Annotated in this window: 38 protein-coding genes and 2 rRNA genes; 23 read left to right on the top strand and 17 right to left on the bottom strand. The window is 69.7% G+C overall.

The window, feature by feature from the left end:
- Window positions 1-3103, bottom strand: a 23S ribosomal RNA gene (locus HMPREF9719_RS09270).
- A gap of 347 nt (window positions 3104-3450) precedes the next feature.
- Window positions 3451-4998 (bottom strand): 16S ribosomal RNA (locus HMPREF9719_RS09265).
- Together the 16S and 23S rRNA genes form the textbook arrangement of a ribosomal RNA operon.
- A 1111-nt stretch (window positions 4999-6109) precedes the next feature.
- On the opposite strand from HMPREF9719_RS09265, the gene HMPREF9719_RS09260 reads away from it, so the two are divergent.
- On the top strand, window positions 6110-7270 hold the full coding sequence (locus HMPREF9719_RS09260; RefSeq protein ID WP_004601733.1) for an NYN domain-containing protein: 1161 nt from the start codon (window positions 6110-6112) through the stop codon (window positions 7268-7270).
- A 102-nt stretch (window positions 7271-7372) separates the two neighbouring features.
- Here HMPREF9719_RS09260 and trxA read toward each other — a convergent pair whose 3' ends face one another.
- Window positions 7373-7738 (bottom strand): thioredoxin, encoded by a 366-nt coding sequence (gene trxA, locus HMPREF9719_RS09255; protein WP_004601732.1) that lies wholly within the window; start codon window positions 7736-7738, stop codon window positions 7373-7375.
- A gap of 192 nt (window positions 7739-7930) precedes the next feature.
- On the opposite strand from trxA, the gene HMPREF9719_RS09250 reads away from it, so the two are divergent.
- Both HMPREF9719_RS09250 and HMPREF9719_RS09245 read left to right on the top strand, forming a co-directional pair.
- Window positions 7931-8134: a heavy-metal-associated domain-containing protein gene (locus HMPREF9719_RS09250; RefSeq protein WP_004601731.1), complete on the top strand. Its 204-nt coding sequence runs from the start codon at window positions 7931-7933 to the stop codon at window positions 8132-8134.
- A gap of 4 nt (window positions 8135-8138) precedes the next feature.
- Window positions 8139-10349, top strand: a complete 2211-nt coding sequence (locus HMPREF9719_RS09245) for a heavy metal translocating P-type ATPase (protein ID WP_004601730.1) — start codon at window positions 8139-8141, stop codon at window positions 10347-10349.
- Between the two features lie 3 nt (window positions 10350-10352).
- Here the strand turns inward: HMPREF9719_RS09245 and dnaB are convergent, their stop codons facing one another.
- The 6 genes from dnaB to HMPREF9719_RS09215 all read right to left on the bottom strand — a co-directional run bounded on the left by dnaB (window position 10353) and on the right by HMPREF9719_RS09215 (window position 16740).
- Complete coding sequence (dnaB, locus tag HMPREF9719_RS09240) at window positions 10353-11780, bottom strand: replicative DNA helicase (protein ID WP_004601729.1); 1428 nt, start codon at window positions 11778-11780, stop codon at window positions 10353-10355.
- 569 nt (window positions 11781-12349) lie between these two features.
- Window positions 12350-12802 carry a 50S ribosomal protein L9 gene (rplI, locus tag HMPREF9719_RS09235; protein ID WP_004601728.1) on the bottom strand — a complete coding sequence of 151 codons (453 nt, stop codon included), beginning with the start codon at window positions 12800-12802 and terminating at the stop codon, window positions 12350-12352.
- Between the two features lie 86 nt (window positions 12803-12888).
- Window positions 12889-13449, bottom strand: coding sequence for a single-stranded DNA-binding protein (locus tag HMPREF9719_RS09230; protein WP_004601727.1), 561 nt, complete (start codon window positions 13447-13449; stop codon window positions 12889-12891).
- Between the two features lie 53 nt (window positions 13450-13502).
- On the bottom strand, window positions 13503-13790 hold the full coding sequence (gene rpsF, locus HMPREF9719_RS09225; RefSeq protein ID WP_004601726.1) for a 30S ribosomal protein S6: 288 nt from the start codon (window positions 13788-13790) through the stop codon (window positions 13503-13505).
- A gap of 163 nt (window positions 13791-13953) precedes the next feature.
- Complete coding sequence (locus HMPREF9719_RS09220) at window positions 13954-16194, bottom strand: transglycosylase domain-containing protein (protein ID WP_004601725.1); 2241 nt, start codon at window positions 16192-16194, stop codon at window positions 13954-13956.
- 117 nt (window positions 16195-16311) lie between these two features.
- The gene (locus HMPREF9719_RS09215; RefSeq protein ID WP_004601724.1) at window positions 16312-16740 is read right to left on the bottom strand and encodes a DUF5318 family protein; all 429 of its coding nucleotides are present in this window, start codon (window positions 16738-16740) and stop codon (window positions 16312-16314) included.
- A 375-nt stretch (window positions 16741-17115) separates the two neighbouring features.
- Here HMPREF9719_RS09215 and HMPREF9719_RS09210 point away from each other — a divergent pair, with 375 nt between their 5' ends.
- The 4 genes from HMPREF9719_RS09210 to HMPREF9719_RS09195 all read left to right on the top strand — a co-directional run bounded on the left by HMPREF9719_RS09210 (window position 17116) and on the right by HMPREF9719_RS09195 (window position 20050).
- Entirely contained in the window at window positions 17116-17583 is a 468-nt protein-coding gene (locus HMPREF9719_RS09210; protein ID WP_237737905.1) for a MarR family winged helix-turn-helix transcriptional regulator, read from the top strand.
- A gap of 101 nt (window positions 17584-17684) precedes the next feature.
- Window positions 17685-18638 (top strand): universal stress protein, encoded by a 954-nt coding sequence (locus HMPREF9719_RS09205; protein WP_004601722.1) that lies wholly within the window; start codon window positions 17685-17687, stop codon window positions 18636-18638.
- Between the two features lie 61 nt (window positions 18639-18699).
- A complete protein-coding gene (locus HMPREF9719_RS09200) occupies window positions 18700-19425 on the top strand; it encodes an SDR family NAD(P)-dependent oxidoreductase (RefSeq protein WP_004601721.1) in 726 nt (241 codons plus the stop codon).
- Between the two features lie 10 nt (window positions 19426-19435).
- Complete coding sequence (locus HMPREF9719_RS09195; protein WP_004601720.1) at window positions 19436-20050, top strand: hypothetical protein; 615 nt, start codon at window positions 19436-19438, stop codon at window positions 20048-20050.
- A 39-nt stretch (window positions 20051-20089) separates the two neighbouring features.
- Here the strand turns inward: HMPREF9719_RS09195 and HMPREF9719_RS09190 are convergent, their stop codons facing one another.
- Window positions 20090-20410, bottom strand: a complete 321-nt coding sequence (locus HMPREF9719_RS09190) for an antibiotic biosynthesis monooxygenase family protein (protein WP_004601719.1) — start codon at window positions 20408-20410, stop codon at window positions 20090-20092.
- Window positions 20411-20420: 10 nt separating this feature from the next.
- Entirely contained in the window at window positions 20421-21914 is a 1494-nt protein-coding gene (locus HMPREF9719_RS09185; protein WP_004601718.1) for a DUF1846 domain-containing protein, read from the bottom strand.
- A gap of 149 nt (window positions 21915-22063) precedes the next feature.
- Here HMPREF9719_RS09185 and HMPREF9719_RS09180 point away from each other — a divergent pair, with 149 nt between their 5' ends.
- Together HMPREF9719_RS09180 and HMPREF9719_RS09175 are read left to right on the top strand one after the other, a co-directional pair.
- On the top strand, window positions 22064-22927 hold the full coding sequence (locus tag HMPREF9719_RS09180) for an Fpg/Nei family DNA glycosylase (RefSeq protein WP_004601717.1): 864 nt from the start codon (window positions 22064-22066) through the stop codon (window positions 22925-22927).
- Between the two features lie 100 nt (window positions 22928-23027).
- Entirely contained in the window at window positions 23028-24230 is a 1203-nt protein-coding gene (locus tag HMPREF9719_RS09175; protein WP_004601716.1) for a thiolase family protein, read from the top strand.
- Between the two features lie 48 nt (window positions 24231-24278).
- Here the strand turns inward: HMPREF9719_RS09175 and HMPREF9719_RS09170 are convergent, their stop codons facing one another.
- The gene (locus HMPREF9719_RS09170; RefSeq protein WP_004601715.1) at window positions 24279-25280 is read right to left on the bottom strand and encodes an IS481 family transposase; all 1002 of its coding nucleotides are present in this window, start codon (window positions 25278-25280) and stop codon (window positions 24279-24281) included.
- Between the two features lie 119 nt (window positions 25281-25399).
- Window positions 25400-27949 carry an ATP-binding cassette domain-containing protein gene (locus tag HMPREF9719_RS09165; RefSeq protein ID WP_004601714.1) on the bottom strand — a complete coding sequence of 850 codons (2550 nt, stop codon included), beginning with the start codon at window positions 27947-27949 and terminating at the stop codon, window positions 25400-25402.
- Between the two features lie 263 nt (window positions 27950-28212).
- Between HMPREF9719_RS09165 and HMPREF9719_RS09160 the strand changes: the two genes are divergently transcribed.
- The 3 genes from HMPREF9719_RS09160 (at window position 28213) to HMPREF9719_RS09150 (ending at window position 30814) form a co-directional block, all read left to right on the top strand.
- On the top strand, window positions 28213-29751 hold the full coding sequence (locus HMPREF9719_RS09160) for a bifunctional ADP-dependent NAD(P)H-hydrate dehydratase/NAD(P)H-hydrate epimerase (RefSeq protein WP_004601713.1): 1539 nt from the start codon (window positions 28213-28215) through the stop codon (window positions 29749-29751).
- Window positions 29752-29834: 83 nt separating this feature from the next.
- A complete protein-coding gene (locus tag HMPREF9719_RS09155; RefSeq protein ID WP_004601712.1) occupies window positions 29835-30356 on the top strand; it encodes a hypothetical protein in 522 nt (173 codons plus the stop codon).
- Between the two features lie 2 nt (window positions 30357-30358).
- Entirely contained in the window at window positions 30359-30814 is a 456-nt protein-coding gene (locus HMPREF9719_RS09150) for a hypothetical protein (protein WP_004601711.1), read from the top strand.
- 48 nt (window positions 30815-30862) lie between these two features.
- Here HMPREF9719_RS09150 and leuS read toward each other — a convergent pair whose 3' ends face one another.
- Together leuS and HMPREF9719_RS09140 are read right to left on the bottom strand one after the other, a co-directional pair.
- Window positions 30863-33751 (bottom strand): leucine--tRNA ligase, encoded by a 2889-nt coding sequence (gene leuS, locus HMPREF9719_RS09145; protein ID WP_004601710.1) that lies wholly within the window; start codon window positions 33749-33751, stop codon window positions 30863-30865.
- A gap of 71 nt (window positions 33752-33822) precedes the next feature.
- A complete protein-coding gene (locus HMPREF9719_RS09140; RefSeq protein ID WP_004601709.1) occupies window positions 33823-35172 on the bottom strand; it encodes a dicarboxylate/amino acid:cation symporter in 1350 nt (449 codons plus the stop codon).
- A 163-nt stretch (window positions 35173-35335) separates the two neighbouring features.
- Here HMPREF9719_RS09140 and HMPREF9719_RS09135 point away from each other — a divergent pair, with 163 nt between their 5' ends.
- The 9 genes from HMPREF9719_RS09135 (at window position 35336) to HMPREF9719_RS09095 (ending at window position 44507) form a co-directional block, all read left to right on the top strand.
- Window positions 35336-35767 carry an SdpI family protein gene (locus HMPREF9719_RS09135; RefSeq protein WP_004601708.1) on the top strand — a complete coding sequence of 144 codons (432 nt, stop codon included), beginning with the start codon at window positions 35336-35338 and terminating at the stop codon, window positions 35765-35767.
- A 319-nt stretch (window positions 35768-36086) separates the two neighbouring features.
- Entirely contained in the window at window positions 36087-37700 is a 1614-nt protein-coding gene (locus tag HMPREF9719_RS09130; RefSeq protein ID WP_004601707.1) for an anthranilate synthase component 1, read from the top strand.
- A complete protein-coding gene (locus tag HMPREF9719_RS09125; RefSeq protein WP_004601706.1) occupies window positions 37697-38386 on the top strand; it encodes an anthranilate synthase component II in 690 nt (229 codons plus the stop codon). Before HMPREF9719_RS09130 ends, HMPREF9719_RS09125 begins: the two co-directional genes overlap by 4 nt.
- 18 nt (window positions 38387-38404) lie before the next feature.
- Window positions 38405-39421, top strand: a complete 1017-nt coding sequence (gene trpD / locus HMPREF9719_RS09120) for an anthranilate phosphoribosyltransferase (RefSeq protein ID WP_004601705.1) — start codon at window positions 38405-38407, stop codon at window positions 39419-39421.
- Window positions 39414-40910, top strand: a complete 1497-nt coding sequence (gene trpCF, locus HMPREF9719_RS09115; protein ID WP_004601704.1) for a bifunctional indole-3-glycerol-phosphate synthase TrpC/phosphoribosylanthranilate isomerase TrpF — start codon at window positions 39414-39416, stop codon at window positions 40908-40910. The genes trpD and trpCF overlap by 8 nt, the downstream gene beginning before the upstream one ends.
- A gap of 36 nt (window positions 40911-40946) precedes the next feature.
- A complete protein-coding gene (gene trpB / locus HMPREF9719_RS09110) occupies window positions 40947-42197 on the top strand; it encodes a tryptophan synthase subunit beta (protein ID WP_004601703.1) in 1251 nt (416 codons plus the stop codon).
- Window positions 42187-43050 carry a tryptophan synthase subunit alpha gene (trpA, locus tag HMPREF9719_RS09105; RefSeq protein WP_004601702.1) on the top strand — a complete coding sequence of 288 codons (864 nt, stop codon included), beginning with the start codon at window positions 42187-42189 and terminating at the stop codon, window positions 43048-43050. Before trpB ends, trpA begins: the two co-directional genes overlap by 11 nt.
- A 151-nt stretch (window positions 43051-43201) precedes the next feature.
- On the top strand, window positions 43202-44170 hold the full coding sequence (locus HMPREF9719_RS09100) for a bile acid:sodium symporter family protein (RefSeq protein WP_004601701.1): 969 nt from the start codon (window positions 43202-43204) through the stop codon (window positions 44168-44170).
- A gap of 1 nt (window position 44171) precedes the next feature.
- Window positions 44172-44507 carry a hypothetical protein gene (locus HMPREF9719_RS09095; protein ID WP_004601977.1) on the top strand — a complete coding sequence of 112 codons (336 nt, stop codon included), beginning with the start codon at window positions 44172-44174 and terminating at the stop codon, window positions 44505-44507.
- Window positions 44508-44587: 80 nt separating this feature from the next.
- Here the strand turns inward: HMPREF9719_RS09095 and HMPREF9719_RS09090 are convergent, their stop codons facing one another.
- Both HMPREF9719_RS09090 and HMPREF9719_RS09085 read right to left on the bottom strand, forming a co-directional pair.
- On the bottom strand, window positions 44588-45196 hold the full coding sequence (locus tag HMPREF9719_RS09090) for a YqgE/AlgH family protein (protein WP_004601699.1): 609 nt from the start codon (window positions 45194-45196) through the stop codon (window positions 44588-44590).
- Between the two features lie 39 nt (window positions 45197-45235).
- On the bottom strand, window positions 45236-46729 hold the full coding sequence (locus tag HMPREF9719_RS09085) for a CCA tRNA nucleotidyltransferase (protein WP_004601698.1): 1494 nt from the start codon (window positions 46727-46729) through the stop codon (window positions 45236-45238).
- Between the two features lie 90 nt (window positions 46730-46819).
- Here HMPREF9719_RS09085 and HMPREF9719_RS09080 point away from each other — a divergent pair, with 90 nt between their 5' ends.
- Window positions 46820-47644, top strand: a complete 825-nt coding sequence (locus tag HMPREF9719_RS09080) for an NUDIX hydrolase (protein WP_004601697.1) — start codon at window positions 46820-46822, stop codon at window positions 47642-47644.
- A complete protein-coding gene (locus HMPREF9719_RS09075; protein WP_038082894.1) occupies window positions 47629-50229 on the top strand; it encodes a hypothetical protein in 2601 nt (866 codons plus the stop codon). The genes HMPREF9719_RS09080 and HMPREF9719_RS09075 overlap by 16 nt, the downstream gene beginning before the upstream one ends.
- Window positions 50230-50431: the final 202 nt, after the last annotated feature.

The raw sequence follows: 50431 nt of genomic DNA, 5'->3' as shown, positions 1-50431 counted from the left end.
AGTGTTTTCGAGTCGGTGAATTAGTACCGGTCACCTCAACACCCCTTCACAGAGCTTCCAGCCCCGGCCTATCAACCCCATCATCTCTAGGACACCTCAAAAGAAACCTCATCTCGGAACAGGCTTCCCGCTTAGATGCTTTCAGCGGTTATCCCTCCCGCACATAGCCAACCAGCAACACCCATGGCAGAATGACTGGCACACCAGAGGTACGTCCATCCCGGTCCTCTCGTACTAGGGACAGCCTTCCACAAGTTTCCACGCGCGCGGCGGATAGAGACCGAACTGTCTCACGACGTTCTAAACCCAGCTCGCGTGCCGCTTTAATGGGCGAACAGCCCAACCCTTGGGACCAACTCCAGCCCCAGGATGCGACGAGCCGACATCGAGGTGCCAAACCATCCCGTCGATATGAACTCTTGGGGAAGATCAGCCTGTTATCCCCGGGGTACCTTTTATCCGTTGAGCGACACCCCAACCGCAAGGAGATGCCGGATCACTAGTCCCAACTTTCGTTCCTGCTCGAGCAGTCACTCTCACAGTCAAGCTCCCTTATACACTTACACTCAACACCTGATTACCAACCAGACTGAGGGAACCTTTGGGCGCCTCCGTTACCATTTAGGAGGCAACCGCCCCAGTTAAACTACCCACCAGGCACTGTCCCCAACCCAGATCATGGGCCAAGGTTCAAGAGGCGCGGAACGACCAGAGTGGTATTTCACCAACAACTCCACCACACCTAGCGGTGCGGCTTCACAGTCTCCCACCTATCCTACACAAACCGAACCACACCCCAATACCAAGCTATAGTAAAGGTCCCGGGGTCTTTTCGTCCTGCCGCGCGAAACGAGCATCTTTACTCGTACTGCAATTTCACCGGGCCTGTGGTCGAGACAGCAGGAAAGTCGTTACGCCATTCGTGCAGGTCGGAACTTACCCGACAAGGAATTTCGCTACCTTAGGATGGTTATAGTTACCACCGCCGTTTACTGGGGCTTAAATTCACCGCTACACCCACAAGCGTGGGCCCACAGCTCCTCGTAACCTTCCAGCACCGGGCAGGCGTCAGTCCGTATACATCAACCCAAGTTTTCGCACGGACCTGTGTTTTTAGTAAACAGTCGCTTTCCCCTAGCCTCTGCGACCACCCCACGCCCACCAACCGCTCGTGTTGGCGACCCAAGGTGGCTCCCCATCTCCCAAAGTTACGGGGACAATTTGCCGAATTCCTTAACCACAGTTCACCCGCAAGCCTTAGTATACTCAACCCAACTACCAGCGTCGGTTTCGGGTACGGGCAACACCACCACTCGCTTAGAGGCTTTTCTCGACAGCACAGGATCACCACCATCACCACCACAAGGTGGCTACGCATCACGCCTCACCCACAATGTGCGGCGGATTTACCAACCACACGGGCCACACGCTTACACCCCCACAACCAACCGGAGGCGTGGCTACCACACTGCGTCACCCCATCACTTGGCTACCACGCATCAGGCCCCACACCACACCCCGCAAAAACCAACAACCCCGAAAGGCTGTCGATCCGGGATGCGGCACAGTTAGTATCAACGCTTCACCATAAGAACGCGGCAGCACCGGTACGGGAATATCAACCCGTTTCCCATCGACTACGCCCGACGGCCTCGCCTTAGGACCCGACTCACCCTGAGCAGACAAACTTCACCCAGGAACCCTTAGTCATACGGCCACCAGGATTCTCACCTGATTCATCGTTACTCATGCCTGCATTCTCACTCGCACGCACTCCACCACCCATCACCAGGCAGCTTCACCACACGCACGACGCTCCCCTACCCACCATGCAAACCATGGCGCCGCGGCTTCGGCGGTGTACTTAAGCCCCACTACATTCTCGGCGCAGAACCACTCGACCAGTGAGCTATTACGCACTCTTTCAAGGATGGCTGCTTCTAAGCCAACCTCCTGGCTGTCTTCGCGACCCCACATCCTTTCCCACTTAGCACACCCTTAGGGGCCTTAGCCGGCGATCTGGGCTGTTTCCCTCTCGACCAATGGAGCTTATCCCCCACAGTCTCACTGCCACACAACACGTCAATGGAATTCGGAGTTTGGCAGGTATCACTAAGACGCATAATCCCGCTCAACCAACCAGTCGCTCTACCTCCACCACGCTCAACATGCAACGCTGCACCTAAATGCATTTCGGGGAGAACCAGCTATCACGGAGTTTGATTAGCCTTTCACCCCTACCCACAACTCATCCCCGCAGTTTTCAACCTACGTGGGTTCGCGCCTCCACAACCTCTTACAGCTGCTTCACACTGGCCATGGGTAGATCACCCCGCTTCGGGTCCAGGACACGCCACTCACCCGCCCAACAAAGACTCGGTTTCCCTACGACTACCCCACAGGCGGGTTAACCTCGCGACGCGCCGCTGACTCGCAGGCTCATTCTTCAAAAGGCACGCCATCACCCAAAAGGCTCTGACGGCTTGTAGACACACAGTTTCAGGAACTATTTCACTCCCCTCCCGGGGTACTTTTCACCATTCCCTCACGGTACTATCCACTATCGGTCACACCATGTCATTCAGGCTTACCAGGCGGTCCCGGCAGATTCACAGCAGATTCCACGAGCCCGCTGCTACTCGGGAACACCATCATCGCAGACTGCGTGCGTATTCGTCTACGGGACTCTCACCCACTCCGGTCGGCCATCCCAAACCAGTTCAACTCACACACACAACCCACAACCCCAGCCGGTAGACTGGGAACAACGATGCCCCACAACCCCCAGCATGCAACCCCTACCGAGTTATCCACACACCAGGTTTAGCCATCATCCGCTATCGCTCGCCACTACACACGGAATCACATTCGTTTTCTCAAAAAACAGGTACTGAGATGTTTCACTTCCCCGTTCCACCCCCGCGAAGCCTATACATTCAGCAACACGGTGACACCCACCAACAGACAGGTGCCGGGTTTCCCCATTCGGACACCCTCGGATCAACGCTCAGTAGACAACTCCCCGAGGACTATCGCGGCCTCTCACGTCCTTCATCAGCATGATGTGCCAAGGCATCCACTATGCGCCCATAAGATAAAAACACTGTCTCAGATATTTGGCCGTATGCTACCAGTAAGCAACATAAGACTTGCCACAATCAACAAAAATAATCGCAGATCGCGTCCACTATGCAGTTCTCACACAACACCACCCACACCCAACCACCAAACCATTCCGGTTAGTGATGGTGTGTAGGCACGACACAACACTTGCGTGCTGCGCCAGACACCCAACAACGTGACACGACTATGCTTTGTGGCTCGCGTGTACAGGACACACGCTCAACCAGTGACAACCAGGTTTAGCCCCGATGGGCAACCACACACCAAACAACACTCATTTAGTCGCTTGTTAGTATGGCGCATCCATGTATCAAAAAAACTCCTTAGAAAGGAGGTGATCCAGCCGCACCTTCCGGTACGGCTACCTTGTTACGACTTCGTCCCAATCGCCGATCCCACCTTCGACACCACCCCACACAAAGTGGAGCAAGCGGCTTCGGGTGTTACCAACTTTCATGACGTGACGGGCGGTGTGTACAAGGCCCGGGAACGTATTCACCGCAGCGTTGCTGATCTGCGATTACTAGCGACTCCGACTTCATGGGGTCGAGTTGCAGACCCCAATCCGAACTACGACCAGCTTTACAGGATTAGCTCCACCTCACGGTCTCGCAACCTACTGTACCGGCCATTGTAGCATGTGTGAAGCCCTGGACATAAGGGGCATGATGATTTGACGTCATCCCCACCTTCCTCCGAGTTCACCCCGGCAGTCTCTCACGAGTCCCCACCACAACGTGCTGGCAACATAAGACAAGGGTTACGCTCGTTGCGGGACTTAACCCAACATCTCACGACACGAGCTGACGACAACCATGCACCACCTGCACACCAGCCACAAAGGGACAGACGATCTCTCGCCTAATCTAGTGCATGTCAAACCCAGGTAAGGTTCTTCGCGTTGCATCGAATTAATCCACATGCTCCGCCGCTTGTGCGGGCCCCCGTCAATTCCTTTGAGTTTTAGCCTTGCGGCCGTACTCCCCAGGCGGGGCGCTTAACGCGTTAGCTACGACACGGAAACCATGGAAAGTCCCCACACCTAGCGCCCACCGTTTACAGCATGGACTACCAGGGTATCTAATCCTGTTCGCTACCCATGCTCTCGCTCCTCAGCGTCAGTGACTGCCCAGAGACCTGCCTTCGCCATCGGTGTTCCTCCTGATATCTGCGCATTCCACCGCTACACCAGGAATTCCAGTCTCCCCTACAGCACTCAAGCCAGCCCGTATCGCCTGCACACCCGGAGTTAAGCCCCAGACTTTCACAGACGACGCGACAAGCCACCTACGAGCTCTTTACGCCCAGTAAATCCGGACAACGCTCGCACCCTACGTATTACCGCGGCTGCTGGCACGTAGTTAGCCGGTGCTTCTTCTACCACTACCGTCACCACCCTTCCAACCAGGCGGCTTCCTCGCGGTCGAAAGGAGTTTACAACCCGAAGGCCGTCATCCCCCACGCGGCGTCGCTGCATCAGGCTTCCGCCCATTGTGCAATATTCCCCACTGCTGCCTCCCGTAGGAGTCTGGGCCGTATCTCAGTCCCAATGTGGCCGTCCACCCTCTCAGGCCGGCTACCCGTCGCCGCCTTGGTAGGCCATTACCCCACCAACAAGCTGATAGGCCGCGAGCTCATCCCCAACCACTAGAAAATCGTTTTCCACCACAGGCACCACCCTGCAGTCCTATCGGGAATTAGACCCAGTTTCCCAGGCTTATACCCAAGTTGGGGGCAGATCACTCACGTGTTACTCACCCGTTCGCCACTCGAGCACCCGCAATCCACAAGGGAAAGCAGGCCTTTCCGTTCGACTTGCATGTGTTAAGCACGCCGCCAGCGTTCGTCCTGAGCCAGGATCAAACTCTCCATCAACAACCACCCACACACAACAGGTCTAGCCCGAGGCTCGCCCGTAGCGTAGGGTGGTTAATCCTGTAAAAAAATAAGATTCAAGGATCTACTAGCAAAAAAGCTGCCCGCACGTCCCACCACCCAAAACACGACTGTGTTGGTGGCCGCGCGACACACCGGCCTGGTCACGTCTCGACGGGGGTCGAAACCAACCACACCATCTGGTGTGCCGCATCCACGCAGGCAACCCACCAGCATCAACCATCCCAAAACCAAAAAAGATATGCACCACACGACACCACCAAGCCATAAGACTTGTGTGCCTGCGTGGTCGCCCGTGTTTTGGGGGCTTGACACTGATCGTCACAACCCCACCCAGCCGGGCGCCTACACGCCTAGCTGTTTAGGGTTACATAATCATGGCACGCTATTGAGTTCTCACACAACACCACACGACCACACACCAACCGTTCATTGAACAGTGGGTGACGCCCGTGCGAGACACCGAAGTTTAGCAGCCCTACTGCGTGTTCCGCAACCCGACCGGGAGACCGTGTCTCCGTGTGGGTGCTGCCGGCCGGAGCGCGTCCGGCCTGCTCGGCGACGAGGCATAACTATACGAACCCCCACCGACAACAGCAACACCGCAGGTCACAAGGCTCTATTAACGGTGTTTTACGCGCCGTTCACGGGGGAAGCGTAGAAGACCGCGCTCGGTCAGTTCGTCGGCCCCACCCCACGCACCGGGGTGCCTTCCCCAACCGGCACCTGGACGCTTCAGGCTGCCGTCCTCCGCTCGCAGGGTCACGCTTGATCGAGACTCGGGTGTCGGCCGGCGTCTGTCGAGACGCGGGCTGGGCCCTCGCCTTTCTGGATGCCGGTTTATTCGGCGGCTCCAGCACGCCGCCGGGGCGCCCCACGTACCTGATCCCATCACACGAGAGGTCGTTGCACGCCCCTCCTGAGCGGACACAGACTCACAGGATTCTCAGGCTCGGTCGATGACCGCAGGTCAACGAACCGCCGACGATTACGGCCGACTCGCCAGTGAGGCGGGCCGTCGACTAGTCCGGGCCAAGTGGGGCAGACTTGATGACGTGACCGCTTAGTCAACGACGAACGGATTTAGCCGATGCTTCAACGGACCCTAGTTTTTGTCGACACCTCTTACTTATTAGCCAGCTTCTACAACTCCTGGGAGACCGGCGCCCGGTCTCAGCTGGAGATCGACCTTCCTAAGGTCGTCGATACCCTCAACACGAAGATCGAGAACCAGCTCTCCCAACCCATCCACCGCCAGTACTGGTACGACGGCATCCCCGATTCCGGCCCGCACCGTTACCAGCGCGCGCTACGCACCTGCGACGGCGTCCAGCTTCGCTCCGGCCAGCTCATCGAGTGGGGCGACCGCCGTACCCAGAAGGGCGTCGACACTCGACTCGTCGCGGACATGGTCCTCGCCGGTGTTCACCAACAGTGCTCCGACATGGTGCTCGTCTCGGGCGACGCGGACATGATCCCAGGCGTGAACGAGGCCGCCCTCGCGGGCTCCCGGGTTCACCTCTACGGCTTCGGGTGGGACTCGATGTCCTCCGCGCTGCGCCACTCCTGCGACACCACCACGATCCTCGACCCGCGCGAGGACTTCGCCGACACGATGAAGCTCGAGGTTCTCGAGGGCCCAATCCCTCCGGTCGTGCGGAACAAGCCCGAGGACCAGGACGACCAGCGAGACGATCCGGCGGCCGGCCAGGACGTGGGGGAGCAGCCGCCCAGCACCGACCCGGAGAAGCCCGAAGCGCCGGCGACCCCTACCGCGGCGGCCACGGAGGAGGCGGACGCCACCTCCCAGGCGGAGCACCCTCGCCGCTCGGCCGACGCGACGCCGAGTGAACCGAGCGGGGGAGAGGACCGCAAGAGCTCCGGCGATCCCTGTCGGGACAGCGGCAGCGACCGGCCGAAGCCGTCGATGATGGCGAAGAAGCGGAAGCTGCGCTCCCGCTACGTGCCTCTGCCGAATGAGGTGTGGGCGAGCGCCGGATTCCAGACCCCGTACGACGTGGGGCAGCAGTACGCAGTGTGGTGGTACTCGAACGCCGCGACCACGGAGCAGCGCGACAACGCGCACATGCTCTCCGGGGGCGGGCTTCCCCCCGAGGTGGATCGGCCGTTGCTGCAGTTCGCCTGCGAGACGCTCCACGAGTACACGCTCAGCGAGACCCAGCGGGTGAGCCTGAGGGACGGCTTCCACGCGGGGATCCGCGGGGTCCTCATGTCCTACCGCCGGGAGTGATCGCCCAGCTCGGGGCGTCGGGATTCATTCGTGAATGAATATCCCCCGGTCGCCGAGCCTCGTGCTCAGCGGCCGGGGGATTATTCGGTGCGGCGGCGGGACCTACTGGGCGTTCTGCTCCGCCACCTGCTTGCGCACCTCGTCCATGTCGAGGTCCTCGACCTGCTTGATGAGGTCCTGGAACGCGTTCGGCGGCAGAGCGCCGGCGTCGCGGTAGACGAGGATGCCGTCGCGGAACGCCATGATCGTCGGGATCGACTGAATCTCGAGGGCAGCGGCCAGGTCCTGGTGCGCCTCGGTGTCGAGCTTCGCGAAGGTGTGGTCGGGGTGCTCCTCGGACGCCTTCTCGAAGGTGGGGGCGAACTGGCGGCACGGCCCGCACCACGAGGCCCACGCGTCGACGAAGACGATGCCCTCGCCCTCGACGGTCTTCTCGAAATTGTCGGTCGTCACATCAACGGTAGACATATCCTCATCCTAACGGTTACAGAGCCGGTCTCTCCGACCCCGCGTGTCCAGCCCAACGGCACCGGGCTTGTTCTTATTCCCCGTCGAAACCGCGCCGAGTGGGTCTTCCGCCGGGGTCCCCGGCGCTTTATCCTTGGGGTTACACGGCGCGGGAGGTCCCGCGCCCGCACGTGATTTATGGAGGTTGCCGTTATGTCTACGACCAAGAACTTCACCGTCGAGGGCATGCACTGCCAGGGCTGCGTCAACGCCGTGACCGCGGAGGTCTCCGGCGTGGACGGCGTCGAGAACGTCGACGTCGACCTGGATTCCGGGCGCCTCTCCGTCACCGGGGCGGACGTCGACGACGCGGCGGTCCGCGCTGCGGTGGACGAGGCCGGCTACCAGGTCCGCTAGATCCATGCCGGATACCAAGGAAGAGGACCGCCGGGAGCTTTCCCTCGCGGTCTCCGGGATGAGCTGCAGCGCCTGCTCCGCGCGGGTGCAGAAGAAGCTCAACAAGCTGCCCGGCGTCGACGCCCGGGTGAGCATCGCCACCGAGACCGCCCGGGTGAGCGTCGAGCCGTCCGGCCCCAGCCTCGACGAGCTCATCGCCGCGGTGCGGGCCGCGGGCTACGACGCCGCCGAGCTTCAGGGAGGGCAGGCCGCCTCGGCGGCGGGGGACGAGGAGGAAGCGCGCCGCCCGTGGTGGCGCACCGATAGGGGGGTGCGGCTGCTCGTTTCCGCCGCGCTGAGCCTCCCGGTGCTCGTCGTGAGCATGGTTCCCCCGCTGCAGTTCCCGTACTGGCAGTGGGTGGTCCTCGCCCTGACCACGCCCGTGTACCTGTGGGGCGGGTGGCCCTTCCACCGCACGGCGCTGACCAACCTGCGGCACGGCGGGGTCACCATGGACACCCTGGTGTCCCTGGGGACGACAGCGGCGTACCTGTGGTCGCTCTGGGCGCTGCTGTTCGGCTCCGCGGGGGATGCCGCGATGCGCATGGAGTTCTCGCTGACCGCCTCGGGCGCGCACGACGAGATTTACTTCGAGACCGCCGCCGTGGTCGTCACGGTGCTTCTCGTCGGGAAGCTGCTCGAGGATCGCGCGAAGACGTCCTCGCGCTCGACGCTCCACGACCTCCAGGAGCGCCAGGCGCCGCGCTGTACGGTGCTGCGCGACGGCGCTCAGGCGATCGTCGACACCGCCGACGTCGCGGTCGGGGAGCGGGTGCTCGTGCGGCCCGGGGAGCTCGTGCCGCTCGACGGCACGGTCGTCGAGGGCGCCTCCGCGCTCGAGGTGTCGCTCCTGACTGGGGAGAGCCACCCCGCGGAGGTCGCCGAGGGCGACCACGCGCCCGCCGGCGCGGTGAACGGCAACGGGCGCCTCATCGTCGAGGTCACCGCCGCCGCCGACGAGAGCACGCTCTCGCAGCTGGGTCGGCTCATCGCCGACGCCCAGGAGTCGCGCGCGCCAATCCAGCAGCTCGTCGACCGGGTGAGCCTGTACTTCGTGCCGGGGATCCTCGTGATCTCCGCGCTCACGCTTCTCGGGCACCTCATCGCCGGGCAGGGGGCGGAGGCCGCGTTCACGAGCGCCGTCGCGGTGCTCATCGTGGCGTGCCCGTGCGCCCTCGGCCTGGCGACCCCGCTGGCGATCATGGTCGCCACGGAGCAGGGGGCGAAGCTCAACCTCGTCATCCGGGGCGCGCAGGTCCTCGAGGCCGCCGCCGGGGTCGAGGAGGTGCTCATCGACAAGACGGGCACGATGACGACCGGGGAGATGACCATCGCGCGGGTTGAGCCGGCCGACGGCGTCGGCCGCGAGGAGCTGCTGGCCCTGGCCGCCGCCGTGGAGGCCGGGAGCGAGCACCCCATCGGCCGGGCCATCGCCACGGCCGTCCCCGACGCTCCCGAGGCGTCCGCCGTCGAGGCGATCCCCGGCAGCGGGATCGCGGGCACCGTTCACGGGGCGCGCGTCACCCTCACCCGGCCGGAGGCCGCGGTTCCCGGCGCCGATCGGACTGGGCTCACCGCGGTGGCGATCACCCGCGCCGGCGAGCCGCTCGGCTCGATTTACCTCAGCGACGAGATCCGGGAGCACTCCGCCGAGGACGTCGCGACGCTGCGCGAGATGGGCGTCAAGCCCGCGCTGCTCACGGGCGACAACGAGGCCGCGGCCCGCTGGGCCGCGGAGGCCGTCGGGATTCCGCCGGAGCGCGTCACCGCGCACGCGACCCCGCAGGACAAGCTGCGCGCCGTCGAGCGACTCCACGACGCGGGCACGCGCGTCGCGGTCGCGGGCGACGGCCTCAACGACGCGGCGGCACTGGCCCGCGCGGACCTTGGGATCGCCATGCAGTCCGGCGCGGAGACCGCGATCAACGCGGCGGACATCACGGTGCTGCGCAACGACGTCGCCGGGATCATCGACGCGCTCCGGCTGTCGCGCTCGACCCTGAGGACCATCAAGGGGAACCTGGCCTGGGCGTTCCTCTACAACGTGCTCCTCGTGCCCGTCGCGGCGCTGGGGCTGCTCAACCCGATGCTCGCCGGGGTCGCGATGGCGTTGTCCTCGGTGTTCGTCGTGCTCAACTCGCTGCGGCTGCGGGGCTTGAAGCCCCACCGCGCGTAGCGGCTAGCCGCGCGCGAGGTTCGCGAAGCGCGAGTAGTGGAGCTGGTGGGCGACCGTCACCTCGTCGATGGGCCCGCCGCGGTGCTTCGCGAGGATGATGTCCGCCTCGCCGGCGCGCTCATCCTCGCGGTCCTGCGAGTCGGGCCGGTAGAGCAGCATGACGATGTCGGCGTCCTGCTCGAGGGCGCCGGATTCACGCAGGTCGGAAAGCTGGGGGCGGCGGTCGGTGCGGTTCTCCGGGCCGCGGTTGAGCTGCGAGATCGCCACGAGCGGCACGTCGAGCTCCTTGGCCAGCAGCTTGAGCTGGCGCGAGAACTCCGAGACCTCCTGCTGTCGGGACTCGACCTTGTGACCCGAGGTCATGAGCTGCAGGTAGTCGACGACGATGAGCTTGAGGTCGTGCTGCTCCTTGAGCCGGCGCGCCTTGGCCCTGATCTCCATCGCGGTGAGGTTGGGGGAGTCGTCGATGTAGAGCGGCGCGGAGCTGATCTTGTCGAGCTTGGTGGCGAGCTTCTCCCAGGCGAGGTCGTCCATCCGGCCCGCGCGCATGTCCTGGAGCTTCACCTCCGTCTCCGCGGAGAGCACGCGGGTGGCGATCTCGGTCTTCGACATCTCGAGCGAGAAAATCGCGGAGGTGTAGCCGTTGCCGATCGCCGCGGAGCGCGCGAAGTCGAGGGCGAGCGTCGACTTTCCGACGCCGGGGCGCGCGGCGATGATGATCATCTGCCCGCCATGCAGCCCCTGGGTGAGGTTGTCGAGGTCGGTGAACCCGGTGGGCACGCCCTTCGCGAGGCCGCCCTGGGTGGCGATCTCGTCGAGCTCGTCGAGTGTGGACTCGAGGATCTCCGAGATGGGGGAGTAGTCCTCGGTGGTCTGCTGCCGGGTGACCCCGTAGACCTCCTGCTGCGCGAGGTCGACGATGCCCTCGATCTCCGCGCCCTCGGCGCCGTCGTAGCCGAGCTGCGCGATGCGCGTGCCCGCGGCGACGAGGCGGCGCAGCGTGGCCTTCTCCGCGACGATGCGCGCGTAGTAGCGCGCGTTCGCTGGCGTAGGTGTGCTCTGCACGAGGGTGTGCAGGTAGGTCGGCCCGCCGACCCGGTCGATCTGGTTCTGCCGACCCAGCCGGTCGGAGACGATCACCGCGTCGATGGCCTCGCCCTCGCTGTAGAGGTTGAGGATCGTCTGGAAGATCATCCCGTGGCCCGGGTGGTAGAACTCGTCCGGGTTGGTGAGCACCTCGATGACGTCGGCCACGGCGTCGCGGCTGAGCAGCATCGCGCCGAGCACGCCCTGCTCGGCCTCTCGGTCGCTGGGCGGCTGCCTGAAGCCCTCGTCGCGCCCCCGGCCGCCGCGGGACCGGTTGGAACGCTCCTCGGCCGGCCCGTCGTAGATGACGTCGGCCGGCTCGGGCGCCGACTCAGCTGCACTCATCGCCACAACCCCCGCACACTCGGTTGACTCTCTCTCGGCCGACGGCCGTTCGGCGCGTCTATCGTAGCGCCACCGTGCCGGTCCCCGAGAGCCGCGCGGGACGCCGAGGCGCGGCGCCCGCAACTCGCCCCAGCGCGATTGTCCACAGCGTCCTCCACAGGCTCTCGACGAATCCCAGGTCGGCCTGGGGATAACTCTGTGCACAACTTCGCGCGCGTCGTGAATCGCAAGTTACGATCTGCCGACCTACAGGTTTTCCCAGCTCAGCGGCGTTTCTAAGGGAAAAGTACCGAGCGTTCAGCCGCGACACGCCGCGCGAACTGGGCATTTGACGACCGACTGGTTGTCCGATACTAACCTTCCGGCCCCGCGACCTGCGGGAATAATCCACACGGCCGGCCACAGTTATCCACAGGCCGCGCAGGCGGGTGTGAATAACGCCGGGCGGGGAGAAACGACCCCCAGAGACACCACCAGCCCCGACGCCGGTCGCGGCGCGGGGCTGGTGGTGCGCTGTTGTCTAGTGTGGCCCGCTTCTTCAGGCGCGGGCCGCCGCCTTCCACGATTCGTTACACGGAGACGACCTCGAAATCGATCTTGCCCTGGATGCCCTTGGCGAGGTCGGCGAGCACCCGGTACTTGCCGGTCGACTTCACGAGCCGCTTCGGCAGGTCGATGGTGTGCTTGTCGAGCTTCGGGCCGCCGGCCTTCTCGACGGCGTCCGCGATGTCGTCGCGGCTCACCGAGCCGAAGAGCTTGCCCTTGCCGGACGTGCGCATGGCGATAGTCACGCCGGTGAGCACGTCGAGCTGGTCGCGGATCTCGCGAGCGTGGTCGCGGTCGCGGATCTCGCGCTCCTTCTGGGCGCGGCGAATCTCGTCGGCCTGCTTGATCGCGCCCTCGGTCGCCGGGATGGCGAGGCCGCGCGGGAGCAGGTAGTTGCGCCCGTAGCCGTCCTTCACCTCGACGACGTCGCCCGCGTCCCCGAGGTGCTCAACGGCAGTGTTGAGGATCAGCTTCATGATCCCTGCCTTTCTCTACTGTGAGGTACGTGGATCGTGGTGCCTATCTCGTGGCCCACCGACCGCATACCGCGGGTGTGCTCTGCTTAGAACGGGGGGTCCTGGTCGTCGCCCTCGAAGCCCCCGGTGCTCGGCGCGGAGTTCCACGGGTCGTTGTCCGGCTGGGAGTTCGACTGGCCGCCGCCGAAGCCGCCCTGCGGCCCCGGCGAGAAGCCGCCGCCCTGCTGGGAGGACTGGCCGCCGAAGCCGCCCCGGCCGCCGCCGGAACCGCCGCCCTCGCGGGGGTTGCGGTTGATCTGCGCGGTCGCGAATTTCAGCGACGGGCCGACCTCGTCGACCTCGATCTCGTAGACGGTCCGGTTCTCGCCCTCGCGGTTCTGGTAGGAGCGCTGGCGCAGCCGCCCGTTGACGATGACGCGCATGCCCTTCGCGAGCGTCTCGGCGACGTTCTCCGCCGCCTGGCGCCACACGTTGCACGTCAAGAAGAGCGCCTCGCCGTCCTCCCAACGGTTCTCCCGCGAGTTGAATCGCCGCGGCGTGGAGGCGATCCGGAAGTTCGCGACCGCCGCGCCGTTCGGGGTGAATCGCAGCTCCGGGTCGTTGACGCAATTGCCAACGACGGTGATCGGAGTCTCTCCCTGTGCCATACGGTTGTCCCCCGTCCTGAAGTCTTAGCGGTGGGCCCTGAGTCTAACCCGAGCTACGCGTCGGTGCGCAGGACCTTCGAGCGCAGCACCGAGTCGCTCAGGCTGATGAGCCGGTCGAACTCCTTGACGGTGTCGGGCTCGCACTCGAGGTTGACCACCACGTAGATGCCCTCGTCCTTCTTGTTGATGGGGTACGCCAGGTGGCGCTTGCCCCACACGTCGACGTTCTCGACGTTGCCGTTCTCCTTGCGGACGACGTCGAGGTACCTCTCCAGAGACGGAGCCACGGTGCGCTGATCCTGCTGGGGATCGAGAATGATCATCACTTCGTAGTGACGCACGTGCCTTGTCACCTCCTATGGTCTTGGTTTGAAATGTCGGCCCCGGCCTGTGTACGTCGTCGGCCGGGGCAGGAGGGTCGTTGCGTCGAGCAACTTGCTCAGGGTAGCGAAAAAACCGCGGGTGGGCGAATCGCCCACCCGCGGCTCGGCAGGTCACCGGGGCTTATTGCGGCTCGCCGGTGTCCACGGGGGCCTCCGGGGCGGCGTCCTGCTCGCCCTCGCCCTCGCGGGGCGCGGGCGCGGCCGGCGCGTTGCCCGTCGGCTGCTGCGGCTGCGCCGGCTGCTGGGGGGCGGGCTGCTGCGGCTGGACCGGCTGTTGCTGCTGCGGGGCCTGCTGCTGGGGCACCTGCTGCTGTTGCTGCGGCTGCTGCGGCACGTAGCCCTGCGGGTCGCCCGGGTTGCCGCCGCCGCCGTAGTTGCCGTCGCCCCACGTGACCGGCTGGGCGTCGGGGAAGGGCTTGATCTCCTCGCCCTCGAGGGCCTGGTCCATGAAGCGCTTCCAGATGTCGATCGGCAGCCCGGAGCCGTAGACCTGCCCGCCCCACGGGGTGACCAGCGGCGAGTTGTCCTCGGTGCCGACCCACACCGCCGTGGAGAGCTGCGGGGTGGAGCCGACGAGCCAGGCGTCCTGGTTGTAGCCGGTGTCGCCCAGCTGGGTGGTGCCCGTCTTCGTCGCCGAGGGCCGCCCGCCGGCAAGGTCGTTGTTGTTCGACCACGCGGCGATGGGCTCCATCGCCTGGATGACGTTGTCGGCGACCTGGGCGCTCACGCGCCGCTCCCCGGCAGTGTCCTCCCACTCGTAGAGGACATCGCCGCGGGCGTTCTCGACGCGCTGCACGAAGTGCGGGTCGTGCCAGACGCCGCGGTTGGTCAGGGTGCCCAGCGCGATGGCCATGTCCCACGGGCGGGACTGGTACTGGCCGAGCACGATGCCCTCGTAGGGCTGCTCGCCGTTCTCCGTGAGGGTCTCGTCGATGCCCGGCAGGGAGCGGGCGATGCCGAGGGCGTGCGCCATGTCGGCGGTGTCCTGGGTCGTGTTCTCGAGGTCGTCCTGGAGGCGGATGAAGCTCGTGTTGTGCGAGCGCTTGAGCGCCTCCTCGATGCTGCAGTAGCCGCACACGTTGCCGTCGACGTTCTCGACGGTGATGTCGCCCGGCAGGGTCACCGGGTCCGAGGAGTACTGGGTGCTCAGCGGGATGCCCTGCTCGAGCGCGGCGGCCAGCCCGAAGATCTTGAACGCCGAGCCGGTGGGCACCGGGGCGTTTGCATAGTCCCAGCCGTTGGCCTCCTCGCCGCCGTAGTAGGCGCGCACCGCCTGGGTGCTCGGCTCGACGGAGACGACACCAGTGCGGATGTTGTCATTCTGCGTCTCGAGGATCTCGTTGACGCTGTCGACGAGCTGCTGCTGGGCCTGCGCGTCGATCGTCGTGGTGATCTTCAGCCCGCCGGTGGTGACGTCCTGCTCGTCGACGCCCTTCGCCTCGAGCTCCCGAATGACCTGGTCCTTGATGAGCCCGTTGGGGCCGGTGGCCTCCGTGTAGGGCTCGTACTCGGCCGGGTCGCGGGTTTCGGGATACTCCATGCCCTCGCGCTCCTCGGGCGGAAGCTCGCCCATGCCGACCATGCCGTCGAGCACGTAGTTCCAGCGCTGCTCTGCCTCCTCGCGGTTGTTCCACGGGTCGAGCTCGCTCGGCCGCTGGATCGCGGCGGCGAGCACCGCGGACTCCTCGACGGTGAGCTCCTCGACGGGCTTGCCGAAGTAGGCGTCGGCGGCGGCGGAGATGCCGTAGGCGTTGCGGCCGAAGTAAACGGTGTTGAGGTAGCCGGCGAGGATCTCCTCCTTCGACCACTCGCGCGTCATCTTCGCAGAGTAGACGAGCTCGCGGAGCTTGCGCTGCACGGTGCGCTCGTTGCCGACGAGCGTGTTCTTCACGTACTGCTGCGTGATCGTCGAGCCGCCGCCGGCGGAGTCGTTGCCGGTGACCTGGCCGATCACCGCGCGCACGAAGCCCGACAGGGAGAAGCCCGGATTGCTCCAGAACTCGCGGTCCTCGGCGGCGAGCACCGCGTCCTGGGTGTGCTTAGGCACCTGCTCGAGGGTCACCTGCTGGCGGTTGCCCTCGGGCGGCACGATCCGCGCGAGCTCGGTCTCCGAGTCGGAGGCGAGGATCTGCGAGACCTGCTTGGCGCTCTGCTCCTCCGGCTCGGGGACCTCCGCCTGGGAGTAGGCGATGCCGAAGACCGCGAGTGGCACGATGAGCATGAGCAGCACGGCCACGACCAGCCACCACAACACAGGGTGGCTGGATAGGAAGCTGCGCGAGCGCTCGTTGTCGGCGCCGTTGCCGTCTTCCGCGTCGGGGGCGCTCGTCGTCGCCTGCCCTTGGGACTCGTTCTCAGACACGTATAGCTAGCCCCTGTCACTCTCTGGTGCTGGTCGTTAACTCTGGAGCGTACTGCCCGCCCGGGCGGCGGCGAAACGCAATCGGCGCCGCCCGCACGCCCGTCTCACAGCTGATACTCAGGCTCGGCCCTCGCGGCGCTCGCCGGGGTAGGCGATCATCTCACGCAGGAGGAAGTTCCAGCCGCACTCCGGGCACACCTCGACGAGGTGGACGGTGATCTCCCCGTAGGCGTCGACGATCTCCTCGATCTCCCAGTCCTCGCGGGCGGTGTTGCCCCGCCGCCCGAGCTGGGTGCCGTAGACCCACTTGACGTGGCGCAACTGCTCGGACTCGCACACCGGGCACGGCTCGTCGGCGGCGTGGCCGTGGTAACTCGACGCGGTGCGCAGCAGGAAGTCCGCGTCGCAGAGGTCCCGGCGCGGCACGCGCCCGGCCCGCCAGTTGCCCAGGACGCGGCGGCGCTCGAGCTCGTGGCTGATCGCGTGGCCGTAGACGATGGGCGAGTGCATTTTCCCCACTGTAGCGAGCCGGCTAGGCCCCGGCATCGCGCCGCGTTCCGGGCGAGTTGGCGGGAATTGTTTTAGCAATTGTGAGACCTTTACCAGCTGGCGGTGATCCGTTTATGAATGCTTCCTCACAATCGGGCTCCGCGGGCCCGGGTGAGGCGTATTGAACAATCTCCCCGCTCGAATGAGGTAGACCATTTTCAGCGGGTAACCATAAAGTGGAACGCGGCTCCCGCTGCCCGGGAGCATGCGTCTGTGCAGGTCAAACGCCGACTCCGCGCGCGGATCGGCGGCCCGGCCCCGCGCCAAGGCCGACGCATTCCTCAACTTAGCCGTCGAAGTATAACGGTTTTGTAACGAAATGCGCGGGCGGTAATTCCGTTTTCGCGGAGGAATTACGCTATGCTTTCGGCCATGACTTCTTCGACTGCCGCGGATCTCGCCGCGCGGATCCGTCCCGCGCTGACTCAGCTCTACGTCATGCACGCCAGGGCGACCGGCAGCTCGGACCTCACCTCGCCGCAGGTGTGCCTGCTCAAGCAGCTCGCCGACGGGGGCGAGGCCCGCACGAGCGAGCTGGCGCGCCGCCAGAACATTCAGATGCCCACCGCCTCCAACGCGGTGCACCAGCTCGCCAACCGGGGCTACCTCGACCGGGTGCGCGACTCCTCCGACCGCCGGGGCGTGCGCGTCCACATCACCGACGAGGGCCGCGCCGCCCTCGAGCGCGTCACCAGCGAGCGCAACCAGTACTTCGCCAAGATGCTCGAGGTCCTCTCCGAGGAGGACCTCCAGGAGCTCGAGAAGGTCTCCCACCTCGTGCTGCGCCTCGCGGAGAAGTACGCGAGCCTGCTGGAGCAGACCCCGCACATCGAGCTGTAGCGGCTCCGGGGCACCGGGTGCGCGGCCGGGCGGGGGCCGCCGGCCATAATGAGGGGAAGCGTCCTTATTCCCCCAGCGAGTCAAGCCCCGGAGAGAAGCACGTGGCCCGATCAGAGTCCCTCGTCCCCCGGACCCTCCGCGTCCTCGTGGCCTGGCGGCCCGAGTCGACGGGCGCCGAGCCGCTAACACTCGCGGCGTGGCTCGCCAGGACCCTGCCGGTCGAGCTGCGCGTCGTCACCACCCACCAGCGGCCCTGGCCCGCGCTGCCCAAGCGCAGCGCGAAGTACCAGCGCTGGCTGGGCAAGCAGTCGCTCGCCTGCGAGCGGGCCGTCGCCCACGCCCTCGACGAGGCGGGCGTGCCGCGGCGCCAGTGGAACGAGAACTACTCGGTGTTCCTCGACGGGCCCACCGAGGACGAGCTCATCACCCGCGCCGCCGAGGACTTCGACACGTCGGTCGTCATCGTCGGCTCCCGCGCCGCCGGGCCCGCGGGCCGCTTCCGGCCCGGGTCCATCGCCGAGGCGCTGCTCTACTCCTCCCCGCGGCCGCTGGCGCTCGCGCCGAAGAAGGTCACCCTCGCGAAGCGGGGCATCAAGCGGGTGAACTTCGGCTACCTCGACGCCGCGCACGCCGGCTCCAACCCGGCGCTCGACGCCGCGGCGATGCTCGCCAGCGAGGTCGGAGCGAAGCTCCGGCTGCTCGTGTTCTCCCCGTCCGGGATCGCGGACGCGCCCCTCGAGGACGCCTCGGAGCCCGGGCTCGAGCACACCACCGAGTGGCGCGAGCACGCGCTCGCGCAGCTCGACCGGGTGCGCGACCAGCTCGCCGAACGATACCCCGACCTCGAGCTCACCTCCAGCGTCGCGACCGGCCGCGGCTGGTCCGGCGCGATCGGGGCGCTCAAGTGGAAGAAGGGCGACATCCTCTGCCTCGGCTCACAGCCGGCGGGGCCGCTGGAGCGGGTGTTCGCCGGCTCGTCGATGCGCACCTTCCTCGGCCACATCTCCGTGCCGACCGTGCTCTTTCCCGCCGCGGAGCCGCCCCGCGCCTCCTAGACTGGCGGGCGTCAGGAAAGGTACGACGCTCGCTTCGCGCGAAAGGTGGTTCTCACCGACTATGCCTCACGCACTCGTGACCGGAACCAGCGGCGGCATCGGCCGCGCCATCGCCCGGGAGCTCCTCGACTCGGGGTGGGGGGTCACCGCCCATTACGGCACCCGCGAGCCGGAGGGCCTTGCCGAGGCCAGCACGTGGCAGGCCGACTTCACCCGGCCGCTCGAGGGGCAGGCCGGCCCGCTCGACGAGGCGCTCGACCGGGTACCCTCCCTCGACGCGGTCGTGCACAGCGCCGGCGTCGCGCCGCTTGGCGCCGTCGCGGAGACGACCCGCGATGATTGGGAGCGCTCCCTGGCGGTCAACCTCCACGCCCCCGTCGAGCTCACCCGCCTGCTGCTGCCGAGGCTGCGCCGCGCGCCCGGCGCGACCGGCGCCGGCGGGCACGTCGTCTACATCAACTCGGGCGCGGGCCTGCACTCGTCGCCGCGCTGGTCGGCGTACTCGGCGGCGAAGCACGCTGCGCGCGCGTGGCTCGACGCGCTGCGCGCCGAGGAGCGCGACGTGCGCGCCACGTCGGTCTACCCGGGCCGCGTCGCCACGGGCATGCAGCGGCAGGTGACCGCGGCGCTGGGGGGAGGACTACACCCCGGAGCGTTACGTCGACCCGGCGACGGTCGCGCGCTCGGTGCGCCACGCCCTCGAGGCGCCCGCGGACGCGCAGATCACCGACCTGCGGGTGAACCCGCGCTAGCGAGGCACTTACGGCGGGGCCGCTGGAGGGCTTAAGTTTGGGGGCGTGAGCACGGATCGCAACGACGCAGAAGGGGACGCCGGGCGCGGCGGGAACGAGTGGCGCTTCGACCTCTCTGCGCGCGCCCGGGAGGCGAAAAAGCGCCGCGAGCAGTGGCGCTTCCGTAGGGAGGACGAAGACCGCTCCTCCCGGGAGCACCCGGAGAACGACCTGCGCTCGAACGCGGACCAGACGAACCTGCTGCCGCCCGAGCCGCGGAGCGTCGACGAGCTGGCCGACCAGCCGGACCCGGGGCAGATCGCCAGCGAGGGGGAGCGCTCGACGAGGCAGGCGATCCGGCTGCTCATCGCCGTTCCGATCGCGTCGGTGCTCGCCTCGCTGCTCATCGCGGTGGCCGGCCGCATCGCGGGCGGGCCCTACTGCGAGGCGGGCGCGGCGACATGGCTGTGCTCCCGCGGCTGGGAGCTGGCCTGGTCGATCGGCAGCTGCGTGCTGCCCGCCCTCGGCGTGGCGGCGTGCGCGTGGATGATGCTGCGCAAGCTGCGCCGCTTCGTGCGCTGGCGGCCGTGGATGGGCGTTTTTTGGGTGCTTCTGCCCCACGCCATGTTCTGGGTGTTCTTCGCCGCGCCAGTGGGCATCACCGGCAACCCCGCGGTCTAGCGGCCGGCCCCGATCGGGCCGGCCTCCCGGTTTTTGGCGCTAATCCTCGCGAGAGTCGAGGACGACCTCGAACTCCAGGAGCTCCGCGCCGGTCGCGGCGGGGCCGTCCGAGCTGTCGCCGTGGGGGCCGGCGTGCGCCGCGGCGGCGCGGTTGTCGCGCCAGTTCGCGAAGTCCTCCTCGCTCGCCCACTGGGTGACGACGAAGTAGCGCTCCTCGTTGTCGCCGGTGGGGCGCAGGAGCTGGAAGCCCTCGAAGCCGGGGGCCGAGTCGACCGCGTGCTTGCGGTGGGCGAAGCGGTCCTCGAGGACGTCGCGGCGCTCGGCGGGCACGGTCAGGGCGTTGATCTTCACGACACTCATGGGCGCGATTCTACCTGCGCTTGCGGTAGAGGGTCTTGCGCTGGAACTTCGACTCGGAGGTCACGAGCACCCCGAGGTTTCGGAAGATTGACTCGTCGACGTTGCCGAGGATCGTCGTGGTGTGGCAGTCGCACCCCGAGAGGTTCTTCAGCTCCGCGAGCGCGCGGCGCGCCGCCTCGTCCCGGGCGGCCGAGACCGACAGGGCGATGAGCACCTCGTCGGTGTGGAGCCTCGGGTTGCGCGAGCCGAGGTGCTCGGTCTTGAGCGTCTGGATCGGCTCGATGGAGTCCGGGGAGAGCAGCCGCACCTCGTCGTCGATGCCGGCGAGGTACTTCAGCGCGTTGAGCAGCATCGCCGAGGAGCAGCCGAGCAGCTCCGAGGTCTTGCCGGTGACGACGTGCCCGTCGGGCAGCTCGATCGCGGAAGCCGGCTCCCCGGTGGCGGCCTCGACCTCGAGGGCGGGCTTGACGACGACGCGATCGCGCGCGTGGCAGCCGGCCTTGCTCATGACCATCGCGATGCGGTCGGACTCGAGCGGGTCACGGCCCTCGATCGTCTCTGTGACGCGGGCCTTGTAGTAGCGGCGGATGATCTCGTTGCGGGCCGCCTCCCGGCACGCCTCGTCGTCGCTGATGCAGTAGCCCGCCATGTTCACCCCCATGTCGGTGGGCGACTGGTAGGGGGAGTGTCCGCGCAGCCGCTCGAGCATGGACTTCAAAAGCGGGAAGACCTCGACGTCGCGGTTGTAGCTCGTGACCTGCTTGCCGTAGGCCGCGAGGTGGAACGGGTCGATGATGTTGATGTCGTCGAGGTCCGCCGTGGCCGCCTCGTAGGCGAGGTTAACCGGGTGCTCGAGCGAGAGGTTCCAGATGGGGAACGTCTCGAACTTCGCGTAGCCGGAGTCCAGGCCGCGCCGATAGTCGTGGTAGATCTGGCTCAAACACGTCGCGAGCTTCCCCGAGCCTGGCCCCGGCGCGGTGACGACGACGAGGTCGCGGGAGGTCTCGACGTACTCGTTGCGCCCGAAGCCGTCCTCGCTGAGGATGAGGTCGGTGTTGGTGGGGTAGCCGGGGATGACGCGGTGGCGCACGGGGTTGAGCCCAAGGTTGCCGAGCCGCTGGATGAAGTCGGTGGCCAGCGCGTTGTCGTCCTCGTACTGGGTGATGACGACGTTGTTGACGAGGAAGCCGCGGTCGCGGAACACGTCGACGAGGCGGAGCACGTCCTCCTCGTACGGGATGTTTAAGTCGGCGCGGACCTTCTGGCGCTGCAGGTCCTTCGCGTTGACGCACACGAGGATCTCGATGTCGCCCTTGAGCTCCTCGAGCATGGTGATCTTGTTGTCGGGGGTGAAGCCGGGCAGCACCCGCGAGGCGTGCATGTCGTCGAAGAGCTTCCCGCCCATCTCGAGGTAGAGCTTCCCGCCGAGCTCCTCCCGGCGCTTCTTGATGTGTTCCGACTGGAGGCGGATGTAGCGGCTGCGGTCAAAGCCGAGGTTGGGCAACGGTTTACACTCCCGGGTTGCGCGGATAGGTACCTCGGCGCCACTCGCGCCGGCCGCGGCCCGGCGGCTGGTGTCGTTGCCCAGCCCCGTGAAGGCCTCGTCCCGGTGGGCGCCTGGAACAGTTTAGCGCTTGCTTAAGCTTGGGGGTTATGCCCGAAGGACACGTTATCCACGGCCTCGCCCGCGACCTGCGCCGCGCGTTCCCGAAGGGGCGCGCACTTAAGGCGAGCTCCCCCCAGGGGCGGTTTTCGAGCTCCGCGGCGCTCATCGACGGGCTGCCCCTCGAGTCGGCGGACGCGGTGGGCAAGCACCTGTTCCTCACGTTCGACACCGGCCGCCCGGAGCGGGTCGTGTGGATCCACCTGGGGCTCATCGGGAAGTTCGACATCCACCCGCTCGCCGAGCCGGTGGGCAAGGTGCGCCTGAGGCTCACCGACGGGATAACGGCCGCGGACCTGCACGGGCCGCAGTGGTGCCGGCTGTGCACCGAGGAGGACGCCGCCGAGGCCTTGAAGAAGCAGGGCGCGGACCCGCTGGGGGAGAAAGAGCGCAACGAGGAGGCGGCCGGGCGGGCCTTGAAGACGGTGTCGCGCTCGAAGAAGGCGATCGGATCGCTCTTGCTGCGCCAGGACCTCTTCGCCGGGGTGGGCAATATCTTCCGCGCCGAGGTGCTCTTCCGGCGCCACATCCACCCCGCCCAGCCGGGCAACACGCTCACCGACGCGGAGCTCGACGCGATGTGGGAGGACCTCGTCTTCCTCATGCACGTCGCTCTCGACCACGGGCAGATCGACACGGTCGAGCCCGAGCACACCCCGGAGGCGATGGGCCGCGAGCCGCGGGTCGACGCCCACGGCGGGGGGGTCTACGTCTACCGGCGGGCGGGCCAGGCGTGCTACGTGTGCGGCTCCCGCATCAGCCGCGAAACCGTCGAGGGCCGCAATCTCTTCTGGTGCCCCGGCTGCCAGAAGAGGCGCCGCCGCAAGGCCCGCGCCCACGCTTATCGCGCCTAAGGGCGCCGCCCCGGGGCGCCCTTAGGCGCGCCCGAGTTCACCGATCGCGGCCTGTATGATGTGGCACATACGAATCCGTGATGTCAGGAGTTGATAGACGATGACCTCGAACGCCCTGCTCGTCTCCGGGAAGCGCACGCCGGTGGGCCGCTACGGCGGCGCGATTTCCTCGGTGCGGCCCGACGACCTCGCGGCGCTGGCGATCCGCAGCGTCGTCGAGGACGCGGGCATCGACCCGGGCGACGTCGACGAGGTGATCCTCGGCAACGCGAACGGCGCGGGCGAGGACAACCGCAACGTCGCGCGCATGGCGTGGCTGCTCAACGGCTACCCCGAGCACGTGCCCGGCTTCACCGTCAATCGGCTGTGCGCCTCGGGCATGACGGCGATAAACACCGCCGCCGCGCTCGTCAAGGCCGGGGAGGCCGACCTCGTCGTCGCCGGCGGCGTGGAGTCCATGTCGCGGGGTCCGTGGGTCCTCGAGAAGCCCGCGAAGCCGTTCGCGAAGCCCGGGCAGATCTTCGACACCTCGATCGGCTGGCGCTTCGTCAACCCGATCTTTAAGGCCCAGGAGAAGACGACGTTCTCCATGCCCGAGACGGCCGAGGAGGTCGCCGAGGTCAAGGGCATCGACCGGGAGACCGCCGACGAATTCGCCTATAACTCCCAGATGCGCGCCAAGGCCGCGATCGAGGCGGGCCGCTTCGAGCCCGAGATCGTGCCCGTCGAGGTCAAGGACCGCAAGGGCAACGTCACGATCGTCGACACCGACGAGGGCCCGCGCCCCAACACCACGCCCGAGGTGCTCGCGAAGCTCCGCCCGGTCGTAAAGAAGGACGGCGTGGTCACCGCGGGTAACTCCTCGGCGCTCAACGACGGCGCCTCGGCGATCATCGTCGCCTCCGAGGCGGCCGTGGAGAAGTACAACCTCAAGGCGCGCGCCCGCATCGTCGGCGGCGCGAACGCCGGCGTCAAGCCCGAGGTCATGGGGCTCGGCCCCGTGCCCGCCACCGAGAAGCTCTTTAAGAAGACCGGCTGGGGCGTCGACGACCTCGACGCCGTGGAGATCAACGAGGCGTTCGCCACGCAGTCGGTGGCCTCGGTGCGCGACCTCCACCTCGACCCGGAGATCGTCAACGCCTGGGGCGGGGCGATCGCGCTCGGCCACCCGCTGGGTTCCTCCGGCTCGCGCATCACCATCACGCTGCTCAACCGCCTCGAGCAGGGCAACCTCAACCGCGGCGTCGCGACGCTGTGCGTCGGCGTCGGCCAGGGCGTCGCCATCGGCATCGAGCGGGTCTAACAACCGCCCCGGGCCCCTCGCCGGTGGGCGTGGCCCGAAGGCCGGGTCCTAGCTGTACTGCCCTGGTTGGTTGGTCACACGGGACATGGGGGTTTTACCCCCAAGACTCGTGTGGGTGCGGCGGCAATTGTAGTCGTCGATGAACTCCTGATACGTCGCCGCACGCGCCGCATCGCTGTCGTACTCCCTCGCGTAGGCCCACTCCTGCATCAGCGTGCGGTTGAAGCGCTCCACCTTCCCATTGGTCTGCGGACGGTAGGGCTTCGTGTAGCGGTGCTTGACGCCCTTGCCCAACGCTTGGTTGAACACCTTCGAGTAGTAACACGGCCCGTTATCGGTCATCACCGCCGTGACCTGCACACCAAGGGTGGCGAAGTAGCTTTTTGCGCGCCGCCAAAACCCCGCTGCGGTCTCACCGCGCTCATCGTCCAAGATCTCGGAGTAGACCACCCGCGAGTGGTCATCGAGTGCGTGGTGCACGTACCGATAGCCGCGCCCCGGTTTGCCGCCAGCCCGGGCCTGGGCATCCGACGCCCGGCGAGCGGCCCGGTCCTGATCAGAGCCACGCCCGTGGGCCCGCCACCCGCCGCCCTCAGGGATTTTGCCTAGTTTCTTGATGTCGACATGCACCAACTCGCCGGGGCGTTTCTTCTCGTAGCGCTTCGGACGAGGCTTGCGCAAAGGTTTCCCGGTGGCCTGGTCGATGCATGCCAGTGGCGGCATGCCATGACGGTGCAAGACCCGCTCGACGGTGGAGCGGGCCACCCCAACGGTCGGGGCGATGCGGTGCGGGCCCCACTTCTTGTCCCGGCGGATGGCCACAATCTGCTGTTCCTGCTCGTCGGTGAGCTGGTGCGGGCAGCTATGCGGCCTGCTGGAACGATCGTCGAAGCCTTCGCCGTTGCGGTAGCGCTTCACCCACCGGTGCGCGGTCGTGGCGGAGACGTTGCAGCGCTCTGCTGCGCGACGCAGCGAGTAGTGCTCGTTGACGACCAGGGAGACCAGATCGGCTCGCCCGGTAGGGGTCAGGGTTGCGTTACGGTGGGTCACTGGAAGGCCTCCTGGTTCCGTAGCGGGGTATTTTGCTTGCACCCACCACGGTTACCGGAGGTCTTCCTTTCGTGTCACTACCCCCGGGCTCGTGTCATCAACGATCCCGGGCAGTACACCTAGCCGGCGAGCCGGGCGAGCACCCGGCCCGTCGGCGTGTCCTTCGCGCTGAGGCCCGCCGGGGTGTCGTCGGCGACGATCCGGCCGCCCTCGGAGCCCGCGCCCGGCCCGAGCTCCACGACGCGGTCGGCCTGCGCGACGACCGAGGGGTCGTGCTCCACGGCGACGACGGTATTGCCCGCGTCGACGAGCCGGTTGAGCTCCGCGACGAGCAGCGCCGTGTCCGCCGGGTGCAGCCCCGTCGTCGGCTCGTCGAGCACGTAGAGCGTGTGCGCCCGGCGCGCCTGGCGGGCGCGCTGCAGCTCGGTGGCGAGCTTGATGCGCTGCGCCTCCCCGCCGGAGAGCTCCGGGGCGCCCTGCCCGAGCCTCAGGTAGCCGAGTCCCACCGCGTGGAGCGCCTCGAGCGTGGCGCTGGCCTTCTTGTCGCCGCGAAACGCCTCGAGCGCGTCGTCGACGGTGAGCGCGAGGATGTCGGCGACGGTGCGGCCGTTCCACTCGACCTCTAAGACCTCGTCGTTGAAGCGGGCGCCGCCGCACTCGGGGCACGTGGTATAGCTGCCGGGCAGGAAGACGAGCTCGACCTCAATCTTGCCCTGCCCGTGGCACTTCGGGCAGCGGCCCTGGTTGGTGTTGTAGGAGAACCGCGTCACCGTCCAGCCGCGCCTTTTCGCCTCGTCGGTGTCGGCGAAGAGGCGGCGCACCCGGTCCCACAGGCCGGTGTACGTCGCGAGCGTCGAGCGGGGCGTGCGCCCGATGGGCTTCTGGGTGATCTGCACGAGCCGGTCGACGGCGTCCTGGCCGCTGATCTCGCCGATTTCGATACGGGATGCGGGGTTCTCCTCGCCGGGGGCGAGGTCGGAGCGCTCGGCGGACTCCTGGGCGGCGGCGCTGCCCTTGGTGGCGACGCGGATCTCGGAGAGCGCCTCGGGCACAACGCGGCTCACGAGCGTCGACTTGCCGGAGCCGGACACGCCGGTCACGGCGGTGAACTGGCCGAGCCCGAGATCGAGGTCGAGGCCGTCGATGCTGCGGGCCGTGATCCCGCCGAGGCGGAGCCGGCCGCTCGGCTCGCGGGGGGTATCGGCGAGGGCGGGGGCTTCGGCGGCGAGGCGCCTGGCGGTGGGGGAGGGGCAGTCGGGGTCCTTGCCCCACTCGACGAAGGGGCCGATCTCCCCGGAGTAGAGGACCTCGCCGCCGCGCTCCCCGGCGCGGGGCCCGACGTCGACGACCCAGTCGGCGCCGCGGACGAGCTCCATGTCGTGCTCGACCAAGAGCACGGAGTTGCCCTCGTCGAGGAAGCGGCGCATGAGCCTGGCGACGGCGGCGCGCTCCTCGGGGTGGAGCCCGGCGGACGGCTCGTCGAGGACGTAGGCGACGCCGAAGAGCCCGGACTTGAGCTGGGAGGCGAGCCGGAGGCGCTGCAGCTCCCCGGCGGACAGCGTCGAGGCGGCCCGGTCGAGGCTCAAGTGCCCGATGCCGAGCTCCATGACGGTGCCGAGCGTCGGGGTGAGCTGGGAGAGCAGGAGGCGCTCGGCCTCCTCGGCGGCGGAGTCCCCGTCGTCGTTGACGACGGCGTCCTCCCGCTCGGAGAGCACCCGGGAGAGCTCCGCGAGGCTCAGCGCCCCGAGCTCGTCGATGCGGTAGCCGAGGTAGGTGACCTTGAGCGCGTCCTTGACGAGCCGGCGCCCGCCGCAGGTGCGGCACGTCTCGTGGCGCATGTAGCTCAGGACTCGGCGGTGGAGGGAGTCCGACTCGGTCTCCTTGAGGGTGTCGGTGAGGTAGTTCGCCACCGACTTCCACGTGCCCTTGTAGGTGCGCTGCACCTGGTCGGCGCCGCGGATGGGCTTGATCTCGACGACGGGCCGCTCGTCGGTAAAAAGGATCCAGTCGCGCTGCTCTTGGGGCAGCTCGCGCCACGGGGTGGTCATCGGCACGCCGAGGGCCTCGAGGATGTCGTGGAAGTTCTTGCCCGCCCAGGCGCCCGGCCACGCCTGGATCGCGCCCTCCTCGATGGAGAGGTCCGGGTCGGGCACCATCGTCTCCTCGACGGGGGTGTGCACCACGCCGGTTCCCTGGCAGTCGGGGCACATGCCCACCGCGGTGTTCGGGGAGAAGGAGTCCGAGTCGAGGCGCCCGCCGTTGCGCTCCCGGACGCCGGGCTCGTAGTCGCCGCAGCGCGAATATAAGAGGCGCACGGCGTTCGACAGGGTGGAGAACGTGCCCACCGTGGAGCGCGCCGAGCCGCCGCTTCTCGACTGCTCCAGCGCCACCGAGGGCGGCAGGCCTTCGACGCTGCCGACCTTGGGGTCGACGGCGCCGGCGATGAGGCGGCGGGCGAACGGCGCGACGGACTCGAGGTAGCGGCGCTGCGCCTCCCCGTGCAGCGTGCCGAACGCGAGCGAGGACTTCCCCGAGCCGGAGACCCCGGTCACGGCGACGAGCCGGCCGCGGGGCAGGTCGACGTCGACGTGCTTGAGGTTGTGCAGGTGCGCGTCCCGGGCGCGGATGAGGCCCGGCTCGGGGGAACGCTCTGGGGCCGTGGAAGTCATACGGCCCACCATAGGCCCGGCCCCACACGCGAAAAGGGGGTGCGGGTCGCCGACACGGCTCGGCAACCCGCACCCCGGCACGACCCCTGTGAGGACGCACACACTGTGTTTCCCGTTTGATCTCCCGGCCGGGGCGCTCCGACCTGCCCCGGCCGTTCGATCTGCTTTAAACCATAGCCTCATCTAAGTTAGGGGTGCAACGGTTTTGTGCCGCACCTCACTCTTTCGGATGATGCGGCCTCGTCCGGCCCTAGACTGGCGGCATGGTCGACACCGCCCCGCTCTACCCCGCCGCGCAGATCAGGGCCGCCGAGGAGCCGCTGCTTGGCGCCCAGCGCGAGCCCGACGAGCTCATGCGCGCCGCCGCCCACGCCGTCGCCGAGCAGGCCGCCCGGCTGCTCGACGGGCCCGGCGCGGTGCTCCTCCTCGCCGGCAGCGGCGGCAACGGCGGCGACGCGCTCTACGCCGGCGCGGAGCTCGCCGCCGAGGGCCGCCGCGTCGACGCGCTGCTAGTGGGCTCCGGAGTGCACGAGCGCGCCCGCGACGCCTTGCTCGCCGCCGGGGGACGCGTCCTCGACGACGCCCCCGAGGCCGGCGGATACGCCCTGGCCATCGACGGGATCGCCGGGCTCGGCGGGCGCCCCGCGCTCAAGGAGCCCGCCGCGCGCGCCGTTGCCGCCGTCGACGCGGCCGGGGTGCCGATCCTCGCCGTCGACGTGCCCAGCGGCGTGGCCGCCGACACGGGCGAGGCCGGCGCGTCAAAGGGCGGCCAGCCCGGCCACGTCACCGCGGCCGCAACCGTCACCTTCGGCGGGCTGCGCCGCGCCCACGCGCTCAGCGCCGCGTGCGGGAAGGTCGCGCTGCGCGACATCTCCCTGCCCTGCCGGGCCCGGGGCCTCGCCGGGGAGCTCGCCGCGGCGGCGACGGGTAAGGAGGCACGCCTCGTGCGCGTCGTCGAAGGCGACAGGATCGCGCTCCGCGGGGTCGACGACCTCGAGCCGGGGGAGGGCGACGACAAGTACAGCGGGGGAGTGGTCGGCGTGCTCGCCGGCTCCGAGCGCTACCCGGGCGCCGGGGTTCTCGCCGCGGCGGGCGCGGTGCGCGCGACGCCCGCGATGGTGCGCGTCGTCGGCGGGGCCGCAGGCCGGGTGCTCGACCGCTTCCCCGAGGCGGTGTGGAGCCCCACCCTCGAGGAGACCGGCCGGGTCCAGGCCTTCGTCGTCGGCCCCGGCCGCGGCACCGGCGACGAGGCGAGAGCGGAGCTCGCAGCGCTGCTCGAGAGGCCCGAGCCGCTCGTCGCGGACGCCGACGCGCTCACCGTGCTGGCCTCCTCCCCGGAGCTGCTCGCCGCCGCGGCGAAACGCCAGGCGCCGCTGGTCATCACCCCGCACGCCGGGGAGTTCCGCCGGCTCGCCGACGCCCTCGACGAGGAGGTCCCCGACCCCGAGGCCGACCGGATCGGCGCGGCGGAGACGATGGCGACGGCGCTCGGCTGCGTCGTGCTGCTCAAGGGTGCGCGCACCGTCGTCGCCGGCGGCGGGGAGACCACCATCATCGAGGCCGGCCACGGCTGGGCCGCGACGCCGGGCAGCGGGGACGTGCTCTCCGGGATCCTCGGTGCGTGGGCGGCCCGCCCCGTCATCGACGGCATCGACCGCGACCGTGAGCCGGGGAGGGCGCTCCACCGGGCGGCGGTCACTGCCGCGGCCGTCCACCAGCGCGCCGCGTGGCTCGCGGCGACGACCCCGACCCGTGGGGTGGCCACCGCCCTGGACATCGCCGGATTCGCGGGCCGCGGATAGCGCGGCTGACCGTCCGGGCCGCCGACTATCCTCGAGCCCTATCGGATCCCGACCCCTCCCGACCGAAAGCGAGCAGTGATCCCGTGGCTTCGTCGACGAGCGACCCCGACAAGCTCGGCCGCGACATCGCGGCCTACGTCAATGGCTCCGAGCCCACCAGCGAGGCCGACGGCAGCCAGTCCGACGCGCAGCGCGAGCTCGCCGCCGAGCGCATCGAGAAGTACAAGCCCTCGACCGGCAAGCGCGTCGCGGCGTGGGCGGCGGTCGCCGTCGGGGTCCTCACGCTCATCTCGCCTGCGCTCGCGTTCGTCTCCCTCGCGGACACCGTCGGCGGCACACTCGTCTCCGCGGCGATCCTCATACCCGGCGGCTACTGGCTCTACCGCGACGGCCAGGACCGCGGCCGGATCACCGAGTGGGCCGAGGCCAACGAGCGCTACGAGCGGGCCTACCGGCACCTCAACGCCGCGGAGCGGCAGCTCTTCGCCGAGCCGAGCGCGGAGCTTCCCCTCCTGCCGAAGCGCTACTGGCCGATCGTCTGGGTGATCGTCGCCGCGCTCGTTCTCATCGGCGGCACGGTGATGGACGCGGGGGCGGGGGCCTAGCCGTGGCCGAGCCCGACCCCCTCGAGGCGCCCGCCCGGATCCTCGCCTACCGGCCCGCGGGCTGGAAGATCGCGGCCACGAGTATCGCGCTCGTCCTCGCCGCCGCGATGGCGATCGGCGGGGCGCTCGTCCCCGCCGAGGGCGACGACGCCACGTGGAACGCGGTGGCCGGCGCGTTTTACGCCGCGGCGCTGGCGATCCCAGCTGTCTACTGGCTCGCGCGCACCCGCGGCGACGCGCGCACCTTGAAGCTGTGGGCCGCCGGCGGCGACGAGCCCGACTCCTGGCGGGAGCTCGCCGCCGAGCCCGAGCGGCTCCGCGCCGCCGACCCGGAGAGCCTGCCGCTGTTGCCCAAGCGCCGCTGGGGCGTCGTCGCGGCGCTCATCGTGGCGGCTCTGGCGTCCGCGGCCGCCGCGGTCTCCCAGATCGAGCTCTCGCCCACCGGGGTGCCGCTCTAAGAACACCCGCCCCGGAAGCGCCCGGGGCGGGGGAGGAGGGTGTCCGGCTTACTTCGCGACGACGTTGACGAGCTTGCCGGGCACGACGATGACCTTCTTGACGTCCTTGCCCTCGATACGGGAGGCGACCGCCTGCTCGCCGAGCGCGGCGGCCTTGACGTCCTCCTGACCGGCGTCCGCCGGGACGGTGATGCGGGCGCGCACCTTCCCGTTGATCTGGACGGGCAGCTCGAGCTCGTCGTCGACGAGCCACTTCTCCTCGAAGGTGGGGAACTCGACGTAGACGATCGTGCCCTCGTGGCCGAGCCGGTCCCACAGCTCCTCGGCGATGTGCGGCGCCACCGGGGAGAGCATGATCACCAGCGGCTCGACCGCGGCGACGGGCGCGCCGTCGGGGTAGTTCTTCGTCAGGTAGTTGACGTACTCCGTGAGCCTGGCGATGACCGTGTTGATGCGGAGGTTCTCGTAGTCCTCCCGGACCGCGGCGATCGTGCGGTGGAGGCGCTTGTTGTCCTCGTCGCCGAGCCCCGCGTCGATGGCGGCGAGCTCCCCGGAGTCCTCGTTGACGACGAGGCGCCAGATGCGCTGCAGCAGGCGGTGCGCGCCGACGACGTCGCGGGTCGCCCACGGCCTGGACGCGTCGAGCGGGCCCATCGCCATCTCGTAGACGCGCAGCGTGTCCGCGCCGTAGCGGTCGCAGATGTCGTCCGGGGCGACGGCGTTCTTCAAGGACTTGCCCATCTTGCCGTACTCCCGCTCGACGGGCTCCCCGTCGTAGACGAAGCCCCCGTCCTCGGTCTCCTCGACCTCGGCGGCGGGCACGTAGACCCCGCGGCGGTCCTTGTAGGCGTAGGCCTGGATGTAGCCCTGGTTGTAGAGCCGCCGGTAGGGCTCCTTGGAGCTCACCTCGCCGAGGTCGTAGAGCACCTTGTGCCAGAACCGCGAGTAGAGCAGGTGCAGCACGGCGTGCTCCACGCCGCCGACGTAGAGATCCACGCCGCCCGGGTCGTTGGGCCCGTGCTCCTCGGGCCGGGGGCCCACCCAGTAGCGCTCGTTCTCCGGGGCGCAGAACGCCTCGTCGTTGGTGGGGTCGATGTAGCGCAGCTGGTACCAGGAGGAGCCCGCCCACTGCGGCATGACGTTCGTGTCGCGGTAGTAGGTCTTCTCCCCCTCGCCGAGGTCGAGGCGCACCTCGACCCAGTCGCGCTCTTTCGCGAGCGGGGGCTGCGGCTCGGAATCGGCGTCCTCCGGGTCGAAGGTCGGCGGGGTGTAGTCCTCGACCTCCGGGAGGTTGACCGGCAGCTGGTCCTCGGGCAGCGCGTGGGCGACGCCCTCCTCGTCGTAGACGATGGGGAACGGCTCGCCCCAGTAGCGCTGGCGGGCAAAGAGCCAGTCGCGCAGCCGGTACTGGATCTTCCCGCGGCCCAGGCCCTTCTCCTCGAGCCAGGAGATGACGCGGTTCTTCGCGTCCTCGAGCTTGAGGCCGTTGATGTCGAGGCCCTCGTCGTTCGCGGAGTTCTCCGCCACGCCCAGCGCGGTATACGCCTCCTTGGCGACGTCCCCGCCGCTCACCACCGAGCGGATGGGGAGGTTGAACGCGGTGGCGAAGTCGTAGTCGCGCTCGTCGTGGGCGGGAACGGCCATGACCGCACCGGTGCCGTAGCCGGTGAGCACGTAGTCGGCGGCGAAGATCGGAACACTCTCCCCGTTGACGGGGTTGGTGGCGTACGTGCCCAAGAAGACGCCGGTCTTGTCCTTGTTCTCCTGGCGCTCGAGGTCGGACTTCGCGGCGATCGAGCGGCGGTAGGCCGCGACCGCGTCCGCGGGGTTGTCCTCCCCGAACGTCCACGCGGGGTCGATGCCCTCGTAAGAACCGGTGCCCTCGGAGACGAGGGTGTCGACGAGCTCGTGCTCGGGGGCGAGCGCGACGTAGCTCGCGCCGAAGAGCGTGTCGGGGCGGGTGGTGAACACCGTGATGGTGTGCTCCCCGGAGCGGAAGTCGACGTCCGCGCCCCGGGAGCGGCCCACCCAGTTGCGCTGCATCGTCTTGACCTTCTCCGGCCAGTCGAGCAGGTCGAGGTCGTCGACGAGCCGGTCGGCGTAGGCGGTGATGCGCATCATCCACTGCGAAAGCCGCTTGCGGAAGACGGGGAAGTTACCGCGCTCGGAGCGGCCCTCGGCGGTGACCTCCTCGTTGGCGAGCACGGTGCCCAGGCCGGGGCACCAGTTGACCATCGAGTTCGCGCGGTAGACGAGCCGGTACTCGTCGACGACGCGCTGCCGGTCCAGCCGGGAGAGCTCGGCGAAGCTGTCGGCCTCCGGGTCGATGCCCTCAAGCCCCTCGGGCAGCGGCCGCTCGCCGGACTCGAGGAGCGGCACCAGCTCCTCGATGGGGCGGGCCTTCTTCTCCTCGGGGTCGAACCACGCGTTGTAGATCTTTAAGAAGATCCACTGGGTCCAGCGGTAGAACTCGGGGTCGGTGGTCGCGACGCTGCGGCGCTCGTCGTGGCCGAGGCCCAGCCGGTCGAGCTGGCGGCGCATGTTCTCGATATTCGCCGCGGTCGTCGTCCGCGGGTGGGTGCCCGTCTGGATGGCGTACTGCTCGGCGGGCAGGCCGAACGCGTCGAAGCCCAGCGTGTGGAGCACGTTGGTGCCCAGCGAGCGCTGGAAGCGCGCGAAGACGTCGGTGGCGATATAGCCGAAGGGGTGGCCGACGTGGAGGCCTGCGCCCGAGGGGTAGGGGAACATGTCCTGGACGAACATCTTGTCCCCCGGGAGGCTCGCGCCGTCGCCCGGCGCGAGGTCGCCCACCGGGTTCGGGGCGTGGAACGTGCCGTGCTCGGCCCAGTAGCCCCGCCACCGGTTCTCGATCGTGTCGGCGAGCTTCGCGTCGTAGCGAAACGCCGGGCCTGCTGCAGATGCGCTGGGGGAGGTCATGACTCGACAGTCTATCTATCCCGCCCACCGGCCCGACCACGGCGTGGGAGGGCCGTCTTAGCGCCCGGCGGCTAGCGTCCGGTGCGCGAGCCGCCGCGCTCCTTAGCCCCGGTGGGGGAGGGGTCCTCCCCGGTGCGGAAGTCCTCGGCGTCGGTCTCGTCGGCCCGCCCGGCGGGGGCGTCCTCGGTGGCCTTTGCGGCCGGCTCCTCGGTGCCCGCGGCGGCGTCGCCGACCTGCTCGTTGGTGATCTTGCCCTCGGCGAAGCGGTTGACCATCGTCGAGATCGCGCCGGAGGACGCGACGTTCGCGGCGGTGCCGAAGGAGTCGATGGCGATGTACGCGGCGATCATGAGCGCGAGCTGCGACTCGTTGAAGCCGAGGATGTCGCTTAGGGGCCCGAGGGCCGCGACGATCGCGCCGCCGGGCACGCCGGGCGCGGCGACGGTGGTGATGCCGAGCATGAGGATGAACGCGGCCGCGGTGCCGAGGCTGACGTCCATGCCGCTCAGGTAGATGACGGCGAACGCGAAGAGCACGATCTTGATCATCGAGCCGGACAGGGAGATCGTCGCGCACAGCGGCACGGAGAAGCCCGCGACGTTCTTGTCGACGCCGTTCTTGCGCACGCAGCGGTAGGTTACCGGGATGGTCGCCGCCGAGGAGGCGGTGCCCAGCGCGGTGGCGTAGGCCGGGAGGATGTTCTTCAAAAGCACGAAGGGGTTCTTGCCCGCGACGAGCCCGGCGAGCAGGTAGTGCGCGACGACGAAGAGCACCGTCATGACCGTGGCGGTGACGAGCACGGTCGCGAAGTTGACGATGATCTCGAGCATCTCGCCGTTCATGCCGATGCCGAGCACGGTGCCGAAGATGAAGATCGGCAGCAGCGGGATGATGAAGGACTCGATGACCTTCATGACCGCGTCGCGCAGCTCGTCGGCGGCGCCGCGCAGCGTCTTGGAGCTCACGGCGGTCATGGCGATGCCCAGGCAGAAGGCGAGGAGCAGCGCCGCGAGGATCGTCATCGGGGGCTCGATGTCGATGGTGAAGTAGGGCTCGAGCTCCCCGCTGGAGACGTCCGTGTCCTCGCCGCCGGCGAGCGACTGCCCGCCGAGGAGGACGGGGTAGAGCGCCACGGCGACGATGTAGGCGAGCCCGCCGGCGAGGACGGAGAAGAAGTACGCCATCCCGCCGGTGAGGCCGAGCCACTTCCCGGCGCCGCGGCCGATGCTCGCGAGCGCGGGGGTGATGAGGGAGAAGACGAGCACCGGGACGAAGAAGTTGAGGAAGTTCCCGAAGATGCCGTTGAAGGTCATAAAGACGCGCCCGAGCCACTCGGGGAAGAAGGTGCTACACGCCGCGCCCAGGATGATCGCCACGACCACCCTGAAGAGAAGCGAGGAGGCGAGCTTCTTGAAAGTCATGCCAAGCCTTTGAAGTCAGGGTATCCAGTTAACAATCGCCTCTCTGTGAGGCTGATCCACACATCGTATCGACTGTGTAGGAGGCCACTCAAACCTGGCTGAGAGCATTTTTATTCGCTCCGGCGGGTGCGGCGGGGGCCGGGCGGCGTTCTATGCTTCGGGCATGATCCTCATCGCCGTCATCCTCCTCGTCCTCGCCGTCGCCGTGCTCATCGTGGGGGGCCTCGCGTGGAGCGGGAAGCTGCCCGGCAACGGGGTGGTCGGCCTCCACATCCCCGAGGTCCGCAAGTCGAAGGAGCTGTGGGTGACCGCCCACCGCATCGCCGGGCCGATGTGGACGTTCGGCGGGGTGGCGCTGCTCTTCGCCGCGGCGTTCGCGCTCATCGCCTCGGGCTGGATGTGGCTCCTTCCGGTGCTCATGGTCGTGCTCGCGCTGTGCGCGGTGGGCGCCGGCGCCGGCCAGGCGGCCCACGCGGTCGCCCGGATCGACGCCCGCGACATGGCCCGCGAGCAGTCCGGCGCGTCCGATCAGGCGCCGGACCTCGACGCGCTGCGCCGCGCGGCCCGCGACTCCGACGAGGGCCGCGACTCCTGACCCGGCGCCGGTACGGTTGCCCCTACCCGGGGGCCCCGCTAAGATCGTTCGACGTGAGAAACGTGATCCCCAGCACCCGCCGCGCCCAGTGGTGGTGGCCCGCACGCTAGCGGGCGACGCGTGGATCGCGCTTGACAACCCGCGGGAGGTGCCCCTCCCGCCGAAGGCCCGCAGCTTCGCATGAGTCCGAGCTGGGGCCTTCACTCATTTCTCCCCGGCCGGGCCAGAGCGAGGGACAACCGCCGACGCCGAGACGACGAAGGGAGACCGCAGCCATGGTCACCGCCGCCCGTAGCCTTTGCCCCCAGGGGGCCCACCCGTGAACCGCACGCCGCTGACCGAGCTTTCCCAGGAGATCCCGTACACGCCCGACGCCGCGGGCCTGTTCGACGCGCTCGGCGGGCGCGAGGGCTCGGACACCGTGCTTCTGGAGAGCGCGGACGTCTCCACCCGCTCGGGCGTCGAGTCGCTCCTCGTACTCTCCGCGAGCGTGCGGCTCACGTGCTCGGGCACGCGCGTGCTCGCCGAGCCGCTCACCGACTCCGGCCGGGCGCTCGTCGCGTACCTCGAAGACGAGCTCGCCGGCTTCGTCGACCGCTCGGCGGGGGAGGGGACCGGCGCGGTCTTCTCCTTCCCCCGGCCGTCCGCCGTCGACGAGCGCGAGCGCCTCGTCGAGCCGAGCCCGGTGCTGACCTTGCGCGCCCTCGCCACGCTGCCCGGCGCGCCGGAGGACCTCCCGCTTATCGCCGGGGGCTTCGCCTTCGACTTCGTGGCGAGCTTCGAGGACCTGCCCGAGGTGGCCGCGGGGGAGAACACCTTCCCCGACTTCCAGTTCCTCGTCGCCGAGACCGTCGCCGAGGTCGACCACCGGGAAAACACCGCGCGGCTGCGCGCCCTCGCCGCGGGCGGGGACGCCGGCCGCCTCGAGGAGCGGCTCGAGGGGCTCGCGGCCCGCGCCCGGGAGGCCGCCGAGCCCCAGCCGCCCGCTGCGGCGGCCGGGGCCGCGTCGCCCGGCGGGAGCGAGCCCGTCGTGGCGAGGGCCTCGGTCGGCGACGAGGAGTTCCGCGGCACGGTCGATCGCGTGCGCGAGGCGATCGCCGCCGGGGAGATCTACCAGGCGGTGCCCTCGCGCAGCTTCGCGATCGACTGCCCGGACGCGTTCGCCGCGTACCGGGAACTGCGCGCCGCGAACCCGAGCCCCTACATGTTCTACCTCCGCGGGCTCGCCCCTGGCGGGCCCGACGAGCTCGCGCCCGACGAGCCCTTCGAGCTGTTCGGCGCCTCGCCCGAGTCGGCGATGAAGTTCACCGCCGAAGACCACAGCGTCGAGGTCTATCCCATCGCCGGCACGAGGCCGCGGGGCCGCGACGCCGACGGCAGCATCGACCACGAGCGCGACATCCGCAACGAGCTCGAGCTGCGCACCGACAACAAGGAGCTCGCCGAGCACGTCATGCTCGTCGACCTCGCGCGCAACGACATCGCCCGCGTCGCCGAGCCCGGCACCCGACGGGTCGCGCAGCTGCTCCAGGTGGACCGCTACTCGCGGGTCATGCACCTCGTCTCCCGGGTGGTGGGGCGGCTCTCCTCGGACATGGACGCGCTCGACGCGTACCGGGCGTGCATGAACATGGGCACGCTCACCGGCGCGCCGAAGCTGCGCGCCGCGGAGCTGCTCCGCGAGCTCGAGGGCGCCCGGCGCGGCTCCTACGGCGGGGCCGTGGGCTACCTGCGCGGTGGCGGGGACTTCGACACGTGCATCGTCATCCGCTCGGGCTTCGTTCAGGGCGGCCGCGCCGTCGTGCAGGCCGGCGCCGGGGTGGTGCGTGACTCGCGGCCCCAGGCGGAGGCCGACGAGACCGCCCAGAAGGCGGACGCCGTGCTCGCGGCGATCGCGAGCTCCCAGGGACGCAGGCTGGAGGTGGCCCGGTGACTTCGACCCCGACGATCGTTCTCGTCGACAACCGCGACTCGTTTGTCTACAACCTGCTCGACGCGTGCGCGACGGTCACCGCCGAGCGCGGCGCGCGCCTGAGCGTGGTGCGCAACTCCGTCTCCCCGGAGGAGGTGCTCGCGCTGGAGCCGAGCCTCGTGGTGCTCTCGCCCGGGCCGGGCCACCCGTCGACCTCGGGGCGCCTCCCGGAGATCGTCGACGCCTGCTTCGAGCGCGGGGTGCCGCTTCTGGGCATCTGCCTGGGCTTCCAGGCGATCCTCGAGCACTTCGGCGGCCAGGTGGGGCGCTGCGGCGCGGTCCACGGCGTCACCGACGACATCGCTCTGACGCTCTCCGGTGAGGGCTCCCCGCTCTTCCGCGGGCTCGCCGGGGGCTCGGGCGCGGCGCCGACGCTGCCGGTGGCGCGCTACCACTCGCTGGGCTGCCGGCGCGCGCCCCGCCACGTCGAGGCTCTCGCGTGGGGCACGAGCGAGCAGGGCCCGGTGCTCATGGCGGGGCAGACCCGCTCGCGCGCCGCGGGCGGTCCGGGGCCGAGCGTGGGCTTCCAGTTTCACCCCGAGTCGATCCTCAGCCCGGTCGGGCCCTCGCTCCTCGAGCGCACGATCGACGCGCTTCTTAACGAGGCCCCGACCCCCGGCGCGGGCCGGGCGGCAACCAACGATTAGCAAACGACTTAACTCGACGTGGCTACACCCAGGGAACTGCTCACCGACTACCTCGACAACCCCGCACCCACCGCGGAGGAGACCCGCGCGGTCTTCGGGCACGTGAGCGAGGGCGAGTACTCCGATATCCAGATCGCGGCGCTGCTCGCGACCCTGCGCACCCGCGGGGAGACCGCCGACGACATCTACGGCGCGACGACGGCGTTCCTCGACGCGGCCCGGCCGTTCCCCGCGACGGGGGAGGGGCTGCTCGACACCGCGGGCACCGGCGGGGACCGGCTCAACACGATCAACATCACGACGGGGGCCTCGCTCGTCGCGGCGGCGCTCGGCGCGCGGGTCGTCAAGAGCGGGAACCGCTCGGTGTCCTCGAAGTCGGGCTCGGCGGACCTGCTCGAGTCGCTCGGGCTGCCCATCGCGCTCGACCCGGACCGGGCGTTCGAGCAGTTCGAGCGCACCGGCTTCGCGTTCCTCTTCGCGCCCGCCTATCACCCGGCGGTCGCCCACGTGCAGCCCGTGCGCGCGGAGCTCAAGCTCCCGACGATCTTCAACGTCCTCGGCCCGCTGCTCTCGCCCGCGCGGCCCCAGTTCCAGGCGATGGGCGTGGCCGACCGGAAGAAGGCCCCGCTCGTCGCGGCGGCGCTCAAGGGCCTGGGCCGCGACCACGCGCTCGTCATCCACGGCTCCGGCTCCGACGAAGTCGCCACGTGGGGCCCGACGGACATCTGGGAGCTCGACGGCGGGGAGGTCGCCCACCGCGTCGTCGAGCCCGCCGAGCTCGGGATCGCGGAGCACCCGGTCGAGTCGCTCGTCGGCGGCAGCCCGGAGGACAACGCCCGCGCCCTCGAGGAGACCCTCGCGGGCCGAGGCGAGCCCGCCCACCGTGACGCGATCGCGGCCTCGGCCGGGGCGCTGCTCTACACGGCGCGGCTCGCGGACTCTCTTAACGCCGGCACCGGGCGCGCGCTCGACGCGCTCGCCGACGGGACCGTCGCCAACTGGCTCGTGAACGCGCGGGGTGAGGGCCGTGGCTAGCTCGATCCCCACCGTGCTGGAGAACATCGTCGAGCGCCGCCGCACCCACCTGTCCGACATCGCGGCGCGCGTCGGCCACGTCGACGCGGCCGGCCTCGAGCGCTCGACGCGCTCGCTCTACGAGGCCTTAGGCGGGGGAGCGCCCGACGGCGGGCGGGGCGGCAACCGCTTCATCATGGAGTGCAAGCGCCGCTCACCCTCGCGCGGGCTCATCCGCCGCGACTACAACCCCGCGGACATCGCGCGGATCTACTCGCGCTACGCGGCGGGGATCTCCGTGCTGTGCGAGCCGGAGTTCTTCGGCGGCGACTACGACCACCTGCGCGCGGCGCGCAGCGCCACCCACCTGCCCGTGCTGTGCAAGGACTTCATCGTCGACCCGGTGCAGCTCAAGGCGGCGCGCTACTTCGGCGCCGACGCCGTGCTGCTCATGCTCTCGGTCTTGAGCGACGAGGAGTACCAGGGGCTCGCCCGGGCCGCGGGGGAGCTCGGGCTCGACGTGCTCACCGAGGTCGTCGACGAGGAAGAGACCCGCCGGGCGGTCGACCTCGGCGCGCCGATCATCGGGATCAACCACCGCAACCTCCACGACCTGAGCATCGACCTGTCGCGCTCCGAGTCGCTCGCGCACCTCATCCCCGGCGACCGCGTCGTCGTCGCCGAGTCGGGGATCCGCGACCACGCCACCGTCGCGGCCATCGGCGGCCGGGTCAACGGCTTCCTCGTCGGCTCCCAGCTCACCAGCCAGCCGGACGTCGACCGCGCGGCGCGCCGCCTCGCCTACGGGGAGGCGAAGGTCTGCGGGCTCACCGAGCCGGCCGCAGCGCAGGCGGCGCGCGCGGCGGGGGCGAGCTACGGCGGCCTCATCTTCGAGAAGGCCTCGCCCCGCAATGTTTCACGTGAAACATCGGGGGAAATCGTCGCCGCGGAGCCCGGCCTCGACTACGTCGCGGTGAGCCGCCGCGAGCGCGGCTGGGGGGAGCTCGCCGCCCTGGAGGGCGTCTTCGCCCTCCAGGTGCAGGCGCCCCCGCGCGGCACGCTCGAGGAGGAGCTCGAGCTTCTCCACGGCGTCCGCCGCGAGGCCGCCGAGGCGGGGGCGGGGGACGTCGCCGTGTGGCGCGCCCTGCCCTTCGACCGCGATCCCGAGGGGGCGAGCGCCATCGCTCGCGGCCTGCTCGACTCCGAGGACGCCCCCGAGCGCCTCGTTCTCGATTCCGGCGCCGGCGGCACGGGGCGGGCCTTCGACTGGTCGGCGGTGCCCGCCGACGTGCTCGGCAGGGGGATCCTCGCCGGGGGCATCGGCCCCGACAACATCGCCGCCGCCGCGGCCGCCGGCGCCCTGGGGGTCGACCTCAACTCCGGCGTCGAGTACCCCGCGGACTACGCCGCCGGGCCGCCGCGGAAGGACACCGCGGCGATCGCCCGCTGCCTCGAGGCGCTGCGGCGGGGAGGCAATGTTTCACGTGAAACATCGAATGTCGGCGCCTAGCCTCAGCACCACATCCCACACCCGGAAAGGACGACCATGAGCCAGGACAGCGGCCCCACGCTCCTGCCAGCGTACTTCGGCGAGTTCGGCGGGCAGTTCGTCCCCGAGTCGCTCATCCCCGCGCTCGACCAGCTCGAGCGGGAGTTCGTCGACGCCCTGAACGACCCGTCGTTCATGGCCGAGTACCGGCGGCTCCTCAAGGACTACCTCGGGCGGCCCACGCCGCTCACCGAGCTGCGCAACCTCCCCGCGGAGGGGGAGGGGAGGGGCAACGCCCGCATCTTCCTCAAGCGCGAGGACCTCGTGCACGGTGGCGCCCACAAGACCAACCAGGTCATCGGGCAGATCCTCCTCGCCAAGCGGATGGGCAAGCGCCGCATCATCGCCGAGACCGGCGCGGGCCAGCACGGCACCGCGACCGCGCTCGCGTGCGCGCTACTCGGCATGGAGTGCGTCATCTACATGGGCGCCACCGACGTCAAGCGCCAGCAGCCGAACGTCTACCGGATGCAGCTCCACGGCGCGACCGTCGTCCCCGTCGAGTCGGGCACCGGGACCCTCAAGGACGCGGTCAACGAGGCCTTCCGCGACTGGACCGCCTCGTTCAGGGACTCGCACTACCTGCTCGGCACGGCGGCCGGGGCGCATCCCTTCCCGACGATCGTCAAGGAATTCCACCGGGTCATCTCCCAGGAGGCGAAGGCCCAGATCGTCGAGCAGACCGGCGGGCTGCCCGACGTCGTCGTCGCCTGCGTCGGCGGCGGATCCAACGCGATCGGCATGTTCGCCGAGTTCATCGACGAGCCCGGCGTGGAGCTCGTCGGCGCCGAGCCCGGCGGCGAGGGCTTCGAGACGGGCCGGCACGGCGCCACGATCAACAACGGCGTCGTCGGGATCCTCCACGGGGCGCGCTCCTACCTCATGCGCAACCCCGAGGGGCAGATCACCGACTCGCACTCCATCTCCGCGGGGCTCGACTACCCGGGCGTCGGGCCCGAGCACTCCCACCTCGCGGCGACCGGGCGGGCGAGCTACGTGCCCGTCACCGACGCCGATGCGCTGCGCTCCTTCCAGCTGCTCGCGCGGCGCGAGGGCATCATCCCCGCGCTCGAGTCCTCCCACGCGCTCGCCTACGCCCTCGAGCGGGCGAAGGCAGCCAAGGACGGCGAGGACCTCACGATCCTCGTGTCGCTCTCCGGGCGCGGCGACAAGGACATCGAGCACGTCCGCCGCACGATCGCCGACCACCCCGAACTCGACCTGGACGGAGACGCCGATGACCACTAGATTCGCCACGCTCTTCGACCGCCTCCCCGAGGGGGAGGGGGCCTACGTGCCGTTCATCATGCTGGGCGACCCCTCCCTCGAGGACAGCGTCGCCATCGCGCGTGCCGCCGTCGCCGGCGGAGCCGACGCCCTCGAGATCGGGGTGCCCTACTCCGACCCCGTCGCCGACGGGCCCGCCATCCAGGACTCTCACGTCCGCGGCCTCGAGGCGGGGACGACCTTCGAGCGCGCGATGGAGACGCTCTCCCGGATGCGCGAGGAGTTCCCCGAGCTTCCCATCAGCATGCTCATCTACGCGAACTTGCCCTTCGCGCTCGGGCTCGAGCGCTTCTACCGGCTCGTCGCCGAGGCCGGCGCCGACGCCGTGCTCCTGCCCGACCTCCCGGTGCGGGAGAGCGCCCCGTTCACCAAGGCGGCGGAGGCCGCCGGGGTCGACCCCGTCTTCATCGCCCCACCGCGCGCGAGCGCCGAGACGCTCGCCGCGATCGCGGGCGCCTCCCGGGGATACGTGTACGCCATCTCCCGCGACGGGGTCACCGGCACCGAGCGCGCGTCCGAGACGACCGGCCTCGACCGCACCGTCGGAGAGCTGCGCGAGCACGGCTCCGCCCCCGCGCTGCTCGGCTTCGGGATCTCCACCCCGGAGCAGGTGCGCGCCGCGATCGACGCCGGGGCCGCCGGCGCGATCACCGGCTCGGCGATCACGAAGCTCATCGCCGCGCACCTCGTGCCCCGGGACGGGGAGGACGAGCGCGACGCCCACCGCTTCCGCGACGACGCCGCCCGCACCGAGGCCCTCGGCGAGGTCGAGGCGTTCGTCGTCGGGATGAAGGCCGCCACGAGGCCCGAGTAACGCGCCCGGAAAGACCGATTTTTCGCCGCCACCGCTCGACCGACGGTGGCGGCGCTATTTCGTCAAATGACGTATTCATTTCGCGGACCCTCCGGCGGGGGAGCGGGCCTCCGCCGGGCCGGCTGTCGCCCGGATCACTAGACTGCCTTCAATGAGACTCCTGAAGAAGATCGACCCGCTCATCCTCATCGTCATCGGCTCGCTGCTCCTCGCGGTGATCATCCCCGCCCGCGGCGCCGCCGGCGAGATGCTCGACGTCGTCAACGCCGTGGCGATCGCGGTCCTCTTCTTCCTCTACGGCGCGAGGCTCTCCGCCGCGGAGACCATCGCGGGCCTGAAGAACTGGCGGCTCCACGGGGTCATCCTCCTTATTACTTTCGCGCTCTACCCGCTCGTCTCGCTCCTCCTCCAGCCCCTCGAGGCGCTACTGGGCTCGGGGCTCTTCGCCGGGGTCGTCTACCTCTGCCTCGTGCCCTCCACGGTGAACTCGTCGATCGTGTTCACCTCCATCGCCGGGGGCAACGTGCCGGGCGCGATCGTCGCCGCCTCGGCGAGCAACATCGCCGGCGTGCTACTCACACCTCTCTTGGTGCTCCTGCTCCTCGACCCCACAGAGTCCGGGGAAGTGAGGCTCGGCACGCTGCGCGATATCGCGCTGCAGCTGCTGGTGCCCTTCGTCCTCGGGCAGCTCGTCCACCGCTGGCTCGGGAACTTCGCGTCCTCCAAGCACGTAAAGCAGTACGACCGCCTCGTCATAGGGCTCGTCGTCTACACCGCGCTGTCCCGCGGCATCGACCAGGGGATCTTCGGCATCGTCGGTGTGTGGGAGCTCGTCGGGATCCTCGCGCTCACCGTCGTCATGGTCGTCGGGATGCTCTTTGTCACCCTGTGGCTCGGCCGGCTACTGCGCTTCGACCGCGGCGACCGCATCGCCATCCAGTTCTGCGGGACGAAGAAGTCGCTGGCCTCGGGCCTGCCCATCGCGTCGGTGATGTTCCCGGCCGCGAGCGTCGGGCTGCTCGTCCTGCCGCTCATCGTCTACCACCAGGTGCAGCTCATCATCTGCTCGTGGCTCGCGAGCCGCTACGGCCGCGAGCAGGAGCAACCCGCCGAGGGCTAGGATGTTTCACGTGAAACCCTCGATTTTCGTCAGACTGACCTTCAGCGTCGAGGGGGTCGGCAGCGCCACCCACGCCGCCCATCTCGAGGAGCTCGACGACGACACCTGCCGGCTGCGCCGCATCGTCGAGATCGCGCCGGGGGAGAAGGTGGCGGGCGCCTTCGACGGCACCTCGGCGCCGGGGATGACGGCCCCGCCGACGAGCGTCGTGCCCCACCCCCGGCACTACGGCGACTACCCCGACATCGCCGTCGACGCGCTCGGCCGCCGGGAATTCGAGGAGCTCTGGGCGGCGGCGGTCGAGAAGTTCCCGGTGCTCGACGCCGACTCGGAGTAGGGGAGCGGACGGCCGCGCACAGCGAAGCGGACCCCGCGATGTTTCACGTGAAACATTGCGGGGTCCGCCGCATTTTCTTGCTAGTTGTCAACGAGGTCCGCGGGGAAGGTCGCGAACAGCGGCAGCGGCATGGGCTGGCGGCGCAGCACGTCGCCCCACAGGTCGCGGCGCGCGGGCGCCACGACGTCCGAGGGAAGGGCGGGGGCGACGTACCAGTCGCCGTCGGCGAGCTCCCCGGCGAGCTGGCCCGGGCCCCAGGCGGCGTGCCCGAGGAAGACGCGGATCCCCTCAACGGAGCCGGCGAGCGACTCGGGGTCCTGGCCGAGGTCGACCTGGACGATGCGGTTCGCGATCCGGGAGACGCCCGGGGCCGCCTCGATATCCGCACCGGCGCTCGCCACGCCGACGGCGAGCGCCCCGCGCGGCTCCAGCGGCCCGCCGACGTAGACCGCGGGCGGCGCGGCGGCGAATCCCGCCCACGCCGGCAGCACCGTGTCGACGGCGACCTCGCTGCGCGCCGTGAGTGTGAGCCCGAGGGTGTAGGTGGGGTTGTGCTCGAGGATGAGCACCACCGAGCGGCTGAACTCGGGCGCCATGAGGTCCGGGGCGGCGACGAGGAGGCTGCCCGGGGCCGGCTCGTTCTGCTCGAAGGCCTTAAACAGGCGGTCGGCGTACATGTGGTCAGCCATCGCGGTTCTCCCTTCGCGTCGCCCCGGCGCCCGCGGGCGCTAGCGCAGCTCGCGCTCCGCCCACTCCTTGAGCCGGCGGGTCGCCTCCTCCTCGCCGAGCGGCCCTTCGTCGAGGCGGAGGTCCTTGAGGAACTTCCACGCCTTGCCGACCTCGGGGCCCGGCTTGATGTTGAGGATACGCATGATGGCGTTCCCGTCGAGGTCCGGCCGCACCCGCGCGAGGTCCTCGCGCTGCTGGATCTCGTCGATCCGCTCGAGCAGCGCGTCGTAGTTGCGCTGCAGCCGGCGGGCCTTCTTCTTGTTCCTCGTCGTGCAGTCCGCGCGGACGAGCTTGTGCAGCCTCGGCAGGAGGTCGCCCGCGTCGGTGACGTAGCGGCGCACCGCCGAGTCGGTCCACTGGCCCTCGCTGAAGCCGTGGAAGCGCATGTGGAGGTAGACGAGCGTGGCGATGTCCTCGGTCGTGCGCTTCGGGTACTTGAGCTTGCGCAGCCGCCGCCGCGTCATCTTCGCACCGACGACCTCGTGGTGGTGGAAGGACACCCCGCCGCCGGGCTTCTTCGCCCGCGTCGCCGGCTTGCCGATGTCGTGGAGCAGCGCCGCCCAGCGCAGCACGAGGTCCGGGCCTTCCTCGGGGTCCTCCTGGTCCATCGCTTGCTTGAGCACCTGCATGGAGTGCGCGTAGACGTCCTTGTGCTGCAGGTGCTCGTCGGGCTCGAGGCGCAGCCCCGGCACCTCGGGCATGACGTGCTCCGCGATGCCGGAGTCGACGAGGAGCTCCCAGCCGGCCCAGGGGCGCTCGCCGAGCATGAGCTTGTCGAGCTCCGCGGCGACGCGCTCGGCGGTGATGCGCCGGATATCCCCGGCCATCTCTCCCATCGCCTCGCGCACCCGGTCCGAGACGTCGAAGCCCAGCTGGGAGACGAAGCGCGCGGCGCGCAGCATGCGCAACGGGTCGTCCGAGAAGGAGCGCCGCGGGCTCGCGGGCGTGTCGAGCCGACCGGCCGCGAGGTCCGCCAGGCCGCCGAGCGGGTCGTGGAAGGCGGTCTCCAGCGAGTCGTCGCCGCCGGGCCGCAGCTCGATCGCGAGCGCGTTGACCTTGAAGTCGCGGCGGACGAGGTCGCCCTCGAGCGTGTCACCGAAGCTCACCTCGGGGTTGCGGGACTCGCCGTCGTACTGGTCCGCCCGGAAGGTCGTGATCTCCACCTGCTGGCCGTTGAGCTCCGCGGAGACCGTCCCGAACTCGATGCCCGTGTCCCACACCGCCGGCGTGAGCGAGGAGAGGATGCCCCGCACCGCCTCGGGCCGGGCGCTCGTCGTGAAGTCGAGGTCGTGGCCGAGCCGGCCCAACAGAGCGTCGCGCACCGAGCCGCCCACCAAAAACAGCGACTCGCCCGCCTCGGCGAAGCGCCCGACGAGGGCGCCGAGGTCGCCGGCCAGCGAGCGCACCGCGGCCTCGGCGCCGACGAGGAGCTCCGCGGAGCCCACGTCCAGCGGGGCCTGGGGCTGATTCTCGCGCGTGTCGTAGGTACTCATCGCCGACCAAGTCTAATTCACCCAGCCCACCCCGCCCGGCGGCGAGCGGAGTACCGCCGCCGCCCCGGCGGGGACTAAAATACGGCCATCATGGCTACGAACTCGGCAGGCTCCGGCGAGGCGCGACCCGACCAGGCGGGCTCGCGCCCCCACGCCGGCGATGCCGAGTCTCCGCGCGGCGGCGGTCGCCCGAAGCGGCGGCGCTCGCGGCGCAAGCGCTCCGGGGGAGCCGCCCCCGCAGGCGCCTCGGGCGAGGCCCGCCGCGGGAAGCGCGTCACGAAGGGCGGCGGCCGCGCGTCGGGGGAGAAGAAGAACCGCCGCCGGCGGGGCGCGCCAGCCCGGGCGGCGGGCAAGGGGCGCCGCGGGGGGCCGCGGCGCGGCGGCTCCGGCTCCCAGCGCGAGCGCGACTCCATGCCCGTGCGCGACGAGACCTCCGCCGGCGGGCTCGTCGTCTCCGGGCTCGCGGAGGCCGTCGGCGAGGACGGCGAACTCGACGCGAGCCGCGTCTACGTCGCGCTCATCGGGCGGCTCGACCGCCGCAAGCGGCTCCTCTGGTCGATGCCCAAGGGGCACGTCGAGCCGGGCGAGCCGCGCGCCGCGACCGCTGAGCGCGAGGTGTGGGAGGAGACCGGCCTGCGCGGCGAGGTCTTCGCCGAGATGGGCTCCATCGACTACTGGTTCGTCTCCGAGGGGGTGCGGATCCACAAGACCGTCCACCACCACCTGCTCTACTACGTCGACGGGATCCTCAACGACGAGGACCCGGAGGTCACCGAGGTGGCGTGGACGCCGCTGAGCCGCCTTATCGAGCGGCTCGCGTACGCCGACGAGCGGCGCCTCGCCCGGCGGGCCCTCGACCGGATGCCCGAGCTGGCCCGCGCCGCGAAGCGCGAGGAGAGGTGGACGCCGCGATGACCGCCGCGGCGAGGCGCCGCGCCCGCGGCCTTCTCGCCGCGGCGCTCGCGGCGGGGCTCGCGGCCCCCGCGGCGCCCGCGTGGGGCGCGGATGTGGCCGCGTCCGACTCCCGGCCCCAGGTGGGGGAGGCGTGGGCGAACCCCGACGTGCGCGCCGGGGAGCACGACCCCGAGGTGCGCCTCACGATCACCGACGTCTCCGACCGGGGAATGACCGAAGGCGGGGTCGTCGAGCTGAAGCTGCGCGTCGAGAACGACAGCTCCGATTCCTTCGAGAGCGTCACCGTCACCCCCAGGCACGCGCCGGCGATCGCCGCGGTCTCGGACATCCGCGCCGCGCTCGCCGCGGACGCGAACCAGTACGCCACCGCCGGGGTGCCGATCGCGCTCGACGAGCCGCTGGGACCGGGCGAGTCGGCGGAGCTCACCGTGCGCGTCAACGCCGACGACGGGGAGCCGGGCTCCCTGCCGCTCGGCGGGCCGGGCACGCACCCGGTGCTCGTCGAGGCCGCAGCCACGCCGACGGACGGGGGCGATGGTGCGCCGAGCTACACCACGCAGCGCACCGTCGTCACGGTGCGCCCCGAGTCCGACCCGGGGGAGCCGGGGGAGGCCGACGGCGACGAGACCGACGAGGGGGAGCCCGCCCCGCAGCTGACGATGCTCTACCCGCTCGCGGCGCGCCTGCCGATCGTGCCCGGCGAGACCGGCGAGTCGCCGGAGCCGGCGCCGCTGCTCATGACGGACGACTCGCTCGCCGAGGAGCTCGCCCCGGGCGGGCGGCTCGAGGGGCTGCTCGGCGGCTACGAGCAGCTGCGCGACAACGAGGACCTCTCCCGGGCGACGTGCCTCGCGGTCGACCCGGCGCTGCTCGACGCGGTCTCCCGGATGCGCGACGGCTACGCCATCGGGGCGGCCCGCGAGGGCTTCGCGCCCACCCAGCGGCGGCTGCGCGACAGCTGGCTCGAGGACGACGCCCCCGAGGTGGACTCGTGGCGGGAGTCCTCGCCGGCCGCGGAGGAGTTCCTCTCTAGGCTCTCCGAGGCGGCGGCCGACCAGTGCGTCGTCGCCCTGCCGTGGGCGAACGCCGACCTCGACGCGCTCGAGCGGGTCGGCAACGAGTGGCTTATGCGCGAGGCGCTCTCCCGCGGGCCCGAGGCCGTCGAGGAGGCCATCGGGGTGCGGCCCCGGCCCAATATCGTCCTGCCCGGCTCGGGGGTGCTCACCGACGCGACCGCCCGGCAGCTCGGCTGGGCGGACGAGGAGTCCACCGAGGAGGGAACCGGCCTCTCCGACGCGTTCGAGGAGCAGGCCGAGGGCGCCGCCCGGGAGGGCAGCAGCCTCACCCTCGAGGAACCGGGACTGGGCGGCGACACCCCGCCGGGGCCCACCCCGCAGGCCACGGTCCGCGCGCTCGTGGCGGGCAACACCGCCGAGCGCCCCGAGGACGCCGGCCGCTTCGGGCAGCCCGCCGAGAACGTCCGCACCGTGAGCGTGAACCCCTCGCTTTCGGGGCTGCTCGCGACGCTGGGGGAGACCCCGGAGACCCCCGCCTACACCGACCCGGGGCTGCGCTTCGACTATCGGCTCGACTCGCCGGCCGCGCGCCGCGCCGCCGGCGCGGCGGGGGTGCGGCTCGCACTCGACGAGCAGCGCGCCGCCGCCGAGCAGGAGCCCACGCTCCTGGCACCGCCGCCGACGTGGGGCGGGGCGGAGGCCGCCACCCTCGTCGCGGAGGCGGCCGATCTCGTCGCCGCCGGGGACGCCGAGCCGCTGCCCCTCGAGGGCTACCTCGCGCCGAGCCCGGAGCAGGAGGAGGCGCTCGCGGAGGAGGCCGACAACGCGGAGCCCGCGCCCGCCGGGCCGGGGCTGCCGGCCGGCCCCGGCGGCGGGGAGAGCCCCTTCCCGGACCCCGCGGCGGCCGACGACCGGGAGCTCGTGCGGGTGCGCCAGCAGGCGAACTTCGCCGACGACCTCACCCGGATCATGCGCAACGCGGAGCAGATCAGCCTGAAGCGCTACGAGTTCACCGCCCCGCTGCGCCAGGACCTCCTCAACGCGCTGAGCCTCACCGAGGCCCGCTCCCTGCCGCTCGCCGACGAGGAGAGGCGCCGCGCGACGAACCGCCTCTCGGAGAACCGCGCGATGCTCGTCAGCCTGCGCGACTCCGTCTCGCTGCTGCCGCCGGGCAACGTCTACACCCGTGCCTCGGAGTCCTCCCCGCTGCTCCTCGTCGCGGAGAACGGCCTGCCGCTGCCCGCGGTCGCGCGGATCGCCTACGACCCCGGGGAGAGCGCCGTGCGCCTGCACGAGGACGAGATCCTCCACATCCCGGCGCGCGGCTCGATCACCGCGCAGCTCGACATCGTCGACGAGGAGCCCGGTGGCCAGTCGACGATGCGGGTGTGGCTCACCACCCCCCAGGGCGCGCAGATCTCCGACTCGGTGCCCCTGACCGTGCAGACCCGCGCGGGGGAGGCGAGCGCCGCGACCGCGATCGTCGCGGGCGGCGGGCTGCTCGCGGTGCTCGTCGTCTTCCAGATCGGGCGACACCGCCGCCACCGCCGGGAGGCCGGCGAGGCGTAGCCGCCGCTCGGCCGGCCCGTCCCGGCCCCTGAACGGTCACCGAACGCCGCCTGAGAGAACGCTGCCCGCGCGGCCGGGTCGGTTTCCCTTGCCCTGAGGCAGCGGGGACAATGTCGATGTGACTCCCAGTAATCCGTCAGACCACGACGAGGGCGGCCGGCCCCCGCACGGCGGCGGCCGCGCGGCGGGGGAGGGCCCCGCG

The sequence above is a fragment of the Corynebacterium otitidis ATCC 51513 genome (assembly GCF_000296405.1).
In the GTDB taxonomy this organism is placed as follows: Bacteria; Actinomycetota; Actinomycetes; order Mycobacteriales; family Mycobacteriaceae; genus Corynebacterium; species Corynebacterium otitidis.
The sequence above is the reverse complement of the archived record's forward strand: the minus strand, read 5'-3'. Positions and strand labels throughout refer to the sequence as shown.

Bases quoted from the DNA above. Each gene is read 5' to 3' on its own strand.
- HMPREF9719_RS09260 (WP_004601733.1), top strand. From the start codon at position 6,110: ATGCTTCAACGGACCCTAGTTTTTGTCGACACCTCTTACTTATTAGCC.
- trxA (WP_004601732.1), bottom strand. From the start codon at position 7,738: ATGTCTACCGTTGATGTGACGACCGACAATTTCGAGAAGACCGTCGAG.
- HMPREF9719_RS09250 (WP_004601731.1), top strand. From the start codon at position 7,931: ATGTCTACGACCAAGAACTTCACCGTCGAGGGCATGCACTGCCAGGGC.
- HMPREF9719_RS09245 (WP_004601730.1), top strand. From the start codon at position 8,139: ATGCCGGATACCAAGGAAGAGGACCGCCGGGAGCTTTCCCTCGCGGTC.
- dnaB (WP_004601729.1), bottom strand. From the start codon at position 11,780: ATGAGTGCAGCTGAGTCGGCGCCCGAGCCGGCCGACGTCATCTACGAC.
- rplI (WP_004601728.1), bottom strand. From the start codon at position 12,802: ATGAAGCTGATCCTCAACACTGCCGTTGAGCACCTCGGGGACGCGGGC.
- HMPREF9719_RS09230 (WP_004601727.1), bottom strand. From the start codon at position 13,449: ATGGCACAGGGAGAGACTCCGATCACCGTCGTTGGCAATTGCGTCAAC.
- HMPREF9719_RS09215 (WP_004601724.1), bottom strand. From the start codon at position 16,740: ATGCCGGGGCCTAGCCGGCTCGCTACAGTGGGGAAAATGCACTCGCCC.
- HMPREF9719_RS09210 (WP_237737905.1), top strand. From the start codon at position 17,116: ATGACTTCTTCGACTGCCGCGGATCTCGCCGCGCGGATCCGTCCCGCG.
- HMPREF9719_RS09200 (WP_004601721.1), top strand. From the start codon at position 18,700: ATGCCTCACGCACTCGTGACCGGAACCAGCGGCGGCATCGGCCGCGCC.
- HMPREF9719_RS09190 (WP_004601719.1), bottom strand. From the start codon at position 20,410: ATGAGTGTCGTGAAGATCAACGCCCTGACCGTGCCCGCCGAGCGCCGC.
- HMPREF9719_RS09180 (WP_004601717.1), top strand. From the start codon at position 22,064: ATGCCCGAAGGACACGTTATCCACGGCCTCGCCCGCGACCTGCGCCGC.
- HMPREF9719_RS09175 (WP_004601716.1), top strand. From the start codon at position 23,028: ATGACCTCGAACGCCCTGCTCGTCTCCGGGAAGCGCACGCCGGTGGGC.
- HMPREF9719_RS09165 (WP_004601714.1), bottom strand. From the start codon at position 27,949: ATGACTTCCACGGCCCCAGAGCGTTCCCCCGAGCCGGGCCTCATCCGC.
- HMPREF9719_RS09160 (WP_004601713.1), top strand. From the start codon at position 28,213: ATGGTCGACACCGCCCCGCTCTACCCCGCCGCGCAGATCAGGGCCGCC.
- leuS (WP_004601710.1), bottom strand. From the start codon at position 33,751: ATGACCTCCCCCAGCGCATCTGCAGCAGGCCCGGCGTTTCGCTACGAC.
- HMPREF9719_RS09140 (WP_004601709.1), bottom strand. From the start codon at position 35,172: ATGACTTTCAAGAAGCTCGCCTCCTCGCTTCTCTTCAGGGTGGTCGTG.
- HMPREF9719_RS09135 (WP_004601708.1), top strand. From the start codon at position 35,336: ATGATCCTCATCGCCGTCATCCTCCTCGTCCTCGCCGTCGCCGTGCTC.
- trpB (WP_004601703.1), top strand. From the start codon at position 40,947: ATGAGCCAGGACAGCGGCCCCACGCTCCTGCCAGCGTACTTCGGCGAG.
- trpA (WP_004601702.1), top strand. From the start codon at position 42,187: ATGACCACTAGATTCGCCACGCTCTTCGACCGCCTCCCCGAGGGGGAG.
- HMPREF9719_RS09100 (WP_004601701.1), top strand. From the start codon at position 43,202: ATGAGACTCCTGAAGAAGATCGACCCGCTCATCCTCATCGTCATCGGC.
- HMPREF9719_RS09095 (WP_004601977.1), top strand. From the start codon at position 44,172: ATGTTTCACGTGAAACCCTCGATTTTCGTCAGACTGACCTTCAGCGTC.
- HMPREF9719_RS09090 (WP_004601699.1), bottom strand. From the start codon at position 45,196: ATGGCTGACCACATGTACGCCGACCGCCTGTTTAAGGCCTTCGAGCAG.
- HMPREF9719_RS09085 (WP_004601698.1), bottom strand. From the start codon at position 46,729: ATGAGTACCTACGACACGCGCGAGAATCAGCCCCAGGCCCCGCTGGAC.
- HMPREF9719_RS09080 (WP_004601697.1), top strand. From the start codon at position 46,820: ATGGCTACGAACTCGGCAGGCTCCGGCGAGGCGCGACCCGACCAGGCG.